Genomic DNA, 54192 nt, shown 5'->3' on the forward strand with positions numbered 1-54192 from the left:
TCCAGAACACGGTGGTCGGCATGCCCGGCACGACGACGCCCACTGCGCCGGTCGCCACCAAGGCGCCGCCCAGCCCGTCCAGCGCCCAGCGTTCGGCGCGGGTCAGGCGGCGACGCGGCTTGCGGCGAGGCTTGAGACTCATTTGCAAGAGTTAGCGCGTCACGGGGCGGGTTCAAACCCCGGAGCAACCCTGATCAAGCCGCCGGCGCCAGGTCTCCGAATGGCGGCGCCGGCTGGCGCTCCAGGCCGCGACGGATGCGCGGCCCGAACTTGGTCGCCGAGGTCAGGCGCGCGACCATGGCCCGGTCGCCGGCCCGCGCGAACAGGCGGCCCGCGGCGGTCCACAGCGCGGTGGTCGCCGGGTGAGGCAGGACGATCCCCGCCCCCGCGCCGGCCAGCAGCAGGCTCCAAGCCGAGACACGAAGGGCGGCGGTGGCCATGGTCAGGCTCCTCTATTCGGCCGCGATGTCGTCGACCGACACCCCGACCCGCTGCGCGACGCCGGCGGCATAGGCCGGATCGGCGCGGTGGAAGTGGACCAGCTGGCGCTTGATGATCTCCACCGGCACGCCCTGCATGGCCGCGGCGATGTTGTCGAACAGCTGACGCTGCTGGTCGGGGCTCATCAACCGGAACAGGTCGCCCGGCTGACTGTAGTCATCGTTCCCGTCGCGGTGATTGAACCGGTCCGCGTCGCCGTGGATCGGCAGCGGCGGCTCGGCCACGGACGGATCCTCGACCGGCCCGCCGAAGCTGTTCGGCTCATACCAGGCGTCGGTGCGCGGGGGGCTGTCGAACCGCATCGCGCCGTCGGCGTGGTAGTGGTTCACCGGGCAGCGCGGACGATTGACCGGCAGCGCCTCGTAGTGCGTGCCGATCCGATAGCGGTGGGCGTCGGCATAGGCGAAGATCCGCGCCTGCAGCATCTTGTCCGGCGAGAAGCCGATGCCCGGGACGATGTTCGATGGCGAGAACGAGCTCTGCTCGACCTCGGCGAAATAGTTGTCCGGGTTGCGGTTCAGCTCCAGCACGCCGACCTCGATCAGCGGGAACTCGCCGTGCGGCCAGACCTTGGTCAGGTCGAACGGATTCCAGCGGAACGTCTGCGCCTGCGCCTCCGTCATGATCTGCACGTAGAAGGTCCAGCGCGGGAAGTCGCCGCCCTCGATGGCTTCGAACAGGTCGCGCTGGGCGCTCTCGCGGTCATTGGCGATGACCGCGTTGCCCTCGGCGTTGGTCCAGTTCTTGATGCCCTGCTGGGTCTTGAAGTGGAACTTGACCCACACGCGCTCATTGGCGGCGTTCAGGAAGCTGTAGGTGTGGCTGCCAAAGCCGTGCACGTGGCGATAGCTCTGCGGCAGGCCCCGGTCCGAGAACAGGGTCGTCACCTGGTGCAGGCTCTCGGGGCTCAGGCTCCAGAAGTCCCACATCGCTGTCGGCGAGCGCAGGTTCGAGACCGGGTGGCGCTTCTGGGTGCGGATGAAGTCGGGGAATTTCAGCGGGTCGCGGACGAAGAACACCGGGGTGTTGTTGCCGACCAGGTCCCAGTTGCCCTCCTCGGTATAGACCTTCAGCGCAAAGCCGCGCACGTCGCGCTCCGCGTCGGCCGCGCCGCGCTCGCCGGCCACGGTCGAGAAGCGCAGCAGGATCTCGCTTTCCGCGCCCGGCTGCAGGGCCTTGGCCTTGGTGTAGGCGCTGATGTCGTGGGTGATCTTCAACGTGCCATAGGCGGCCGAACCCTTGGCGTGGACGACCCGCTCGGGCACGCGCTCGCGGTTCTGGTGGGCCAGCTTTTCCAGCAGCTGGTAGTCCTGCATCAGCAGCGGGCCGCGCGGTCCGGCGCTGATCGAATTCTGGTTGTCAGCGATCGGCGCACCAGCGCTGGTCGTCATCGTGGTCTTGGTCATCAGAGTCCCTCTCGGCCGAGTTCGTGGGGGAGACCTTCGCCGTCTCAGCGCAATAAAGCCAATTGATCGTTTCTGGCGACAGGATCGGAATTATCTATCGCGCGCGGCGGACGTGGCGGGTTAAGCCTCGCCGCATGAGCGACACCGCCATCCTGCCCGACGCCGCCGCGACCAACTGGGTCGACCGTCACGCGCCGCCCGCCTTGCGCCCCTGGCTGAAGCTGGGCCGGTTCGACCGGCCGGCGGGGATCTGGCTCTTGATGCTGCCCGGCTGGCAAGGCATCGCCCTGGCCGCCGCCGAGCAGGGCCGCTGGCCCAGCGTCTGGCTGCTGCTGGCGGTGTTCGTGGGCGCGGCCCTAATGCGGGCGGCCGGCTGCGCCTTCAACGACATCGTCGACCGCGACTTCGACGCCCAGGTCGCTCGCACCGCCATGCGCCCGATCCCGGCCGGGCTGATCACCGTCAAGCAGGCCTGGCTGTTCCTGGTCGGCTGCAGCCTGGTCAGCCTGTTGATCCTGCTAACCCTGGGCTGGGTGGCGATCGGGCTGGGCGTGTTGTCGCTGGGCCTGGTGGCCGGCTACCCGTTCATGAAGCGCATCACCTGGTGGCCGCAAGCGTGGCTCGGCCTGACCTTCAACTGGGGCGCCCTGCTGGGCTACGCCGCCGCCACCGGCCATCTGTCGTGGTCGGCCGCCCTGCTCTATGCGGCGGGCATCTTCTGGACCCTGGGCTACGACACGATCTACGCGATCCAGGACATCGAGGACGACGCCCTGGCCGGCATCAAGTCCTCGACCCGCCGCCTGGGCGCCCACGTCCAGCTGGGCGTGGCGGGCTTCTACGCCGCCGCCTTCGTGCTGGTCGTCGCCGCCGCCTGGGTCGGCAATCTGGGCCCGCTGTTCCTGCCGTTCGCCGGCCTCTTCGCCCTGCACCTGTCGCGCCAAGCCGCCGCCATCAACGTCAATGACGGCCCCGGCGCGCTGAAGCTGTTCAAGTCCAACGCCATCGCCGGGTTGCTGGTGGTCATCGGCCTGACGGCGGGGCTCTGGAAGCCCGGCGTCAGCTTCTAGAACGGCCCCTGACTGTAGACGCGGTCCATGACCGTGTTCAGCTGGCGGATGCGACCGTCATAGCTCTTGGCCAGGCAGCTCTGGTTGGCCCCGCAGCGCTTGCGCGCCTGCAGCCAGTCGCGCTGGTCGTCCATGATCGCGCCGCGGCCGCCCATCGGCACGAGATGGCGGGTGATGCCGTACAGCTGGTCCAGCCGCACGTCCTGGTCGTTGAGGTCGCGGTTGGCGCAGATCGCCTTCTCGTCAGCCGTGCGAGCCTTGCGGCAGTCGAAGCTGGCCGCCGCCGCGGGCGCTGCGCCGGCGGCGCAGACAGCGGTCAGGAGAAGAGCAGAGATCAGGCGGCGCATATCGGGCTCCGGAGTGTGACGTCGGGTCATGCTGTCTGCCTCAAGCTGAATGTGGGATGATCCGTTCCATGGCTGTCGCGCCGCGTGTCAAACCGCAGGATCTTTTCACGCCCGCCGAATGGACGCGAGTGTCCGCACGCTCGTCCTGGCGAGGCCTCATGATGGTCGCCCACGCCTGGGGGGTGATCCTCGCCGCCGGCGCGCTGTTCGTCGCCTTCCCCAATCCGCTGACCTACGTGATCGCCGTGATGCTGATCGGCGCGCGGCAGCTGGGCCTGGCCATCCTGATGCACGAGGCCGCCCATGGAGGCCTGCACCCGAACCTCAAGGTCAACGACTGGGTCGGCGAATGGCTGTGCGCGGCCCCGACCGGCGCCTCCCTGGCCAGCTACCGCCCCTATCACCTGACCCACCACAAATACGCCCAGCAGGCCGAGGACCCCGACCTGATCCTGTCGGCGCCCTTCCCGACCACCCTAGCGTCCCTGCGCCGCAAGATCGTCCGCGACCTGACCGGCCAGACCTTCTTCAAGCAGCGGTTCGGGCCCTTGCTGGGCCGTATGAAGGGCGATCAGCCCAAGGGCGCGATCTTCGCCGGCGAAGTGGCGCGGCAGATGCCGTTCCTGCTGTGGAACCTGGGCATTCTCGTCGTGCTGTCGGCGTTCGGTCTCTGGTGGGCCTGGCTGGCGCTGTGGATCGTGCCGATGGCGACCTGGTTCCCGCTGGTCACCCGCCTGCGCAACATCGCCGAGCACGCCTTGGTGGCCAAGAACGAGCCCGACCCGTTCCGCCACGCCCGCACGACGAAGGCCAACTGGCTGGAGCGCGCCCTGATCGCGCCCTACCACGTCAACTTCCACGCTGAGCACCACATGTTCATGCACACCCCGTGCTGGAACCTGCCCCTGGCCCACCGCCTGTTGGAGGAGAAGGGCCTGACCCAGGGCATGCTGACCGCGCCGGGATATCTGACCGTGCTGAAGGCGGCGTCGAGCAAACCGGTCGCCGCCTAATCTGGGCCGTGCTCTAAGCGCGGCATGATCGTCCAGACCCTGGAAGGCCGCCGCGCCTTCATTCGCGACAACACACGCCTGCAGGCCCCGCCGCACACGCCGGAGCTGTCGCTGCATCTGGCTGACGAGATCACCCCGATCTGGAAGCTGACCGAGGAAGCGCTGGAGGAGATCGGCCTGCCGCCGCCGTTCTGGGCGTTTGCGTGGGCCGGGGGCCAGGCCCTGGCGCGCTATATCCTCGACCATCCCGAGATCGTCGCCGGCAAGCGCGTGGTCGACTTCGCCACCGGCTCGGGCATCGTCGCGATCGCGGCGATGAAGGCCGGCGCGACGAGCGTGCTGGCCGCCGACATCGACGTGTTCTGCGAGGCGGCCGTGGGCCTCAACGCGCAGGCCAACGACGTCGCGGTCAGCTTCACCGACGTCAACCTGCTGGACGCTCCGCCACCGGAGACCGACGTGCTGCTGGCCGGCGACATCTGCTACGAAAAGCCCATGGCCGAGGCGGTGATGGACTGGCTGCGGCAGGGCCGGGCCAACGGCGCCAGCGTGCTGATCGGCGATCCGGGCCGGACCTACTTCCGCAAGGACGACCTGGTGAAGCTGGCCGAATACCAGGTCGAGACCACTCGCGAGCTCGAGGATTTCGCCGTCAAGCGCACCAGCGTCTGGACTCTGCCCTGACGGCCCAATAGAACATTTGAAGAACATTGTTTGAGGAGAGCGCCATGCGCGAAGACGGCAAGATCGACTACATCGAATGGCCCGGCGGCGATCTCCCGGCGACCAAGAGCTTCTATTCCGCCGCTTTCGGCTGGAGCTTCGTCGACTACGGTCCCGACTATGTCGCCTTCGAGGGTCAGGGGACCGATGGCGGTTTCGCCAAGCCGCAGGAAGGCTCTTCCGACCGCCCGCTGGTCATCCTCTACGCCACCGACCTGGAAGCCATGCTCGAAAAGGTGACAAAGGCCGGCGGCGTGATCACCGCGCCGATCTTCAGCTTCCCGGGCGGCCGCCGCTTCCACTTCACCGATCCGTCCGGCAACGAGCTGGGCGTGTGGAGCGATGCGGGCGTCGCGTAAGGCCTAAAAGCGCGGGTGGAACGCCCTGGGCGTCCACCCGAAGTCGCGCGTCGCCTCGGCCGAGTCGAACGCCAGATCCTGGCCCATCCGCGCGCCCATGGCCGTGGTGGCGCCGGGATAGAACGGCTTGGCCAGCTTCATAAGCAAAGCAAACAGCCAGACCGGCAGCGGCAGGACGCGCGGCGGCTTGTCGAGGCCGGCGAAGATCCGCTCGACCATCACGCGGTAGGTCACGGTCTCGCCGCCGACAAGGTCGTAGGCCCGGTTCTGCGCCGCCGGCGATGCGGCGGCCGCCAGCGCCCCGGACGCCAGGTCCGCCGCGTGGACCGGCTGGCGCAGACCCCGGCCGCCGCCCAGCAGCGGCATGACTCCGAAGCGCTTCACCAGCTTGGCGATGCGGCTGACATTGCCGTCGCGGCCCTCGTCATAGATCAGGGTCGGCCGCAGGATGGTCCAGGCCACGCCGTGCGCCTCGCACCAGGCCTCGACCGCGGCCTCCGCGTCGGCCAGCGCCTTGGCCACGGCCCGCTCGCCAGCGTCTGGAGAGGCCTCCTTGGTGAACCGGCTGGTCGAGGAAAAGGCCACCAGCCGCGTCATCCCCGCCGCCTTGAGGGCCAGCAGGGCGTCGGGCAACAGCCAGATCGGCGACAGCGAGAACACGGTGACGATCTGCGGCAGGATCAGCCGAGGATCCTTCAGGTCGCCGGCGATCCACTGCGCGCCACCGATGGCCCCACCTGTTGATTGCGTCCGGCTCAGGGCGACGGCGTCCAGGCCGACCTGGGCCAGGGCGGCCATGATCCACCGGCCGATCAGGCTGGTCGCGCCCAGCACCAGCACCGGCGCCTTCAGGGTATTCTCAAGCGTCATTCCGCTCCTATAGTCCGCCGCGACGGAGGTTCCCATGACTTACGAAGAGGTCCGCGCCTTCGCCCTTGGCCTGCCTGGCGTCGAAGACGGCACGGCCTATGGCCGCCCCTGCCTGAAGGCGCATGGCAAGTTCCTGACCCGCCTGTTCGAGGACGGCCAAAGCCTGGTCTGCCCCGCCGTACCGTTCGACGAGCGCGAGATGCTGGTCGAGGCCGAGCCAGAGGTGGTTCACTTCACCGACCACTTCAAGAACTATCCCTACGTCCTGCTCCGCCTGCCCCATGCCGATCCCGGCGTGGTCCGCAGCCTGGTCACCCGCCAATGGCGCGCGACCGCGCCAAAGAAGGTGCTCAAGGCCTGGGACGAAACCCATTGCGCGCCTATATCGGCCTGACCGCTTTTCCGGAGCCCTCCATGTCCAAGCTCGTTCCCGCCGTCCGCTCGGGCGACGTCCTCATCCCCGCCCTCGGCTTTGGAACCTGGCAGCTGGAGAACGGCACGGCCACACCGCTGGTCGAGAAGGCGCTGGAGGTCGGCTACCGCCACATCGACACCGCCCAGATCTATGGCAACGAGGCCGACGTCGGCGCGGCCATCAAGACCAGCGGCGTCAAGCGCGACGAGATCTTCCTGACCACCAAGGTCTGGATCGACCAGTTCCGCGACGGCGACCTGCAGCGCTCGGCCGAGATCAGCCTTGAGAAGCTGGGCGTCGACCATGTCGACCTCCTGCTGCTGCACTGGCCCAAGCCGGATGTGCCGCTGGCCGAGACCCTGAAGGCCCTGAACGAAGTCCAGTCGCGCGGCCTGACCCGCGCCATCGGCCTGTCGAACTTCCCATCGGCCCAGCTGGAAGAAGCCGCCAAGCTGTCGGACGCCCCGATCGCCACCGATCAGGTCGAGTACCACCCCTATCTGTCGCTCAAGACCCTGAAGGCCAAGGCCGACGCCCTGGGGACCTCGATCACCGCCTGGTCGCCGCTGGCCCAGGGCAAGGTCGCCCAGGACCCGGTTCTGGTCGACATCGGCGCCGCCCACGGCAAGACCCCGGGCCAGGTCACCCTCCGCTGGCTGATCCAGCAGGGCGTCATCGCCATCCCCCGCACCAGTAACCCGGCCCGCATCGCCGAGAACTTCGACGTGCTGGACTTCAGCCTGTCCGAAGACGAGATGACCCGCATCCACGGCCTGGCCCGTCCCGACGGCCGTCTGGGCGACTGGCTGGACAAGGCCTACGCCTGGGACGCGGAATAGGCAGCAGCCCCGTCCTTCCGGACTCAAGGCCCGGAAGGACGGAAGAGGCCGGGCCAAGCAAAACTCCCTCCGCTTCCAGACGAAAGCCGTTCCATCCACACCCAAAAGCGCCTAGGTAAGCCTCAACCTGAGCATAACTTACCAGGGGCAGGGACGATGGACGACGCGGGCATGAGCTTGCAGGCGACGATGGCGGGGATGGGCCGGACGGCTCGCGAAGGCGCGCGTGCGCTTCGCCTCGCCACGCCAGAGCAGCGCACCGCCGCCATCCAGGCCATGGCCGCCGCCATCCGCGCCGACGCCCCCGCCATCCTGGCCGCCAACGCCAAGGACCTGGCCAAGGCGACGTCCAACGGCGTCTCAGGCCCGATGCTGGATCGCCTGGCCCTCGATGAAGCGCGCCTCGCCGGCGTCGCCGACGGCGTCGAGGCGGTGGCCAACATCCCCGATCCGATCGGCGTGGCCACCTCGCGCTGGACCCGGCCCAACGGCCTGGACATCAGCCGCGTGCGCACCCCGATCGGCGTGATCGCCATGATCTATGAGAGCCGCCCGAACGTGACCGCCGACGCCGCAGCGCTATGCGTGCGCTCGGGCAATGCGGTGATCCTGCGCGGCGGGTCCGAGTGCATCCACTCCAACCTGGCCATCCACGCTTCAATTGAACGCGGCCTCAAGAGCGCCGGCCTGCCCGCCGCCGCCGTCCAGGCGGTGAAGACCGCCGACCGCGCGGCCGTGGGCTTCATCCTGGCCGGCCTGGACAAGTCCATCGACCTGATCATCCCGCGCGGCGGCAAGAGCCTGGTCGCCCGCGTCCAGGCCGAGGCCCGCGCCCCGGTGCTGGGCCACCTGGAAGGCCTGAACCACGTCTTCGTCCATGCCGGCGCCGACGTGAAGAAGGCGGTCGACATCGTCGTCAACGCCAAGCTGCGCCGGGTTTCGGTCTGCGGTTCGGCCGAGACCCTGCTGATCGACAAGGCCGCCGCCGACAAGTTGCTGCCGCCGATCGCCGACGCCCTGATCCGGGCTGGCTGCGAGCTGCGCGGCGACGCCGCCGCCCGCGCGGTCGAGCCATCGATGAAGGCCGCGACGCCCGACGACTGGACCACCGAATATCTGGCGGCGATCCTGGCCGTGGCCGTGGTCGACGGCGTCGAGGGGGCGGCCAAGCACATCGCCACCTACGGCTCGGGCCACACTGACGCGATCGTCACCGAGGACGCCGGCGCCGCCGAAGCCTTCGTGGCCGCGGTCGACAGCGCCATCGTGCTGGTCAACGCCTCGACCCAGTTCGCCGACGGCGGCGAGTTCGGCTTCGGGGCCGAGATCGGCATCGCCACCGACAAGCTTCACGCCCGCGGCCCGGTTGGGGCCGAGCAACTGACGACGTTCAAATATGTGGTTCGCGGGACCGGCCAGACTCGTCCCTGAGGCCGGCCGGCCTAACGCTCAGCGTCTCGGCTTCCATCTGGAGCCGGGCATGCGCGTGGGCCTGTTCGGCGGCAGCTTCAACCCGGCGCACGAGGGTCACGCCCACGTGGCCGAGACGGCCATGCGCCGTCTGGAGCTGGACCGCGTCATCTGGCTGGTGTCGCCGCAGAACCCGCTGAAGTCGTCGCACGAGACCCGGCCGGTGGCCGAGCGCATGGCCGGCGCCCGCCGCTGGGCGCGCGGCTCGGGCATGATCGTCTCCGACGCCGAGACGCGGCTGAACTCGCAGTACACGATCGACACGCTGCGCGTGCTGAGAGCGCGCTTTCCCGGCGTGAAATTCGTCTGGGTGATGGGCGCCGACAGCCTGGCCACCTTCCACCGCTGGCGGGGCTGGACCCAGATCATGCGCGAAGTGCCCGTGGCGGTGATCTCGCGCCCGTGGATTTCGCTGAAGGCCCGCACCTCGCCGGCCGCCCGCCGCTTCGCCTTCGCCCGCTGGCCCGCCAGCGCGGCGGCCAAGCTTCCGGACGCCAAATCGCCGGCCTGGGTCTATCTGACCGGCCCGCTGAACTTCGCGTCCTCCACAGCGATGCGAGCGCGGCAGAAGGGCTAGGCGCCCGGCGCGGCCTCGAGCGTGACCACCATCCTGAACGGCGCCCCGCCCAGGGCCACCGCCGCCGGCTGGCCCGGTTTGACGAGCAGGGCCGGCTTGGCCTCGATCCGCTCACCTGTCGACAGGACGATGTCCATCGTCGACGAAACGTCCACGGAATCGGATCCGGCGCGAGGACGGGCGATCAGGCTCATGCTGACGCCATGCCCCTCGGCGTCACGGATCACGATCACGGCCCGCTCACCGGCGCGCACCGTCAGGCGAGGCTGGCCCACCAGCCGCTCACCATCCGTCAGCTTCAACGAGACCGCATAGGCGGGTCCCTCGGCCGCGGCGGCGGGTGCGAAAACCAGTAGTCCTGTCGCGAACAGCGCCGCTCCGACCAAGCCCCGAACCATGGATCCCTCAAGGATTGAACGCCTCGCCCCATGCGCGACACAGGCGACTTGAGTCATGCTTCGCGCACGCTGTCGAGCCGCCCAAAGCCGCGCTTGCAGTGCGGCCAAACGACGTTTGACCATCAACCCCTCACTTTCCGCCCAATTCCGTGCTATGGGGGATATCCACAGCGACCCCATAAGGAGCAATCCGCTGCGTAGCGACCCCGCGCTTAATGCGCACGAAGACCCGGCCGGCGCCGAGTCCTCGACTGAATCCCCGGGCCTGAGTCTGCCCCTGGACATCCAGGCGCTGGAGCGCCTGATCCTGACCCGCCTCGACGACGACAAGGCGCAGGACATCGTCCACATCGACTTGACGGACAAGAGCTCGGTCGCCGACAGCCTGATCGTGGCGTCGGGCCGTTCGCACCGCCACGTCGGCGCTCTGGCCGACCACATCCTGCGCGCCCTGAAGGAAAACGGCTTCGGCAAGGCGCGGGTCGAAGGCCTGCCGCACTGCGACTGGGTGCTGATCGACGCCGGTGACGTCGTCGTCCACCTGTTCCGTCCCGAAGTGCGCAGCTTCTACAACATCGAGAAGATCTGGGCGGTCGACGCACCGCACCGCACCGCGGCGAACTGATCTTCCGCGCGCGGCGATGGCGTCAGACCCATCGCCGCGACGGCCGCCTCAGGCCAGCTCCAGCACATAGAGATGCGTGTCGTCCTCGCCCTCGAACGCCATGTCGGCGAGGGTGAACCCTGCGCGCGTCAGCATCGCTGCAGACGCGTGGTTGTCGGGATAGATCAGCGCCCGCAGCTGAGTCGCGCCCCGCTCCTGGGCCGCTGCGATCAGACCGCCCAGGATCTCACGACCCAGGCCCCGCCCTTGCCAGGCGCGGGAAAGGCCGTAGATCAGTTCCTCGCCGCCCTCGGGCGGTCGCGCCATTCCGGCCCAGCCGACCAGCGCGCCGCTCTCACGATCGAGCACCGCCGCCGTGCCATAGCCGTGGCGAGCCACGTTCTCGCCTGAACGCAAGATCCACTCGGCCGTCGCCGCACGGCCCAAGGGCTGGCCGTCGCCGACAAAACGCATCACCTCCGGGTCGCCGGCGATGGCGGCCAGAGCGTCGAGGTCTGCCGGCTGGAACGGCCGAACGAGCAGGCGGGGCGTCTGGAAGGCGGTCATGACGAAGGTTTAAGCTGCGACCTTCTATGGAACCAGCGATGCTGCTCGCCTGTGTGGGGGCTTGCATGAAAATTGGTATTCTGGCGGCGGTCGCGTTGGGACTGGCCGCTCTGGCCGGCGTGTCGACCGCCCTGGCCGCGCCCTTCGAGCATGCCGAGGACGGGTTCGAACCCTGCCCCGACGCCGACGGCGCGCTGGCGGGATCGCAGTGTGCTCGCTTTCTGTCGCCGCTGGACCCAAGCGACCTGAAGCTGGGCCACGCTGAACTGTTCGTGCGCCGCTTTCCCGCCCAGGGCGCCTCGCGCGGCCAGGTCTGGCTGATCGCTGGCGGTCCAGGCGAGTCCGGGGCCAGCTTCTATCCGCTGCTCGACACCTTCCGGGCGGCGTTCCCTGGCTACGACCTGATGATCCCAGACCATCGCGGCACGGGCTTCTCGACGCGCCTGTGCCCCGCGGAAGAAAGCCCCGACGGCCCCGGCGGAGCCGCCCTGCAAGGCGCGGAATGGGCCACATGCTTGCCCGCACTGGCGACGCCCCGCGCCAAGGCCTTCACCATCAGCAACGCCGCTCGCGATCTGTCGGCTCTTATGAACCGCTATGGCGAGAAGCAGCCGACCTTCCTCTACGGCGTCTCATACGGAACCCAGCTGGTGCTGCGGGTGCTGGCCATCGCGCCGCCCAAGCGCCTGGACGGGGTGATCCTCGACTCGCTGGTTCCGCCGGATGGCGATGCCGCCCTCGACCTGAGCCACCGCTCGGTGGTGGTCGATCAGGTCGGCCGGCAGGTTCTGGCGCGCTGCGACGCCGACGCGGCCTGCCGCGCCCGCCTGGGCGGCTCGGCGATGGAGGCCTATCGCACGGTGCTGGATGATCCGGCCAAGGCGGCGCTGGTTCCCGGCGGCAAGCCCAAGCTGTTCTTCGGCGCTCTGCTGGACGCGCCGCCGCTGCGCGCGCGCATCCCCGAGCTGATCGCCGCCCTGCGCGCCGGCGACGCCGAGCCGTTGAAGCAGGCCCGGACCGATCTGGAGACGCTCGGCGCGCCGTTCGGCGACTTCCCGCAAGCGCCGCTGTCGATCCCGCTGGTCAGCCTGATCAGCGCCTCTGAGAACAACGCTCGCCCCGCCATGACCAAGGCTGACGTCGAGGCCGAAGCGGAAGGGCTGCTGTTTGTCAGCAGCCTGCCCGGCCAGCTGGTCGGCGGGGCGGCCGACGCCTACCCGCGCGACGCCTTCTTCGGGAAGCGTCCAGGCAAGCTGCCGCCGACCCAGGTGCTGCAGGGGGATCTCGACCCGAAGACGCCGCTGGCGGGCGCTGAAGCCCAGGTGACGGCGCTGAAAGCCGCCGGCCCCATCGCCTTGCAGGCCGTCCAGGGCGGTCCGCACTTCCTGGCCTTCACCGCGCCGGGCTGCTTCGTCGCCGCGGCCCGGGCTTTCGTCGCGACGAAGCGGCCCGTTCGTGGCACATGCTCGCTGGAATGAAGATCACCATCCTCACCGTCGGGAAGCTGGGCCGCATGGTCGAGGCGCAGCTGGCCGTGGACTACGCCGCCCGCGCCACCGCTTCTGGCCGCGCCCTGGCCCTGGGTCCGGTGGACATCCTTGAGGTCGAGGCCAAGAAGCCGGGCAAGGCCGCCGAGGCCGAGGTGCTGCGCCCGCACCTGGAAGGCGCCTATGTCATCGCCTGCGACGAGCACGGCAAGGCCTGGAAGAGCCGCGCCTTCTCCGACCACCTGGCCCGGCTGCGCGACGACGGCAATCGGCGCGTGGTGTTCCTGATCGGCGGGGCCGACGGCCTGGATCCTTCGATCCTGTCGGCCGCCAACGAGACCATGGCCTTCGGGATCCAGACCTGGCCCCACGCCATGGCCCGGGCGATGCTGGCCGAGCAGATCTATCGCGCCGCCACCATCCTGTCGGGCTCGCCCTATCACCGCGATTGAGGCACTAAGGGCCTGATGCTTCGCCGCCCTTCGCGCCTTCTGCTGATCCTGTGCGCCCTCGCCGTGCCCACGGCTGTGGTCGCCTGGCAGCGCGCCGAGAAGGGCGCGCTTGAGCAGCGGGCCAAGGATCGCCAGCAGGCCGCCGACACGCGCCGCGAGATCCAGGACCTGCGGGCCGAGCTGGACCGCCTGGACCACGCCCGCATCGCCGCCGGGGCCGATGTCGACGCCAAGCGCGCAAGGCTGGAAACCCTGAACGCCCGCGAGCGCTCGATCCTGGCGGACCTGGGCCGCAACCGGCAGCGGCTGTCGCAGTTGCTGTCGGCCCTGCAGTTCTTCCGTCGCGATCCGCCGCCGGCCCTGCTGGTCTCGCCCGACAACGCCCGCGACGCGGTGCGGGCGGCGATCCTGATCCGCGCCATGACGCCCGACCTGCAGCACCGCGCCGAGGCCTATGCCCGCCAGGCGACCGCCGTCGGGACCCTGCGCCGCGAGGCCGCCGCCGCCTCGGCCGAGCTGTTCACCGCCGAGAGCGTGGTCGCCGACCGCAAGGGCGAGATCGAACGACTGATCATCGAGAAGACCCAGTTGGAGCGCGCCTTCGCTCAACAGGCCATGGCCGAGGAAAGCGAACTGCGCACCCTGGGCGCGCTGACGGACGGACTGGGCGGCAAGGTCGAGGCCACCGGCCCGCTACACCTGCGCGCCCCGGCGGCCGGCGCCATCGTCAGCCGCTTCGGCCAGGAGACTCCCGCCGGCGGCAAGTCGCCCGGCCTGACGATCCGCACCGGCAAGGGTCAGGCGGTCACCGCCCCGGCGAACGGAACCATCGAATATGCCGGCGCGCTGAACGGCTGGGGAGCCGTGGTCATCCTTCGGTCACAGGGCGCCTACCATCTGATCCTCGGCGGCCTGGACCAGGTCACCGCCGCGCCCGGACAATCTGTCGCGGCCGGCGCCCCGATCGGAAAGATGGCTAGCGATGTATCCTCCGATCCGGAGCTCTATATGGAGGTCCGTGAGAATGGCGAACCGGCCGATCCGGAACGCTGGCTCAAACAGGAGTCGCGGTAGTCGGCTCTTTTGATAAGGTGACTGTCTCACGATAGTCACCGTCGGGTTGGACGGGGCTAAATTGGTTGCGGCGCCGCGCGCCGCGTAGGGAGCCTTCAGGGCCTTAATGCGCAAGTATCTGCTCATCGGTGTTTCGGCTTTCGTTCTCGGCGCGGGGGCCATGGCTTATGTCAGCCCGATCGCCCAGGCGAACATCGCCCCCAAGACCAAGACCTACAAACTGCTGGAGCTGTTCGGCGACGTGCTCGGCACGGTCGAGGACCAGTACGTCACCGAGGTCGACGACAAGAAGCTGATCGAGGCCGCGCTGGACGGCATGCTGACCAGCCTGGACCCGCACTCCGGCTATCTGTCGCCCGACAGCTATGAAGACATGCAGGACACCACCCGCGGCGAGTACGGCGGCCTGGGCCTGGAAGTCACCAGCGAGGACGGCGTCGTCAAGGTCGTCTCGCCGATGGACGGCACGCCGGCCGATCGCGCGGGCGTCAAGGCCGGCGACTACATCACCGCCGTCAACAGCCAGAGCGTGTTGGGCCTGACCGTCAATGAGGCGGTCAAGCAGATGCGCGGCGCGCCCGGCGAGCCGGTCACCCTGACCATCGCCCGCGACAAGACCGACCCGTTCGACGTCAAGCTGGTGCGCGAGATCATCAAGCCCAAGGCCGCCATCGCCCGGATGGAAGGCTCCTATGGCTATGTCCGCCTGCCGGGCTTCAACGAAAAGGCCACCGACGCCGTCTCGGCCGCGATCACCGACCTGCGGGCCAAGAATCCGCAGATGAAGGGCCTGATCCTGGACCTGCGCAACAACCCCGGCGGTCTGCTGGACCAGGCGGTCGGCGTGTCCGACCTGTTCCTGGACGGCGGCGAGGTGGTCAGCCAGCGCGGTCGCGATCCGCGCAACATCCAGCGCTACAACGCCAAGCCCGGCGATCTGCTGAACGGCATGAAGATGGTCGTGCTGATCAACCAGGGCTCGGCCTCGGCCGCAGAGATCGTCGCCGGCGCCCTGCAGGATCGCCATCGCGCCGAACTCGTGGGCCTGACCAGCTTCGGCAAGGGCTCGGTGCAGACCGTCATCCCGCTGCGCGGCGGGGCCGACGGCGCTCTGAAGCTGACCACGGCCAAGTACTTCACGCCGTCGGGCCGCTCGATCCAGAAGACCGGCATCGCGCCGGACCTCGAGGTCGCCCAGACCCGCGACCAGGCCCAGGACATCGCCAACCGCGTCTGGTTCAGCGAGGCCAGCTTCAAGAACGCTCTGAACGCCGACGAGGGCAAGTCGCGGGTCGCCCCGCACGCCCCGGCCGAGGCGCCGCCGACTGGCTTCGACGACAAGAAGGACGACTTCCAGCTGCAGCGCGCCATCGCCGTGCTGAACGCCGGCTCGGTCGCCGCCACGCCGAAGCTGCCCAAGCCAGCCGCCAAGGTCGCCGACATCACCGCCAAGGCCGCCACCGCCGCGGGCAAGGCGGCGCCGTCACAGAACAAGTAAGACGGTCCCCTTCGGGATCAGATGGACGCCGCTCCGGGAAACCGGGGCGGCGTTCTTCGTTTCGGGGTCCGCGTCCCCACGCCGCAGGCGCGAAGGCGTTCCTAAGCGCCTTGTTAACCATATGTTCGAAGCTTCCCCGTTAGCGTCCCGGACCATGGCCGTCACGTTCTCGCGCAAGCCCGCCTATGCCGCCGCCGCGCCCGCTTCGGGCGGGACGGGCGGCGATCTGCGCGCCAAGCTGATGAGCGCCCTGACCAATCCCTATATCGGCGCCAGCGCCGCAGCCTGCCTGTTCCTGGCCTCGGCCGCCGCCCTCGTCCTGATCACCAGCGACCCCAAGGCCGGCGCGCCGACGATCCGGCTGGGCCTGGACAAGATCGGCGCGACCAAGAACGCGCCGGAAGGCTGGCGCGACGCCTTGGGCGCCGGCGCGCACGAGTCGGGCCTCGCGCCCGGCCAGATGAACCTGTCCAGCAATCCGTTCGCCCCGGTGACCAGCGAGGGCGGCGAGCCCCCCATGGCGATGGGCGAGCAGGTCCTGCCTCCCGTCCAGCAAGGCCCCGGCCTGGCTCAAGCGCCGATGGCCGGCCTCACCGCGCCGGGGCCGAGCGGCGGTCAGCTGCCGATCATCGCCGCCGACGGCCGCACCGTCGCCGACGCCTATGCCCGCCCGTTCACGCCGAATGGCCGCCCCAAGGTGTCGGTCGTCATCGGCGGCCTGGGCCTCAACGCCCAGACCACCCGTGCCGCGATCGAGACCCTGCCGGGCGAGATCACCCTGTCGTTCGCCCCCTATGCCGACGGCTTGCAGGGCTGGATCGACCTGGCCCGCGCCCACGGTCACGAAGTGCTGCTGGAAACGCCGATGGAGCCGGCCGACTATCCGGCCAACGACCCGGGTCCCTACACCCTGATCGCCGCCAACCGGCCCGAGGACACCGTCCGCAAGCTGGAATGGCTGATGTCGCGCGCCACCGGCTATTTCGGCCTGTCGAACTATCTGGGCGCCCGCTTCGTCGACAACGACCAGGCGATGAACACCTTCAATGCGACGCTGAAGGCCCGAGGCCTGGCGTTCGTGGACGACGGCCTGGCCGCCCGCCGCGCCGGCCCGATCCCGCGCGCCTCGGCCGACCGGGTGATCGACGACGAACTGGCCGCCGGCGCCATCGACGCCCAGCTACGGGCTCTGGAGACCGGCGCCAACGGCCGCGGGCAAGCCCTGGGCTCCGGCTTCGCCTATCCCGTGACCATCAACCAGGTGCGCGCCTGGGCCGCCGGCTTGCCTGCCAGAGGCCTGCAACTTGCCCCAGCGTCAGCTTTGGCGCACCGCTAGGCCACAGGCAGACTGGCGTACCGCCGTTTCTCCTGATCTAAAGCTTGGCATGACCGAGCGTGAGTACCCCAAGCATCGTCCCAATGTCGGCGTGGTTCTCTTCCACCCCGACGGCCGCGTGTGGCTAGGTCGACGCTATCGGCAGGCCCCGCCCTACAATTGGCAGTTCCCGCAGGGCGGCGTCGACGACGGCGAGGACCTGGAAGCCGCCGCGCGTCGCGAGCTGGCCGAAGAGACCGGCGTCACCTCGGTGGAGCTGCTGGCGCGCACCGAGGGGTGGATCACCTACGACTTCCCCCCCGAGATCCTGTCCGACCCGAAGTTCTCGCGCGGCTGGCTGGGCCAGAAGCAGGTGTGGTTCGCCTATCGCTTCGTCGGCGAAGAGTCCGAGATCGATCTGACGGCGGACGAACACATCGAGTTCGACGCCTGGAAGTGGGGCAGGCTCGACGAAACGCCCGAACTGATCGTACCTTTCAAGCGCGGCGTCTACGAGGCGGTGGTCGTCGCATTCCAGGGATTTGCGCGCGGCGCCTGAGCGGCGCGCTGGGGAGAACGGTATGGCGGGTACGGTTCTGTTGATCCACGGCTACGGTTGCGCCGGCGATGTCTGGGCGCCGATCGCTGCGCGCCTGCGCGCCGAGGGCTACCGCGTCGAGGCGCCCACCATTCGCTCGGCCGTGCGCACGGTCGAAGGCCCCCGTGCGGGTCTCGCAGGCCTGACCCTGGCCGACTATGTCGCCGAGATGAGCGCCCTGGCCCAGAGCCTGGCCAAGGAGACCGGCGAGAAGCCGATCGTCTTCGGCCACTCCATGGGCGGACTGATCGCCCAGAAGATCGCCGAGGCCGGCCATGCGGCCGCCCTCGTGCTGTTCGCCACCGCCTCGCCGGCCGACGCGCGCGGCAAGCCGAAACTCTCGCCGGTCTTCACCTTCCTGAACATGGCCCTGCAGTCCAAGCCCGAGACCCGGGCGGGTAAGATGTGGAAGCCGGGCTTCAAGTTCGGCGTGGTCAACGCCGTGCCGGCCGACCGCCACGACGGCCTCTACGCCAAGATGGTCCATGACAGCGGCCAGGTGCTGGCCGACCTGGCCTGGCCGGACAAGGACCCCAACAAGGCCGCGCATGTCGACGCCGCCAAGGTGACCGTGCCAGTCCTGGTGCTGGCCGGCGCCCAGGATCGCACGACGCCCGTCGAGGACGTGCGCCGCGTCGGCAAGAAGTACGCCGGCGCAGACTACCGCGAATACCCCAGCAACGCCCATTACTTGATAGATGAGCCCAACACGATGAGCATCCTCGACGACGTGATCGCCTGGCTGACCGGTAAACCCAAGGCCAAGGCCCCGGAACCGGCCAAGACCGAAGCGCCCAAGGCCGCGGCGCCTGCGCCGACGCCAGCTCCCGCCCCCGCGCCGACCCTGGCGCCTGAACCCGTGAAGACGGCCGAGCCGGCGCCTGTCGCCGCGGCTCCGGAACCCGCGCCTGCTCCGGCCCCGGCCCCGGCCCCGGCCCCGAAGGCCGCCGCCAAGCCGAAGACCCCAGCCAAGCCGAAGGCCGTCACTCCGGCTGCTCCAGCCGCCGCCAAGCCGGCGCCGAAAGCCAAGGCCCCGGCCGCCGAAAAGACCACTCCGGCCCCGAAGGCGGCCGCGCCCAAGAAGGCCGCAACGCCCGCCAAGGCCCCGGCCAAACCGAAAGCCGCCGAAACCGCCGCCGCTCCGAAGGCTGCGGCCCCGAAAGCTGCCGCCAAGCCTAAGGCCGCTCCGGCTCCGAAGGCGGCTCCCGCGGCCAAGGCTGCTCCGAAGGCCGCACCGGCCCCGAAAGCGGCGGCCGTGAAAGCCCCCGCAAAGCCTAAGGCGGCCGCCGCCCCCAAGACCGCTGCTCCGAAGGCTGCTGCGAAACCCGCCGCGCCCAAGGCCGCCCCGGCCAAAAAGCCTGCGACAACGGCGACCGCCAAAACCTCGCCCAAGTCGAAATAGACGGTGTAGGCTGTGCCCGTCGGCCATACGGTCGACGGGGTTTCAGTCGGGTTCAAGGGCGTTCATGCGCGCACCGGTCATCATGGTCCACGGCGCGTTCTGCGGCGGCTGGACCTTCGACGCTTTCCGCCAGCCTTTCGAGGCGGCCGGCCATCCCGTGATCACGCCCGACCTCGTCGGTCACGACGGCAAGACCGCAGTGGCCGGCGTCTCGATGAGCGACTACGCCCGCCAGGTCGCGCAGCTGGTCCGAACCTGCGAGACCCCGCCGATCCTGGTCGGCCACTCGCTGGGCGGCCTCGTTGCCCAGATGGCCGCCAGTCGCGCCAAGATTTCGAAGTTGATTTTGCTGGCCCCGTCCGCGCCGTGGGGCGTGTCGGGCGCGAGCCTCGAGGAGGCGGCCTCGGCCGTCAGTCTCTACACGCTCGGCCCGTACTGGATGCAGGCCATCGCGCCGGACTACGGCGTGGTGCGCCGCTACAGCGTCGACAAGCTGGAACGCCCCGAGCGCAAGGCGATCTTCGCCCGCATGACGGCCGAGAGCGGCCGGGCGCTGTGGGAGACGCTGAACTGGTGGCTGGACCCGTTCATGACCACCTCGGTGTCCTCGCCGGGCTGCCCGGTGCTGGCGATCGCCGGCGGCCAGGACGTCATCCATCCGCCTGCGACGGTCCGCCAGACGGCCGCGCGCCTGGGCGGGGCGGTCGAGGTCTTCCCTGAGATGAGCCACTGGCTGCCCGGCGAACCGGGCTGGGAGGCCGTGGCCGCCCGCTGCCTGGCGTTCATCGACGCCGAGAACCGCGCGGCGGCCTAGCCTGCGCGCCTACGGCGCGCTGAACACCTTCAACCCCAGAATGCCCGAGACGATCAGGGCCAGGCACACCAGGCGCGCGGCCGTGGCCGGCTCCTTGAACAGCACGATGCCGACAATCGCCGTGCCGACAGCGCCGATCCCGGTCCACACGGCATAGGCCGTGCCCAGCGGCAGGGTCCGCACCGCCCAGCCCAGCAGGCCCATGGACAGCGCCAGGCTGATCGCCGTCAGCACGGTGGGAACGAGCTTGGTGAAGCCCTCGGTATATTTCAGGCCGACGGCCCAACCGATCTCGAACAGTCCGGCGATGAAGAGAATGAACCAGGCCACGACGAGCCCCTTTTCTTGAAAAGGTGGGGTCGTCCCCGGGATAACAGCTGTTGCGAGCGGCGGAGAGGCCGCCAAAAGCAAAAGGCGCGGGGGTCGTCCCCCGCGCCTCGCTTGCATAGAACCCGTGCCCGCAAGGGGCAAGGAGAGCCTTAGCGGCTGGTCGTGCTGTACAGGACCTGGGCGCGCTCATAATTCTTGCCGACCGAGCTCTCGTCCAGCTTCTTCAGGCGCATGTAGACCAGGCCCGCGTGACCGCCGGCCCAAGCATCGTCCCACGAGACCGTCAGGCGACGGAAGTCGCTGCCGACCGTCTGGTCGTTGCGGATCAGGCGCAGCTGCGGGCTGTTCTCCCAGGTCGCCCAGTCGTGCAGGGCGTCGGCCAGGGCCTGGGCCTGAGCGTCGCCTTGCGCGTAGTCGATGGTGACCGTGCAGACGTTCTTGTTCGAGCCCGGGTTGTCGAGCGTGATGTTGTACGGCTTGCCCAGATCGAGGACCCACTGTTCCTTCTTCTTCTTCAGGCCGTTTTCCTTGACCAGCGCGGCGAAGTCGCCACCGGCGACCGACGGCTTGCAGATCTTGTCCAGCACGTCGAGCAGCTTCAGCGACACCGGGTCGGTCGTGCGCGGACCGCGGACCGGGGCGCTGTATTCAGCCGGCGCAGCGCCCGCAGCGGGAGCGGCGACCGGCGGCGCGGCCTGGTCGGCGGCGGGCGCGGCTTGGTCGACCGGAGCAGCTTGAGCAGCAGGAGCGGCGGCAGGCGCGGCGGTCTGCTCTTGGGCGACGGCGGTGGTCGAGACCGCGCCGATGGCGATCAGGCTGGCGAGCGCAAGGCGCATAGGCTGGATATCCCCAACTAGACAGAGGTCGGCATTAAAACCGACCGACGATCCCTCGCAACCCTTATGGCGACAGATTGGGGCGGAGATTGGGTCACAGCTGTAATTTTGTTGCTCCGCGGGCGCTGAGCATGACGGTTGAATGACAAAACCCTCCGCCTCATGACGAAGGTGCATGCCGCCAAAGGGGGCACACGAACGAAAACGCCCCCGATCCTGTCGGACCGAGGGCGCTTCGATAGCTTTACGAAGAGGCGGTTAGGCCGCTTCGACGGCGTGCTCGGCCAGGATGGTCAGACCGTCGGGACCGACATCGGCGAAACCGCCCTGGATGTCGAACACCTTGGTCGTCGCGCCGTCCTTCACGGTCACCTGGCCTTCGCGCAGGGTGGTCATGAACGGAGCGTGGCCGGCCAGGACGCCGAAGTCGCCTTCCGAACCCGGAGCCTGGACCAGGTCCACGTCGCCGGAGAACAGTTCACGCTCGGGCGCGACCAGGGAAAAGTGCAGCTTGGCCATCAGTTGAAGGTCTCCTCGACGCTGCCCAGGGCGGCTTCGATGTCTTCGTCGGTCTGGATCTCGGTCCCGCAGAACGGGCAGAAGTGGATCGTGGCCAGCAGCACGCCGGTCTCGCCCTCTTCTTCCCGCTCGCCGAGATTCAGCAGGATCAGACCGCTGTCGTGCTCGATGAGGCTGGCGGTCGGGTCCGGAGACACGGCTTCCGCCAGCTCTTCACAGCAGAATTGGCCCAGATCGGCGTCTTCGGTCATTAGGCTTCCGCCGCCATCTTCTCGGCCTTGGCCACGACTTCTTCGATCGCGCCGACCATGTAGAAGGCGCCTTCCGGCAGGTGGTCGTATTCACCGGCCACGATGCCCTTGAACGAACGGATCGTGTCCTTCAGCTGGACAAAGGCGCCCGGCGTGTTGGTGAACTGCTCGGCGACGTGGAACGGCTGGCTCAGGAAGCGCTGGATCTTGCGGGCGCGCGAGACGACCAGCTTGTCCTCTTCCGACAGCTCGTCCATGCCCAGGATGGCGATGATGTCCTTCAGCGACTTGTACTGCTGCAGGACTTCCTGGACCGAACGGGCCACGTTGTAGTGCTCTTCGCCGATGACCAGCGGGTCCATGATCCGCGAGGTCGAGTCCAGCGGATCGACGGCGGGGAAGATGGCCTGGGCGGCGATGTCGCGCGACAGAACGGTGGTGGCGTCCAAGTGAGCGAACGAGGCGGCGGGCGCCGGGTCGGTCAAGTCATCGGCGGGCACGTAGATGGCCTGGACCGAGGTGATCGAACCCTTGTTCGTCGAGGTGATGCGCTCCTGCAGGTTGCCCATCTCGGTGGCCAGGGTGGGCTGATAGCCCACGGCCGAGGGGATGCGGCCCAGCAGAGCCGACACTTCGGCGCCGGCTTGGGTGAAGCGGAAGATGTTGTCGACGAACAGCAGCACGTCCTTGCCTTCTTCGTCGCGGAAGTATTCCGCGATCGACAGGCCGGTCAGGGCGACGCGGGCGCGGGCGCCCGGGGGTTCGTTCATCTGGCCGTAGACCAGGGCGCAGCGCGAGCCTTCCGTCGAGCCGTTGTTGGCCTTCGGGTCGGTGTTCACGTTCGACTCGATCATCTCGTGATAGAGGTCGTTGCCTTCGCGGGTGCGTTCGCCCACGCCGGCCAGAACCGAGTAACCGCCGTAAGCCTTGGCGATGTTGTTGATCAGTTCCTGCATCGTCACGGTCTTGCCGACGCCGGCGCCGCCGAACAGGCCGATCTTGCCGCCCTTGGTGTAGGGGCAGATCAGGTCGATGACCTTGATGCCCGTGACCAGGACTTCAGCCGTGTTGGTCTGCTCGGCGAAGGTCGGGGCTTCACGGTGGATCGTGCGGAAGATGTCCGACTGGATCGGGCCTTGTTCGTCGATCGGCTCGCCGATGACGTTCATGATGCGGCCCAGGGTGCCGGGGCCGACCGGAACGCGGATCGAGGCGCCGGTGTCGCGCACGGCCTGGCCGCGAACGAGGCCTTCGGTGGCGTCCATGGCGATGGCGCGGACGGTGTTCTGACCCAGGTGCTGGGCGACTTCGAACACCAGGCGCTGGCCCGAGGCGACGTTGACGGTCTCGACGGCGTTCAGGATCGCCGGCAGCTCGCCGGTGAACTCGATGTCGACGACGGCGCCGATGATCTGCACCAGACGACCGGTCGCGCCTTCCAGCGAGACGGCGGTGTTGGCGGGCGTGGCGGCCTTCGGAGCAGCCGGCTTCTTGGCGGCCGGAGCCTTGGGAGCAGCGGCGGCGGCGGCGGGAGCCTTGGTCGCGGCGGCGGCCTTCGGAGCAGCAGCAGCCTTGGGGGCGGCGGGCTTCTTGGCGGCGGCGGCGGCCGGCTTTTCAGCGGGGGTCTTGGCCATGGCGTGCGGGTCTTTCGATCTCTGCGTGCTTGTGTCGTTAGGCTAGATCAGACGGCTTCTGCGCCGGAGATGATCTCGATCAGCTCTTTGGTGATCTGGGCCTGGCGGGAACGGTTATACTCGAGGGTGTAGCGCTTGATCATGTCGCCCGCGTTGCGCGTGGCGTTGTCCATGGCGGTCATCTGGCTGGCGTAGAAACCAGCCATGTTGTCGAGCAGGGCCGACAGGATCTGAACCGTCAGGTTACGCGGCAGCAGCGTCTCGAGGATGGCCTCTTCCGAGGGCTCGTACTCGTAGACCGCCGTCGGGCCGGTCGGGGCGGCGACGCCCTCGACCGTCGCCGGGATCAGCTGCAGCGCCGTCGGGGTCTGGACGACCACCGACTTGAAGCGGCTGTAGAACAGCGTGACCACGTCGGTCTCCCCGGCCTCATAGAGGCGCGTGACGACGTCGGCGATCGGCTGGGCGACCGACAGGGTGAACTGGCGATAGGCCGACAGATCGAAATTCTCGACCACCTTGGCGCCGTACGGGCGCTTCAGCTGGGCGCTGACCTTCTTGCCGACGCAGACGATCTTCACGTCCTTGCCTTCGGCGATCAGGCCGTCGATGTGCTGGCGCGCAGCGCGGACGATCGACGACGTGAAGCCGCCGGCCAGACCGCGATCGGCGGCCGCGACGATGATCAGGTGACGATCATCGCGGCCCGTGCCGGTCAGCAGGGCCGGAGCCCCGTCGCCGGACACGCCGGCCGCCAGGTTGGCGATCACCGAAGCCAGGCGCCGGGCGTAAGGACGAGCCGCTTCGGCCGCGTCCTGGCTCCGGCGCAGCTTGGCCGCCGCCACCATCTGCATCGCTTTCGTGATCTTCTGCGTCGCCTTGACGCTCGAGATCCGATTGCGCATTTCCTTCAAACTGGCCATTCGGCGCTACTCTCTCCGAGCGGTTCCGAGGGCTTAGGCGAAGGTCGACAGGAAGCTGTCGAGCGCGCCCTTCAGCGTCGCTTCCAGATCCTTGTCGAGCGCCTTCTTGGTGCGGATGCTGTCCAGCAGGTCCTTGTGCTGGCTGTGCAGGCGCGCCAGGAACTCGGTCTCGAAACGACGGACCGACGAGGTCGGGATCGAGTCCAGATAGCCGCGCGTGCCGGCGTAGATCACGCAGACCTGCTCTTCGACCGACTGCGGCGCGTACTGGGGCTGCTTCAGCAGCTCGGTCAGGCGCTCGCCGCGGGCCAGCATCTTCTGGGTCGAGGCGTCCAGGTCCGAACCGAACTTCGCGAAGGCGGCCATTTCACGATACTGGGCCAGCTCGCCCTTAATCGGACCGGCGACTTGCTTCATCGCCTTGATCTGGGCCGACGAACCGACGCGCGACACCGAGATGCCGACGTTCACGGCCGGGCGGATGCCCTGGTTGAACAGGTCGGTTTCCAGGAAGATCTGGCCGTCGGTGATCGAGATCACGTTGGTCGGGATGTAGGCCGAGACGTCGTTGGCCTGGGTTTCGATGATCGGCAGCGCCGTCAGCGAGCCCGAACCGTTGTCTTCGTTCAACTTCGCGGCGCGTTCCAGCAGGCGCGAGTGCAGATAGAAGACGTCGCCCGGATAGGCTTCGCGGCCCGGCGGGCGGCGCAGCAGCAGCGACATCTGGCGATAGGCGACGGCTTGCTTCGAAAGGTCATCATAGATGATCAGGCCGTGCAGGCCGTTGTCGCGGAACCACTCGCCCATGGCGCAGCCCGAGAACGGCGCGATGTACTGCAGCGGAGCCGGCTCCGAGGCCGAGGCCACGACGACGATCGTGTATTCCAGCGCGCCTTGCTCTTCGAGCGTCTTGACGATCTGGGCGACGGTCGAGCGCTTCTGGCCGATGGCGACGTAGACGCAGTAGAGCTTGGCGCTCTCGTCCTTGCCGGCGTTGGCGGCCTTCTGGTTCAGGATGGTGTCGATGGCGACGGCGGTCTTGCCGGTCTGACGGTCACCGATGATCAGCTCGCGCTGGCCACGGCCGACCGGGATCAGGGTGTCGATCGACTTCAGGCCGGTCTGCACGGGCTCGTGCACCGACTTGCGCGGAATGATGCCCGGCGCCTTGACGTCGACGCGGCGACGCTCGGTGTACTCGATCGGGCCCTTGCCGTCGATCGGCTCGCCCAGCGGGTTGACGACCCGGCCCAGCAGGCCACGGCCGACCGGCACGTCGACGATCTCGCCCAGGCGGCGGACTTCGTCGCCTTCCTTGATCTCGGCGTCAGCGCCGAAGATCACGGCGCCGACATTGTCGCGCTCGAGGTTCAGGGCCATGCCCTTCACGCCGGCCTTCGGGAATTCCAGCATTTCACCGGCTTGGACGTTGTCCAGGCCGTAGATGCGGGCGATGCCGTCACCGACGGACAGCACCTGGCCGACGTCCGAGACGGCGGCCTCTTCGCCGAAGTTGGCGATCTGCGACTTGAGGATGGCCGAAATCTCGGCGGCGCGGATGTCCATGATCTTCTGGGCTCTCTGCGATCTGTTTTTTAAGGCGCGCTTAAGCGCGCTTGAGGGCGAACTTCAGGGAATCGAGCTTCGAACGGAGCGAAGCATCGAAAAGGCGCGAACCGACGCGCACCTTCAGCCCGCCCAGCAGGGACGGGTCGACGCGCGTGGAAACTTCGGGGGTCTTGCCCAGGGCCTCGGCGAGGGCGGCTTGCACGCCCTTCAGCTGAGCGGGCGACAGGGCGCTGGCCGAGATCACCTCGGCGGTGACGACGCCGCGGTGCTTGGCCGACAGCTCGCTGAAGGCCGAGATGGCGCCCAGCAGGTCGGCGGTGCGGCCGTTCGAGGCCACCAGGCCCAGGAACTTCGTGGTCAGCATGTCGAACTTGGCCTTCACGGCCACGGCGACGAGACCCTTGCCCTTGTCCTCGGCCGAGAACGCCGGCGAGTCGATCAGGCGACGCAGGTCGGCGCTGTCGGCGATCATCGCCTTCAGGCTCTTCAGGTCGGTCTCGACCTTGGCCAGGTTGCCGTTCTCGATCGTCAATTCGAACAGGGATTGCGCGTAACGCTGACCCGCATCCGTCGCCTTGGTTTCGTCCGCCACTTTTATCCGCCCGGTGCATTGCAAGGGCCGCCGACAAGAAGTTCAACTCCTGTCGCGGCTTAAGAGCTTGAGCGCGCTTGTAAAAAGCACATGGACGGCCGGCGCTCTCGCACCGCCCCGTCCGAAGCCGCGCGCCTGATAACACGGGCCTTTCGCAGTCGCAACTAAGCCCGCGTGTTCAGACCCCGGCGCGGCGGAACACGGCGGAAGCCGAAGCGGCCAGACCGCCGTCGGCCCGGCGCAGCTCGCCCTGGGCGAAGACGAGGCTGCGCGTGGCCCGCTCAATCCAGGCCTTGGGCTCCAACGCGGCCTCATCAGAAGACGGACCATAGTCGACGGTCATCGACGCCAAGGCCGCCCCCTCGCCTGCGGCTTGCCGCAGAACGGATTCCAACTGTGAGGATAAGGTGACGGCCATACGCTTCAGCTAGTCCCTGATCTGGAAAAGAAAAGAGGCGGCGGACAAAATCCGCCGCCCCATGAAGTCGAATGCTCGAGGAAACAGCCAGACGGGACCGAGCAAGTTCAGTCCCTAAGCGTCCGGGTACTGGGTAGAACGGTAGGTATTTCTACTTAGCCGCCCATTCCTACTTGGCGGCCAGGGCGGAGGCGCCCTTGGCCACGGCGTTGCAGCGGGTCAGATCGTCGGCGTCCAGCGACTTGGTCTCGCCGCCGAAGGCCGAGACGCGGCCCACTTCCTTGGCCAGCGCCTTGCAGGCGACGGCGGTGAGGGCCCGCGAGGGGGCCTGGGTCGAGACGCACTCGACGCCTTCGCAGACGAAGACGGCGCCGCCGGCCACGACCTTGGTCTTTGCGGCGACCGGCGCGTCCAGGGCGACGGCGATGCGGCCGTCGGCCAGAGCCTGTCCAGCGAACATGGAAACGGATACGGCGGCGACAGCCGCCAGGGTGCGGAGCTTCATCGAGGAGCCCTCCAGCGTGTTGGGGAAGTTGCGGTCAGATCGTTGATCAGGGTGAGACGCGGTACTCGAAGATACGCAGACTGGCCGCTCGGAACCGGGGATGACGGCGCGGGTATCCCCACCAGCGCTTCGGATCCGAACTAAGCATCGCTTAGATATCAGTGATAAGGAATATCGCAAGCGGAATTTCGTGGCTGCCGTCAAAATGGCTATGTCGCAATGGCTTCGCGCCCAAGACCGCAAGATCGGTCGAGCGCGCGACAACGCCCAACGCCAGTCTGGGATCGCCACAGCGGATGAGGATCATGACGGCGCTCGACCACTACCATGCCAGGATGCGCAGGGTGCTGAATCACATCGATCGGCATCTGGACGACGATCTGGACCTGGATGCGGTCAGCAGCGTCGCGGCGTTCTCCAAGTTCCACTTCCACCGGCAGTTCAAGGCGACCTTCGGCGTCTCCCTGCATCGCTATGTCCAGCTGGCCCGCCTGCGGCAGGCCTCGAAACAGCTGGCCCATGCGCAAGGGCAGAGCGTCACCGAGATCGCCCTGGACGCCGGCTACGAGACGCCCGACGCCTTCGCCCGCGCCTTTCGCCAAAGGCTCGGGCAGTCGCCGTCCAGCTTCCGCAAGGCCCCCGACTGGGAGCCGTGGCTCAAGGCCTTCGGGCCGCTCAACACAGCCAGGAGCAAGATCATGCAGACGACCTTCACTTCCGACCAGGTGACCATCCATGCCGTGGCCCCGACCCGCGTGGCGATCCTCGAGCATCACGGCGATCCCCGGACCCTCGACGCCTCGATCCAACGGTTCATCGCCTGGCGCAAAGCCGCCGGGCTTTCGCCCCGGACCAACCCGACCTTCAATGTCTGGCATTCCGAGCGGCGCCCCGCCGATCCAGCCGACTACCGCGTGGACCTGTGCGTCGGCCTCGCGGACGATCAGCCGATCGATGCGCGAGGCGAGACGATCAAGCTCGGCGAAATCCCCGGCGGGCGGTGCGCGGTGCTGCGCGTGACCGGCGACACTCATAATCTGGAGCCCGCTGCGCTCTATCTATACCGCGACTGGCTGCCGGCCAGCGGCGAGGAGATGCGCGACTTCCCGATCTACTGCCAGCGCTTCTTCCTGGACCAGCCCGAGCTGGGCGCGGCCGCGGACCTGTTCCTGCCGCTGAGATAGGCGGCGTTCGGTCGCTCAGAGGTCTAGGATCTTGTCGATCCGGCTTTCGGCCTTGGCGTGGATGGCGCGGTCCTGGACCATGCCTTCCGCGCGGGCGTAGCGACCGTCCTTGCCGGCGCGACGACGGATGCCCTCGGCGCTGAGCACCGGAGCGGCCTTCTTCGGATCGGTGAACACGCCCAGGATCGCCGCGAGCACGGCGCCGATCGCCGCGGCGGCCACCGGGATGATCATGTCCAGGATCTCGTCGCCGAAGACCGCCTGCACGCGCATGACCAGCACTTCGCGGTTGGTCTGGTGCTCCATCACCCCGACAGCCCAGTAGGCGCCGCCCTCGACGGCGGCGGCCAGCAGGATCGCCAGGATCACGCCGAAGAGGCGCGGTCGGACGAAGAGTCCGAGCGCGGCGCCGAAGATCGCAAAGACGGCCATCAGGATCATGACCCCAGGTGTGCGCCGCCTCTGGTCAAGACAGGGTTAAGCGCTCGTTCCCCAAGGGCACGATTGGCCGCGGCGCGTCGTCGCGCTCTAATCATCGAAACGAACGAGAAAAATAGCAGGGAGGCCTAGGGCATGGACTTCAATCCGCCGCCGGAACTGACCGCCTATCTCGCCGAGCTGGACGCCTTCATCGAGAAGGAGATCGCGCCCCTGCAGGCGCGCGACGACAACCAGCGCTTCTTCGACCACCGCCGCGAATGGGCCCGCACCGACTGGGACGCCGGCGGCCTGCCCAAGCACGAGTGGGAAGAACTGCTGGGCAAGGCCCGAAAACTGGCTGACCAGGCCGGCCACTACCGCTTCGCCCTGCCGAAAGCGTATGGCGGCAAGGACGGCTCCAACCTGTGGATGGCGGTGATCCGCGAGCACCTGGCCGCCAAGGGCCTGGGCCTGTTCAACGACCTGCAGAACGAGCACTCAATCGTCGGCAACAATCCGTTCGTGCTGATGCTGCGCGACTTCGGCCGACCCGATCAGCAGACCCTGATCGGCGACATGCTGGACCGGGGCGCCTTCCGCCCGACCTTTGGCCTCACCGAACCCGACCACGGCTCGGACGCCACCTTCATGGAAACGCGCGGGGTGCGCGAGGAGCGAAACGGCGAGGCCGGCTGGCGGATCAATGGCGAGAAGATGTGGACCACGGGCATGCATGCGGCCACGCACTGCTGCCTGTTCGTGCGCACGGCCGGCGAGGACGGCGACGCGCGCGGCATCACCGCCTTCCTGGTCCCGGCCCACGCGCCGGGGGTCAAGGTCGAGGAGTATCTCTGGACCTTCAACATGCCGACCGATCACCCGCGGGTCAGCTTCACCCATGTCTGGGTTCCGGACTCGGCGATGTTCGGCCCCGAGGGCGGCGGCCTGTCGATCGCCCAGCACTTCGTGCACGAGAACCGCATCCGCCAGGCCGCCTCCAGCCTGGGCGCCGCGACCTACTGCATAGAAGAAAGCATCAAGTACGCCCGCGCCCGCAGACCGTTCGGCAAGGCCCTGGCCGAGAACCAGGCCATCCAGTTCCCGATCGTCGAGCTGTCCACCCAGGCCGAGATGCTGCGCCTGCTGATCCGCAAGACCGCCTGGGAGATGGACCAGATGTCCAAGGTCGAGGTGGAAAAGCGCCTCTCCGACAAGGTCTCGATGTGTAACTACTGGGCCAACCGCCTCGTCTGCGAAGCCGCCGACCGGGCGATGCAGATCCACGGCGGCCTCGGCTATTCGCGCCACAAGCCGTTCGAGCACATCTACCGCCACCACCGCCGCTACCGGATCACCGAGGGCTCGGAAGAGATCCAGATGCGCAAGGTGGCCGCTTGGCTGTTTGGCTATGTCGGCCCGCGCAAGAAGGCGTTTGCCGACATGGACAAGGTTTAACCTGTCGCACCCTGCCGTGTAGAGCTAGGCTCGCTATCTAACAGCGATACGCGGGCATGAATGTTCGCGCCTGGAGGACACATGAACCGCTTCGTCCGTAACGCTTCGCGCGCCGCCCTGATCGTCGCGATCCCGGCTGCGCTGGCCGGCTGCGGGGTCAACACCATTCCCACCCAGGACGAGGCGACCAAGACCGCCTGGGCCGAGGTGCAGAACCAGTACCAGCGCCGCGCCGACCTGGTGCCGAACCTGGTGGCGACTGTGAAGGGCTATGCGGCCCAGGAAAAGAGCGTTCTGGTCGAGGTGACCCAGGCTCGCGCCAGCGCCACGCAGGTGAAGGTCGACGCTTCGACCATCACCGACCCCGCCGCCTTCCAGCAATACGCCGCCGCCCAGGACAAGCTGTCCGGCGTGCTGGGCCGCCTCATGGTCATCCAGGAGCAGTATCCGGACCTGAAGTCGAATCAGAACTTCCTGGCTCTCCAGAGCCAGCTGGAAGGCACCGAGAACCGCATCACCATCGCGCGGCGCGACTACAACCAGACCGCCCAGGTCTACAACACCACCCTGCGCACCTTCCCCAGCGTGCTTTGGGCCAAGACGCTGTACAGCAGCCAGAAGCCGGCCCAGCTGTTCCAGGCCTCGGCCGCCGCCCAGAGCGCCCCGACCGTAGACTTCTCGGCCCCGCCGACCGCGACGCCGCCGAAGGTGCAATAATGAATCTCCTCCCCCGTAAAACGGGGGAGGGGGACCGCGAAGCGGTGGAGGGGGCGCTCGCCACCGCACAGCGCCCCCTCCGTCACGGCGCGTATCCGCGCCGCGCCACCTCCCCCGCTTTGCGGGTGAGGAGTTGGTTTCTCGCGGCGCTTGTCGTTTTCTCGACCTTCGCCCTCCCCGCCTTCGCCGCGCCCAAGTTCCCGCCGCTGTCGGGCCGCGTGGTCGACGAGGCGCAGATCCTGTCGCCGGACGCCCAGCGCGAACTGACGACAAAGCTGGAGAACCTTGAGACCACGACCGGCCGCCAGCTGGTCGTGGCCACGGTGCCCAGCCTGCAGGACTACCCCATCGAGGACTTCGGCTATCAGCTGGGTCGGACCTGGGGCATTGGCGAGAAGGGCAAGAACACGGGCGCGATCCTGCTGGTCGCGCCCAACGAGCGGAAGGTGCGGATCGAGGTCGGCTACGGGCTCGAACCCGTCCTGACCGACGCCCTGTCCAGCGCCATCATTCAGAGCGCCATCCTGCCCAAGTTCCGCGATGGCGACATGCAGGGCGGCATCCTCGCAGGGACCAACGCCATCGTCGAGCAGCTATCCCTGCCCGCCGACCAGGCCCAGGCGCGGATCGCTGCGGCCAGCCAGCCCGAGCGGCAGAAGGCCAAGGGTTCGCCGTTCATGGCGCTCCTGATGTTCGCCTTCGTGATCTTTCTGTTCTCGGGCCTGTTCCGCAGCCGACGCGCGCGTCGAGGCCTGGGCGAGGCCCTGCCCTGGATCATCCTCAGCGCCCTCAACAGCAGCAGCGGGCGCGGCGGCGGCTGGAGCGGCGGCGGAGGCGGAGGCTTCTCGGGCGGCGGCGGGTCGTTCGGCGGCGGCGGCAGTTCGGGGAGCTGGTAGATGGCCATCACGATGAACCCGCAAGACCTGGACCGCATCGCAAACGCGGTGGCCCAGGCTGAGAAGGCCACCGCCGGCGAGATCTTCTGCGTCCTGGCGCCCGAGGTGTCGGACTATCGCGAGACCCCGCTGGTGTGGGCGGCGGCCACGGCCCTGGTCCTGCCGGCCGCGGCCCTGTTCGCCGGCTTCCGGCCCGAAATGCTGACCCGGCTCTTCGGTGGCTGGAGCATCGGCCATCAGTCGGCGCTGGACGGGGCGATCCTGTCGGCGCTGTCGACCTATATCGTCCTGCAAGCCGTGGTGTTCGTGCTGGCGGCTCTGGTCGTCTCGCTCCCGCCGGTCCGCCGCGCCCTCACCCCCGGCTCGCTGAAGGCCGCCCGGGTCCGGCGCGCGGCCATGGAGCAGTTCCTGGGCCACGGCCTGCACGTCACCCGGGATCGCACCGGCGTGCTGATCTTCGCCGCCCTGGCCGAGCATCGCGTCGAGGTCATCGCCGACGAGGGCATCTATGCCGCCGCGCCCAATACGGTGTGGGACGAGGTGGTCGCCGACCTGGTCGGCGGCCTCAAGCAGGACCGCATCGCCGACGGCTTCGTGGCCGCCGTGACCCGGGCCGGCGCCATCCTGGCCGAGCACGTCCCGCCTCGCGGCGACGACCGCAACGAGCTTCCCGACGGCCTGACGATCCTTCCGAAGCGCTAGAATGGAAACCTAAGCCGTCTTGCGCGCTTTTCTCATGACCAGCAGGAGGAGAGCCGCGACATGTCCGACTTCGATACCTTCCTCGAGATCCGCCGCCACGCCGCCCAGGCCTATGTGAACGGCCAGGCCGGCCCCCTGGATCGGATGGCGGCCACCGCCTGTCCGGCCAGCTTCTTCCCGCCGCATGGCGGACGCGAGGAAGGCGCCTATCGGGTGGCAGATGTCTATGCCCGTGACTCCCGCTCCTTCGCCGAGGGCGGCGAAACCACGCTGGAGATTCTGCACAGCGACTCGGTCGGCGACCTCGCCTACTGGACCGGCCTGCAACACGCCAAGGTGCGCGTCCCCGGCCAGGACGAGCCGGTCGAGATGCATCTGCGGATCACCGAACTCTTCCGCCACGAGGACGGCGCCTGGAAACTGATCCACCGCCACGCCGACCCGCTGGCGGAAGCGGATGCCTAGTGCGTCCTTCGAGGCTCGGCTGCGCCTCGCACCTCAGGATGAGGAAGTTTGTACATCGGTCCTCATCCTGAGGCGCCCGCGCAGCGGGCCTCGAAGGACGCAGTGACTACTCCGCCGCCAAGGCCAGCGGGGTCGCCTGCGCCCCGCGCACCAGCCGTCCGGGCAGAGCCCCTGTCGGTTCGCCATCGCGCTGGGTGACGACGCCCGCCACGATCGTCGCGACATAGCCGTGGGCGCGCTGGACCAGCCGCCGTCCGCCGGCCGGCAGGTCATAGGCCACCTGCGGCGCCTCCAACCTTAGCCCCTCGTAGTCGATGACATTGAGGTCGGCGCGATAGCCGGGCGCGATCAGGCCGCGGTCCATCAGGCCGACGGCGGCGGCCGTGTCGCGGGTCTGGCGGGCGATCATCGTCGCCAGCGGGATGGTCGGGCCGCGCGTGCGGTCGCGGGTCCAGTGGGTCAGGTTGCTGGTCGGGAAGCTGCCGTCGCAGATCATGCCGACATGGGCCCCGCCGTCCGACAGGCCCGGTACGGTGTCGCGGTGGCTCAGCATCGTGAAGCTGGGGTCCAGCGAGCCATCGGCATAGTTCAAGAACGGGTGGTAGAGCATGCCGCGCCCGTCGTTCTCGAGCAGGGCGTCGAGCGCCACCATCGCCGGATCCCGGCCCTCGCGCGTGGCGATCGCCGCCACGGTCTGTTCGGCCGTCGGCTCGTAGTCGGGGACAACACGCATCGGGAAGAGATTGTCCCAGGCCCGCAGAGCGCTGCCGGCGAACGGCCCCTTGGCGTCCTCGTCATGGGCCAGCAGCCGGGCGCGGAACGCCGGATCGCGCAAGCCGGCGACCTTGTCGGCCAGCGGGCGGTCCTTGAGCTCGGCGAAGACGGGGTTCTGGCTAAACGGATTGAGGGTCAATTCCAGGCCGAACAGCACGCCCACCGGCCGGCCGCAGACCTGGGCCTTCATCGGCAAGCCAGCGTCGACGGCGGCCGACAACCCGGCCAGCATCGCCTTGTAGCCCTGCGGCGCCTTGGGGCTCTGGACCAGCGAGAACGACAGCGGCCGGCCCGAGCGCTCGACAATCCGCCGGACCATGGCCAGCTCGGCGGCGCCGTCGGGGAAGAAGTCCGAGACCAGCTGCAGCACGCCCTTGCCGGCGGCGGCCAGGCCGAGAGCGATGCCGGTCAGCTCGTCCTCACCCGCCGTTAGGGTCGGGGTCGGCTGGCCGTCGCTGGTCCGGTGGTTGAGGGTGCGCGAGGTCGAGAAGCCCAAGGCCCCGGCCTCCACCGCCCGCTGGGCGATAGCGGCCATGGCGGCGATGTCGGCCTCCGTCGCCGGTTCACGGTTCGCGCCACGCTGGCCCATCACATAGACCCGCAGCGCTGCGTGCGGCAGCTGGGCGCCGATGTCGACGTCGAAGGCCCGGCCGGCGAGAAAGTCGAGATAGTCGGGGAAGCTTTCCCAGGCCCAGGGCAAGCCCTCGGTCAGGACCGGAAAAGGAATGTCCTCGACGCCCTCCATCAGCCGGATCAGGCGATCATGGTCCTCCGGCCGACAGGGCGCGAAGCCGACCCCGCAATTGCCCATCACCACCGTGGTCACGCCGTGGCCCGAGCTGGGCGTCATCCGCTCGCCCCAGGTCGCCTGGCCGTCATAGTGGGTGTGGATGTCGACGAAGCCCGGGGTGACGATGCGGCCGGCAGCGTCGATCTCCTCGACGCCGGGCGCGAGGTCGGGCCCGACAGCGGCGATCAGGCCGTCCTTGACCCCAACATCCGCGACGACCCCTGCCCCGCCAGTCCCGTCGAAAACCGTCCCACCACGCAGCACGAGATCATAGGCGCGATCAGCCATCACGTATCCTCCCGTATCTTATCGTTGTTCATGAGCGTCCGCCCGCCTCGCCGACCCGTCAAGCCGGTTTACGTTCGCGTGACCTTTCGCGCCGGGAAATCCCGGTCTAGGGTGGGGGCAATTCAAACTAACGTTTAACGGGGAGTGCGCCTCTATGCGCGAAGCGGTCATCGTCTCTTACGCCCGCACGGGCCTGGCCAAGTCGGTCCGAGGTGGCTTCAACAACACCCATGGCGCAGCCATGGCCGGTCACGCCATCCAGCACGCCGTGTCGCGCGCCGGCCTGGAAGGGGCCGAGGTCGAGGACGTGGTCCTGGGCTGCGGCGGTCCCGAGGGCGCCACCGGCATGAACGTCGCCCGCAATGCGGCGATGTGGGCCGGCCTGCCGATCACCACCTCGGGCCAGACCGTCAACCGCTTCTGCTCGTCGGGCCTGCAGGCGATCGCCACGGCCGCCAACTATGTCCGTAACGACGGCGCGGACGTCGCGGTCGGCGGCGGCGTGGAGTCGATCTCGCTGGTCAACGCTAGCGGCCACATGAACCGCTACCACATCACCGAAGAGAAGCTGCTCAAGACCCATCCGGCCCTGTGGATGGCGATGATCGACACCGCCGACATCGTCGCCAAGCGCTACAATGTCAGCCGCGAGTACCAGGACGAGTACGCCCTGCGCAGCCAGCAACGCATCGCTGCGGCTCAAGCCGCTGGCCTGTTCGACGACGAGATCGTGCCGATGGCCACCAAGATGAAGGTGGTCAACAAGGAGACCAAGGAAGAGAGCCTGGTCGACTACGTGGTCACCAAGGACGAGTGCAATCGTCCCGAGACGACGCTGGAGGGCCTGGCCAAGCTGGAGCCGGTCAAGGGTCCGGGCAACTTCGTCACCGCCGGCAACGCCAGCCAACTGTCGGACGGCGCCGCCGCCGTCGTGGTCATGGAGCGCAAGGAAGCCGAGAAGCGCGGCCTTGAGCCCCTGGGCCTCTTCCGCGGCTTCGCCGTCGCCGGCTGCGAGCCCGACGAGATGGGCATCGGCCCGGTCTTCGCCGTGCCGCGCCTGCTGGAACGCCACGGCCTGAAGGTCGACGACATCGACATCTGGGAGCTGAACGAAGCCTTCGCCTCGCAGTGCCTCTACAGCCGCGACCGTCTGGGCATCGATCCCGAGAAGTACAACGTCAATGGCGGCTCGATCGCCATCGGCCACCCCTTCGGCATGACCGGCGCCCGCTGCGCCGGCCACATCCTGCTGGAAGGCAAGCGCCGCAAGGCCAAGCTCGGCGTCGTCACCATGTGCATCGGCGGCGGCATGGGCGCCGCTGGGCTCTTCGAAATCTTCTAAGATCGTTCCACTGAGCTGTTGAAATAAGGCCGGGAACCGCAGAGGCGGTTTCCGGCCTTTGTTGTTGGATCAAGACAGCGCGTTCGCACAACGCCGGTCTCTTGAACCCGGCGACGGACGGGCCATCTGAAGCTCCGTCGGCGCCGCGATCACCGCAACACCAACGCCAGACCCGAGATATGACCATGGCCGCCAAGGCCTTCTTCACCGTCGCCCTTTTGATCGCCGCCGCCGTCGGCCTGGCCCTGCCCACCCCGGGCGCGACCCATCAGAAGCCACAAGCCACCCAGTCGTCGTTCGAGACCCTCGCCCTGAACAAGGGCTGATGCGAAAACGGGCTCCCCGGTTTCCCGGAGAGCCCGCTTTTGGACTTCAGCTGATCAGGACGATCAGAACTCTTCCCAGTCTTCGCTGACCGCCACGGCGGCCGAGCCTCGGCCCGGACGTGCGATCGGTCGCGACTGCGCCACAGGACGCGGCGCCGGCGCGGCGGGACGCTGAGCCACGACCGGACGCGCGGCCGGGGCTGCGGTCTGGGCGGTGCGGAAGCGGCCGACCATCTCGCGCAACGCATTGGCTTCGCTCTTCAGCGAATGGGTCGCGGCGGTGGCTTCCTCGACCATGGCCGCGTTCTGCTGAACGACCTGGTCCATCTGGTTCACCGCCGTATTGACCTGGTGCAGGCCGGTGGCCTGCTCCGTGGCCGAAGCGGCGATCTCGTTGACCAGGGTGTCGATAGCGGCGACCTGCTCGACGATGCGATGCAGGGCCTGACCCGTCTGGCCGACCAGGTTCACACCGGCTTCCACCTGCTGGGTCGAGGTCGAGATCAGCGTCTTGATCTCCTTGGCCGCGTCGGCCGAGCGCTGGGCAAGAGCCCGCACTTCTTGGGCGACGACGGCAAAGCCGCGGCCGGCCTCTCCCGCACGCGCGGCTTCGACGCCGGCGTTCAGAGCCAGAAGGTTGGTCTGGAAGGCGATCTCGTCGATGACGCTGATGATCTGGTTCACCTGGGCCGACGAGGTCTCGATCTGGCTCATGGCCGAGACGGCCTGGCTGACGATCTGACCCGAGCGCTCGGCGTCGGTGCGCGCGGTGGCGACGACCTGCGAGGCTTCCTTGGCGCCCGACGCGGTCTTGCGCACCGTAGCGGTGATCTCATCCAGCGCAGCGGCGGTTTCTTCCAGGCTGGCGGCCTGTTGTTCGGTGCGACGCGAGAGGTTGTCCGAAGCCTCGGCGATCTCGTCGGCGCCGCTGTTGACGCCGCCGGTGGCCGAGTTGATGGCCTGGATCGCCTGCTGCATGCGGTCGGCGGCGGCGTTGAAGTTGCTCTTGAGGCTCTCGGCCTTCGGCGCGACCTGGATGGTGATGCGGTGGGTCAGATCGCCCGAGGCCATGTGATCCAGGGCTTCGTTCAGGGCGACGATGGCGATCTGATCGGTGCGGGCGACCTCGGCCTTTTCCGACTCGTTCAACGCGCGCTCGCTGTCGGCGGCCTGGCGCTGGTCGGCGGCGGCGGCCTCGACGCGGATCTTCTCGATGCCGGCGTCCTTGAAGTAGACGACGGCGGCGGCCATGTCGCCGATCTCGTCCTTGCGACCCTTGGCCGGGACATCGACGGTGCTGTCGCCAGCGGCCAGACGACGCATGGCGTTGGTCATGGCGGCGATCGGCGTGGCGATGGCGCCGGTCAGCAGCAGCCCGCCAGCGACGGCGATGGCGGCGGTGACCAGGATCCCGATGGCCAGAACCAGGGTCGACTGGGCCGAGGCCTTCTCTTGCGACGCGGCCTCGATGGCCAGTTGGCTTTCGGCGGTCTTGGTGATGGCTTCGATGGCGTTCTCGACCTGCTCGACGGCCTTGTCGGCGACGCCGTCGCGCTTGACGAGGTCGGCGGCCTGGGCGCGGGTCGCCGGGTCGGCGCCGAGCTTCTCGGCCGGCTCGATGACCGACTGGCGCAGATCAGCATAGGTGGCGTGAACGGCGGCGACGCGGGCCAGATCCGCTTCGTTGCCGGTCGACAGCGTCTTCAGCTCATCGAGCGCCTTCAGGAACTTGGGCTTGTGGGCCTCTTCCAGGCGCGAGACGTAGTAGCTATCGCCCGACAGCAGGAAGCCCCGCAGCGAGTTCTCCTGCCGCGTCAGGCGGAAGGCCGCGCTGTCGGCCAGGCGCAGCATTTCATAAGCGCGCTGGGTCCGGTCCACGGACTGGGCCAGGTTGGTCTTGTTGGCGTACAGCGACGCGCCCATCAGCATGATGGTCGCAAGCATGACGGCAAACACCGCCATCAGTTTCTGGGGGATCTTCAGGTCGCCAAAAGACACCGCGCGGGCTCCTCGTCTCGGATGAACGCCCGCTAAGTTTCAGATAACACGGATATTTTATGCCGCGTCGTCAATTTCAGGCGTCATCATACAAGTCGCTTGCAAGGGTTGCCGAGGCATTAACCCTAGCGCGGCGGAATGTCGCAGTTTCGACATCCCGGCGATTTTTGAACTCGTTTCGGGTTAGTGCGCCTCGTCCCAGTTGAGTGCGGCGCGCGCTTCGACCGTTAGCGGTACCGAAATCGCCACGGCCGGCTCGGCGGCCTTCTCCATGACCGCGGAGATAACCGCACAGGCGCGGTCGGCTTCGGCTTCCGGCGCCTCGAACACCAGTTCGTCGTGCACCTGCAGCAGCATGCGGGCTTCCAGACCTGCCGTTTCGAGCGCGGCGGGCATGCGGATCATCGCCCGGCGCATGACGTCGGCCGCCGCGCCCTGGATCGGGGCGTTGATCGCCGCCCGCTCGGCGAACTGGCGCTGGCCGACCGACTTGGACTGGATCTCCGGGATGTTGATCTTCCGCCCGAAGATGGTCGTGACATAGCCGTGCTCGCGCACGAAGGCCTTGGTCGCGTCCATATAGGCCTGGATGCCGGGGAAGCGCTCGAAATAGGTCTTGATATAGGCCCCGGCCTCGCCCTGGCCGATGCCCAGCTGGTTGGCGAGACCAAAGGCAGAGATGCCGTAGACGATGCCGAAGTTGATGGCCTTGGCCCGACGGCGGATCATCGGATCCATGCCCTCGATCGGCGTATCGAACATCTCCGAGGCCGTCATGGCGTGGATGTCCAGGCCTTCCTGGAAGGCCTTCTTCAGCTGCGGGATGTCGCCAATGTGGGCCAGCAGGCGCAGCTCGATCTGGCTGTAGTCGGCGCTGATCAACACCTTGCCCGGCGGGGCGATGAAGGCCTTGCGGATCTTGCGGCCTTCCTCGGTGCGGATCGGGATGTTCTGCAGGTTGGGGTCGGACGAGGACAGCCGCCCCGTCGTGGTCGCGGCCAGGGCGTAGGAGGTGTGGACCCGGCCCGTGCGCTCGGCGATCGCGGCGATCAGGTTCTCGGTATAGGTGCCCTTAAGCTTGGAGAGCTGGCGCCAGTCCAGCAGGACGCGCGGCAACTCGTGCTCGTTGGCCAGGGCTTCCAGCACGTCGCTGTCGGTCGACCACTGGCCGGTGGCGGTCTTCTTGCCGCCCTTCAGGTTCAGCTCGCCAAACAGCACGTCGCCGATCTGCTTGGGGCTGCCCAGGTTGAAGGGCCGCCCGACGATCTCCTGGGCCCGCTCCTCGAACTTGGCCATGCGTAGCGAGAACTCGTTGGACAGCAGGCGCAGAGCCTCGGGGTCGACCTTGACCCCCTCGTTCTCCATCGCCGCCAGCACCGTCGGTAGCGGACGCTCGAGGGTCTCGTAGACGGTCGACAGGCCCTCGCGGGCCAGGCGAGGCTTGAGGATTTCCCAAAGGCGCAGGGTGACGTCGGCGTCCTCGGCCGCGTAGGCCGTCGCCTCGGGCAGGGCCACATGCTTGAAGCTGATCTGGCCCTTGCCCGTGCCGCACACCTGCTTGAACGGGATCGGCTTGTGGCCCAGGTGCAGCTCGGACAGCTCGTCCATGCCGTGGGCGTGCAGGCCGGCCTCCAGCACGTAGGAGATCAGCATGGTGTCATCGATCGGCGCCACCTGGATGCCGTGACGCGCCAGCACCGCGATGTCGTACTTGGCGTTCTGGGCCACCTTCAGCACCGCCGGGTCTTCCAGCAGCGGCTTGAGGGTCGCGATCACGTCGGCCAGAGCGATCTGCTCGATGTCGGCCGGGGCCTCGAACGCGAGACCATCGGCCTTTTCGCAGTGGCTGATCGGAATGTAACAGGCCTCGCCCGCATTGATCGCCAGCGACACGCCGCACAGGCCGGCATTGGCCGAGGACAGGGCGTCGGTCTCGGTGTCGAACGCCACCACGCCTTTTGCCTGAGCCTTGGCGACCCAGGCCTTCAGCGTCTCGACGTCACGGACGCAGATATAGGCCGCGGTGTCGATCTTGACCGGCTCGGCCACCGGATTGGCCGCGGCGCGGGCGGCCGCGCCCATGTAGGAGACGGTGCTGACCGGCGCTTTCGGCTGGCTGGGGGCGCGGTCGGCCGCGCCGCCCACCAGGCCCAGGCCGCCGGGCATGGCCGAGCCGTCACCGACCCGCCGGGCCAGGGTCCGGAACTCCATCTGCTCCAGGAAGGCCGACAGCGCCGCCTTGTCCGGCTCGCGCACGGTCAGCTCGTCCAGCGGCTGGGGCAGCGGCGTATCGCAGTCCAGCTTCACCAACTGGCGCGACAGACGGATCTGGTCGGCGAAGTTGATCAGGGTCTCGCGGCGCTTGGGCTGCTTGATCTCGTCCGCGCGGGCCAGCAGCGTGTCGAGGTCCCCATACTCGGTGATCAACTGGGCGGCGGTCTTGATGCCGATGCCTGGGGCGCCGGGGACGTTGTCGACGCTGTCGCCACACAGGGCCTGCACGTCGACGACCTTGTCGGGATAGACGCCGAACTTCTCGAACACCTGCTCGCGGTCGATGCGCAGGCCCTTCATCGGGTCGAACATCGAGACGCCGTCGCCGACCAGCTGCATCAGGTCCTTGTCCGACGAGACGATCACGGCCTCGCCGCCCAGATCACGCACCTTGCAGGCATAGGCGGCGATCAGGTCGTCGGCCTCGTAGCCGGCCAGTTCGATGGCGGGCACGCCGAACGCCAGGGTCGCCTCGCGCACCAGCGGGAACTGCGGGATCAGGTCTTCCGGCGGCGGCGGACGGTGGGCCTTGTATTGATCGTACAGGCTGTTGCGGAACGTCTTCTCCGAGTGGTCCCAGATCACCGCCAGGTGCGTGGGCGCGTCGCCCTGCATGTCGCGCATCAGCTTCCACAGCATGTTGCAGAAGCCCTGGACGGCGCCCACCGGCAGGCCGTCGCTCTTGCGGGTCAGCGGCGGCAGGGCGTGATAGGCGCGGAACAGGTAGGCCGAGCCGTCGACCAGGAAGAGCCGCACGGCGGGACCGTCCTGGGTCAGTTCGGAAGCGTGGGGAAGCGAGGGAGCGGCGACGTCGGTCATGGCCGGCAACATAGGGGGCGGCGGCCGTTGCGGAAAGCCTTCGGAGACCCTCTGGCGAAGCAGAAGGCGATCGCATAAACTACCTAAGGTCGCGACACGATGCTTCATCGCGCGCCTCTTGGGGAATCTGTCGTGCTGTTCCGTCACGTTGCGCTGTTGCTGCTGGTCGGCTTGCCGGTCACGGGTCCCGCCGCCGCCCAAACCGGACACACGGGGCAGGTTGCGAAGACGGGCGCTGACTGGAAGCCCGAGTTCATCGAGCAGGTCCCTAAGGACAAACTGAAGGCCGCCTTCCCGAAGGGCGCGACGGCCACCGGCCGCGCCGTGCTCAGCTGCGCCGCGACCGAGGATGGTCGGCTGGCCGATTGCAGGGTGATGCACGAAGATCCCGCCGGCCAGGGCTTTGGCCAAGCGGCCCTGTCCGTGGTCGGTTACGAGCGCATCAAGAAGAAGGATGCCGCCGGCGCCTCGGTGGCGGGCCGGCCGGTGTTGACCCGCTTTGAATTCCTCGCCCCCGGCGACTCCAACCCCAACTGGATTCGCCAGCCCAGCGGCGCCGAGATGGCCAACGTCTTTCCCAAGGCCGCGATCGACAAGCGGGTGGGCGGCAGGGCCGTCATCACCTGCCAGGTGACGATCGAGGGGTTCCTTGAGGCCTGCAAGGTCCGCTCGGAGACGCCGGAGGGCCTGAACTTCGGCAAGGCCGGCCTGCAGTTGGCGCCGCAGTTTCGCCTGTCGCCCAAGATCCGTGGCGGCAAGGCCGTCCCGGGCGGCGAGGTCAGCATCCCGATCGTCTGGAGCGAGCCGCCGCCCGGCGCGATGATCTACGGCTCGACGCTGGTGATGGATCCGCCCTGGAGCCGCGTCCCGACCCAGGGCGAGATCGACGCCGTCTGGCCAGCCGCCGCTCTGGGTCAGCCCTCGGGCCAGGCCGCCTTGCGCTGCCGTTTGCTGGGGAGCGGTCAGCTGAGCAGTTGCGAGGTGATCTCCGAGAACCCTCGCGGCAAGGGCTTCGGCAAGGCGGCGATGACGCTGTCCAAACTGTTTCAGGCCAATATCGGCGAGACCCCGAACAAGACGCTGAAAGACGCGAAGATCGACGTGCCGTTCCGCTTCCGCGATCCGGCCGCACCGGAGGCCCGCAAGCTGACCAAGCCGCGCTGGACACGCACCCTAAGCCCCGAGGGCATGACCGCCCTCTATCCTGACGTGGCCCTGAAGGCCGGGGTCAAGGCTGGCCTCGGCGTGGCCGCCTGCACGATTACCGCCGCCGGTGAGCTTTCCGGCTGCGCGATCGCTCGCGAGACGCCCAAGGCTCTCGGCTTCGGCGCCGCCGCGGTGCAGGCCGCCTCACTGATGCGGATGAACCCCTGGACCAAGGAAGGCGACACGGTCGACGGCCTGGCCGTGACCATCCCCTTCGAGTTCACCTGGAGCGGCCCGATGCCAGGCGATCCGGACAAGGCCCCGCCCGCGGGCCAATAAGTTCTTCTCCCCGCCCCAGAAACCCTCGCCTTGCGTGCGGGGGTCTGGAGGCGTACGGGAACGACGCTCCGCGCGATCAGCGGACGCACACAGTTTCAGGAGAGCGCGATGGGTTACCGGGTCGCCGTGGTCGGCGCCACGGGCAATGTTGGCCGCGAGATGTTCAACATCCTCGAGGAAGTCAAATTCCCGGTCGACAAGATGCACGCCATCGCCAGCCGCAAATCCATCGGCGTCGAGGTCTCGTTCGGCAGCCAGATCCTGCATTGCGAGGACCTGGAGCAGTTCGACTTCTCGACCGTCGACATCGTGCTGATGAGCGCCGGCGGCGCCATCTCCAAGGCCTGGGGCGAGAAGATCGGCGCGGCCGGCCCGATCGTCATCGACAATTCCAGCCACTTCCGCATGGACCCGGACGTGCCGCTGGTGGTGCCGGAAGTGAACCCGCACGCCGTCGACAAGCTGCCCAAGAACATCATCGCCAACCCCAACTGCTCGACCGCGCAACTGGTGGTGGTGCTGGCGCCCCTGCACGCCGAAGCCAAGATCAAGCGCGTCGTCGTCTCGACCTACCAGTCGGTGTCGGGCGCCGGCAAAGAGGGCATGGACGAGCTGTGGGACCAGACCAAGGGCGTCTTCGTCCTGGGCGCCCCGCCGCCCAAGAAGTTCACCAAGCAGATCGCCTTCAACGTCATCCCGCACATCGATGTGTTCATGGAGGACGGCTACACGAAGGAAGAGTGGAAGATGATGGCGGAGACCAAGAAGATCCTGGATCCGTCGATCAAGCTGACCGCCACCGCCGTGCGCGTGCCGGTCATGGTCGGCCACGCCGAGTCGGTGAACATCGAGTTCGAGACCCCGCTGGACGAGGACGACGTCCGCGAGATCCTGCGCGACGCCGACGGCGTGCAGGTCGTCGATAAGCGCGAAGACGGCGGCTACATGACGCCGAAGGAAAGCGCCGGCGAGTTCCCGGTCTATGTCTCGCGCATCCGCACCGACGCCACGGTCGAGAACGGCATCGCCCTGTGGTGCGTCGCCGACAACCTGCGCAAGGGCGCGGCGCTGAACGCCGTGCAGATCGCGCAGCTGCTGCACGACAAAGGTCTGATCAAGCAGAAGACCCCGGCCTGACGCCAAGTCCGCAACAAGCGGGCGGACACTTCAGGGCTCCCGGGGCAGACGTCCCGGGAGCCCTTTTCATTTCTGAGATGAAGGACACGCCATGTCGGCGAGCGTGAACGAGACCCCGGACCAGACGCGGTCGGCCTATGTGGCGGGCGTGGTCTGCTACCTGCTGTGGGGTTTCCTGCCGCTGTACTTCCACCTGCTGGCCACGATGGGCGTCACCTCGTGGGAGATGATCGCCCACCGCACGATGTGGTCGGTTCTGTGGGCCGGTGGCCTGGTGGTGCTGGCCAAGCAGGCGACCCAGGTCGGCCAGGTGCTGCGCCAGCCGCGCACCCTGGGCATCCTGGCGCTTTCGACCCTGATGATCTTCGCCAACTGGACGATCTATGTCTTCGCGGTCAACGCCGGCAAGGTGATCGAGGCCAGCCTCGGCTACTACATCAACCCCCTGATGAACATGGCGGCCGGGGCCCTGCTGTTCCGCGAGCGGGTCTCGCTGGAGGGCAAGGTCGCCATCGGCCTGGCCGCCATCGGCGTCGGCATCCAGACACTGGCCCTGGGCCACCTGCCGCTGATCTCACTGGGCCTGGCCGTGTCGTTCTGCGCCTACGCCATCCTGCGCAAGCAGGTGAAGGCCGACGCCCAGACGGGCCTCTTCTTCGAGTGCGCCTACCTGGCCCTGCCCGGCCTGCTCTACGTGCTGCACCTGCAATCGACTGGTCAGGGTCACTTCGGCTCGGCCGCTGGGGTGAGCCTGCTGCTGGCCCTGGCCGGTCCGGCCACGGTCGTGCCGCTGGCCCTGTTCGCCTGGTCGGCGCGTCGCCTGCCTCTGTCCGCCGTCGGCTTCCTGCAGTTCATCGCCCCGACGATCCAGTTCCTGCTGGGCGTGGCCCTGGGCGAGAGCTTCACGCCGCTGCGGGCGCTGTCGTTCCTGTTCATCTGGCTGGGCGTAGCGGCCTTCGCCTACGGAGCCTGGAAGCGGACGCGGGTGGCGGCGGCCTGAGGGGCGCTTTGCGCCCTACAGGCTGGCGTAAGCCGCCTCGATCAGGCGCACCGCGCGGGGGTCGCCGATCAGGGCGTTGCCCTGCTTGTTCATCACGTAGGACCCCGATACGCCGCGCGTCGGATCGGCGAAGGCGCACGAGCCGCCCCAGCCGGAGTGGCCGAACGCTTCGGCGGTGGGGCCATAGTAGAAGTTCGGCTCATTGCGCATGAAGCCCGCGCCCCAGCTGATCACATAGGGCAGGACCAGATCCTGGCCGACGATGCGCTGGGCGCTGGCGGCCTTGATGCCGGCGGGCGTGATGATCGAGCGGCCGTCCAGGCTGCCGTCGCCGGCCAGGACGCTCATCAGCCGCGCCAGGGCCGGGGCGGTGGCGTGGCCGTTGGCCGAGGGGATCTCGACCCGCCGCCACTCGGCCGCGCCCTTGCCGCCGGGCGACGACCACGGCTTGAGAAAGGCGGCCTGCACCGCGTCGTTCAGCTCGCCGAACTTGGGCATGGCCGTCGGGCGCATCAGCTCGGCGACGCGGCCGTGCTCGCTGTCGGGCAGGCCGATCCAGATATCCAGGCCGAACGGCTCGCACAGATCCTCACGCAACGCCGTGCCGATCGTGCGGCCGTCGACGCGGCGGAAGATCTCGCCGGCCAGGTAGCCATAGGTCACCGGGTGATACCCGCTGGCCGAGCCGATCGGGAACAGCGGGGCCATGGCCGCCAGCTTGGCGCAGGTGGCGTCCCAGTCGAACCAGATCGCCGGGTCGGTCTCGTCGGGAAAGCCGGAGAGACCCGCCTGGTGCGACAGGGCCTGCTCGACGGTGACCTCGCCCTTGCCGGCCTGCGCGAACTCCGGCCAGACGTCGGCGACGGGCTGGTCATAGGCCAGGCGGCCCTCATCGACGAGGCGCGCGACCATCAGCGCCGCCACGGCCTTGGTGGTCGAGAACAGGGCCGTCAGGGTGTCGGGACCGAACGGGACCTCGCGCTTGCGATCGGCATGGCCGCCCATCAGGTCGACGACGATCTCGCCGTCGATGGCGAAGGCAAAGCGCGCGCCCAGTTCGCCGTTGTTCTCAAAATTGGCTTCGAACGTCTCACGCACGCGGAAGAACTGGTCGGGGCAGAGGCCGGTGATCTCGGTCATTTAAGCCAGACGCTCGATGCGGACGGTCGGCGAGGTCTGCTTGATGCGCGCGCCCATGGCGACGATCGGCAGCTCGGGCGCGTTCCAGATGTTGGCGGCGGTGATGGTCTCGGCGACGCCGCCGACCGCGCGGGCCAGGCCGTACGAGAAGGTCTGCCCCTCCAGGATCGAGGCGGCGTAGAGGGCGGTCAACAGGTCGCCCGTGCCGTTGGGCGAGCGCTCGGCCTTGGCGTGGGCGGCCAGCCAGGCTTCCTTCTTGTCGGCCAGCACGGCGCCGATCTCGGCCCCGCGGAAGACCGAGGACACCAGGGTGGTCTTGCCGAGCAGGCGGGCGGCCTTCATGGCCGAGACGGGATCGCGGGCGTCGGTCCCGGTCAGCTTCTGCAGCTCCCAGGCGTTGCAGGCCACGACGTCGGCGCGCGGGATCAGGTCGGCGATGATCTCGTCGGCGGTCTCGGTCGGAATGTAGAGACCCTTGCCGGCGTCGCCCATGGTCGGGTCGACCACGACCACCGGCCGGCGCGTGGCCGCGCCTTGCGGACGGGGCGCTTCACGTACGGCGTCGATGACGCGCGCAGCGGCCCGCGCCTGGGCCGGGGCGGCGAAATAGCCGGTGATGACGACGTCGACGAGACCGAACAGGCCGTTGGCCTCGAGGCCGTCCAGCATGCCCTCGAACACCTCGATCGGCACCGGCGCCCCGCCGGGAATGCCCCAGCCGGGATGGCGGCCGTACAGCACGGTCGGCACCACCATCGAGTCGATACGGAATTGCGCCAGGGCGGTGGCCTGCGCCGTCGCGCCGACCTGGCTGCCGGCGACATGGCTGGAAAGGATCAAGGCTAGCGGCATGGCAAAGCGATTAGCCGAGCAATGCGGACTTGAATAGGGCGCGTGTTCGCTTGGAGCGCGAAAAGTAAAGGCCCGCCGATGAGGGCGGGCCTTTCCATGGAATTCAAGAAATTCCGTCGCGGAAACTACACGCTTTAGTAGCGGTAGTGCTCCGGCTTGAAGGGACCGGCTTCCGGCACGTTGATGTAGTCGGCCTGCTCCTTGCTCAGCGTGGACAGCTTCGCGCCCAGCTTTTCCAGGTGCAGGAAGGCGACCTTCTCATCGAGGTGCTTGGGCAGGGTGTAGACTTGGTTCTCGTACTTGGCCGCGTTGGTCCACAGTTCGATCTGGGCCAGCGTCTGGTTGGTGAACGAGGCCGACATCACGAACGAGGGGTGGCCCGTCGCGTTGCCCAAGTTCACCAGGCGACCTTCCGACAGCAGGATGATCTTCTTGCCGTCCGGGAATTCCACGTGGTGGACCTGCGGCTTGATCTCGTCCCACTTGAAGTTCTTCAGGCCGGCGACCTGGATCTCCGAGTCGAAGTGACCGATGTTGCAGACGATGGCGTTGTTCTTCATCCGGCGCATGTCGTCGACGGTGATGACGTCCTTGTTGCCCGTCGCCGTGACGAAGATGTCGGCCTTGTCGGCGACGTCCTGCAGGGTCTGGACCTCGTAGCCTTCCATCGCCGCCTGCAGGGCGCAGATCGGGTCGACTTCCGTGACGATCACGCGGGCGCCGCCTTGGCGCAGCGACGCGGCCGAGCCCTTGCCCACGTCGCCGTAGCCGCAGACCACCGCGACCTTGCCCGACAGCATGACGTCGGTGCCGCGGCGGATGGCGTCGACCAGCGATTCACGGCAGCCGTACAGGTTGTCGAACTTCGACTTGGTGACGCTGTCGTTGACGTTGATCGCCGGGAACGGCAGGTCGCCCTTCTGGGCCATCTGGTACAGGCGGTGGACGCCCGTGGTGGTCTCTTCCGAGACGCCGCCAATGGCCGAACGGATGGCCGAATAGAAGCCCGGCTTTTCGGCCAGGTACTTCTTCATCACGGCGAACAGGGCTTCTTCTTCCTCGTTCTGCGGGTTGTCGAGGATCGAGGGATCCTTCTCGGCCTTCGGGCCCAGAACGCAGAGCAGGGTGGCGTCGCCGCCGTCGTCGAGGATCAGGTTCGGGTAGCCGCCGTCGTGCCACTCGAAGATCTTGTGGGCGTATTCCCAGTACTCGACCAGGTTCTCACCCTTGAAGGCGAAGACCGGGATGCCGGCGGCGGCGATGGCGGCCGCGGCGTGGTCCTGGGTCGAGAAGATGTTGCACGAGGCCCAACGGACTTCAGCGCCTAGGGCGGTGAGCGTCTCGATCAGCACGCCGGTCTGGATGGTCATGTGCAGGCTGCCGGCGATGCGGGCGCCCTTCAGGATCTGCTGCGGACCGTACTCGGCGCGCGTGGCCATCAGGCCCGGCATTTCGGTCTCGGCGATAGCCAGTTCCTTGCGGCCGAAATCGGCGAGCGAGATGTCCTTGACGATGTAGTCGGCCACGTGCGGCTCCTGCGTCGGTGAAGTCGTGGAAATGAGAGTCTTGGGGGCGGCTTATACAACCACCGGCCTCAGCTATCAATTAAGGCATAAAGATATCTTTATGTGCGAGCGCCGCCGCGCTTCGCACACCCAATCTTGACACCGCCTGGAGCGCCACGCGTAATGCGATAGCTCCGGGAGATGCTCAATGCTTGGAATACTCCTTATAGCCCTTCTGGCGTCGCCGGACGCCGCGCCCCTGGACGGTCCAGCGCTGCGCCAGGCGATGGAGACGGCGACCGCCAACAAGGACGCCAGCGCCCTGATCGGCAAGCGCTTTCGGGTCGTGGTTCCGTTCACCGACCAGCGCACGCGCAAGTACAAGGCCTTCAAGCAATCCGCACGCTGGGACTATGACGGCCGCAAGAAGGTGATGACCACCACGATTGGCCTGGGCGAGATCACCGACCGGAACTTCGACACGTTCAAGGCCAGCAAGCTGGACGCCCTGCCGCCGCTGCAGTCGCTGTATTTCGACGTCGATGCGCAGAACCAGAACATGGTGTTCACGCGCGCCACGTCGATCGACCATCCCGACTACTACACCGGCGTCTCCACCCGCGCCGTCAGCTTCGGCCTGGCCATTCCCTATCAGGAGGGCGGCCGATCGGCGATGCCCGAGGGCTTTCACCCCTTGGTGGTCAACCAGATGAAAGGCTCCAGCGACGAAGCGGCGCGCTGGGCCAGCACGATGAGCGTGGTGTTCGAGGGCGAGATCACCAGTCTCGGCCAACAGCCCGAGGTGTTCTGCGGAGCCTATCGCGGCCAGATGTCGTCGACCGACGTCACCGGCGACGCCCGTATGGTCGTGCAGGACAAGCAGTGCTTCGTGACCGCGCGCATCGATCGGGTCGAGGTGGTCCGTCGCAGCGCCGTACTCACCTACTGGCGCAATCCACCCAAGAACCCGTTCTGATCAGAAGCCCAGCTCCGGCTGCATGGCCCCCGGCTGCTGGGTCTCGGGCAGGTGGCAGGTGAAGGTCGAACCGGCGCCCGGCTCGCTCTCCAGCGCCACCCAGCCGCCGTGCAGCTCGACCAGCGCCTTGACCAGGGCCAGGCCCAGGCCCGGGCCGCCACGGTCGCGGCCGACGAAACGGTCGAAGATGTGGGCCTGGACGTGGAAGGGCACGCCACGACCGGTGTCGCGCACGTCCAGCCGCACCTCGCCCAGGGCGCGGCGGGCCGACAGGGTGACCTGACCGCCGGGCGGGGTCTGGCGCAGGGCGTTCTCGACCAGATGGTCCATGGTCTGGGTCAGGCGCTTGGCGTCGCCGCGGATCAGGCCGACGTCCTCCTCGCATTCGACCACCAGGGTGACGGCGCCCAGCTGGGCGTCCTTCAGGGCGCGCTCCTGGGCGTTGAGCAGCAGGTCGGTGACGCGGATGTCCTCGATCTCCAGCGCCATCTCGCCGGCGTCGATCTGGGCCATGTCCAGCACGTCGTCGATCGAGCGGGCCAGCTGGGTGGCGGCGGCGCGAACAGCGGCCACATGGTTGCGGCCGCGCTCGGAGATGCCGTCGGCGCGCTCCAGCAGCTCGGAATAGCCGATGATCGTCGTCAGCGGCGTGCGCAGCTCATAGGAGACGTTGCCGACGAAGTCGCGCTTCAGCCGCTCGGCCTCGGCCAAAGCGGCGGACCGGTCGGCCAGGGCGCTCTGCAGGTCGCGGGTGTCGGTGACGTCGGCGAAGGCGATCAGGGTCGCGCCGTCCGGCAGCGGCCGGCTCTGATAGACGACGATGCGGCCGTCCGAGGTGCGGACCTCACCCGACGTGGGCGCACGCATCTGCGGATCGGGATCGGCGACCCGGCCCTTCAGCTCGCGCCAGAAGGCCAGGTCGTGCAGACGCGGCACGCACAGGTCGACCACGCCCTCGAAGTCGCCGGCAGCCTCCAGCGCGAAGGCGCTGACGTTCCAGAAGGTCTCGAAGGCCTCGTTGTGCAGGCGCAGGCGGCCGTCCGAGCCGAACACGGCGACGGCGTCGTTCAGCTTGTCCAGCGTGGCCTGCTGCACCTGGATCAGGGCGTTGTACTGGGCCTTCAAGCGCAGCTCGCCGGTGATGTCGGAATAGATCAGCAGCATGCCGCCCAGCGGGTGGGGCTGGCGCACCACTTTGAGCGTGCGACCGTCGGGCAGGTGCCACAGGTCGTCGGCCTGCGGACCCAGGTCCTCGTAGCGCGCCAGTTCGGCGGCCTTCCAGCCCGAATAGTCGATGCTCTCGGGCAGGCGGCGGCGCTGACGCAGGCGGTCCAGCACCTCGCCATGGGTGGGGCGTTCGGCCAGCCAGGCCGGCTCCAGGCCCCACAGGGTGGCGAAGGCGGTGTTGTGATAGGACAGGCGACGGGTCTGGCTGAAGATCGCCACGGCCTCGGCGATGTGGTTCAGGGTCTCGTCATGGGCTTCGACGTGCTTCTTGAAGGCGTCGCGGACGTCCTCGATCTCGGTGACGTCCGCGCAGAACACGCCCACGCCGCCGCCTTCCAGCGGCTCGGCCGACAGGCGGAACGCGCGGCGGCGGCCCTCCAGATTGATCCAGCGCAGGGCTTCCTTGCGCTCGCCCTTGGCGGCGGCCTCGGCGACCATGGCGTCGGCGGACCGGTCGAAGCTCTTGCCCGCCAGCGCCGCAGCCGTCGGCGCCGTGGCCCCGACCGCGCGGATGAAGGCGGTGTTGCCCCAGACGGCCTGACCGTCGGCGCCCGCCACCCAGGCTGGTTCGAAAACGCTGTCCACGAGGGCGGCGAACCGTGCGGCGGACGGCAGGCCGACATCGCCGCCGCTGACCGCCGACAGGCGCAGCCAGGCCAGGGCGCCGGAAGCCCGCCCCTCGACCTCCACCGAACCGGCCTTGCCGCGGGCTTCGAAGGCGCAGCCCTCGCCGCGTTCGAACAGGGCGGTCAGCTTCTGGGCGTGATCGGGATCGGCGCGGCCGATGGCGGTGACCACCGCCTGCACCTGCGCCTCGACATCCAGCGCCTTGGCGCAGGCCGCCAGGCCTTCGCCGCCGGCCGCCAGCCAGGACTGGTCACCCTCGACGGCCACGATCGCGGTGTCGAAAGCCTCGACCCAGGCGGGCGCGTTCGCGCTGTCGCCGCCCGGCTGTTCGACCAGGCGGGCCTTCAAGGCGGCGATGCGGGCTTCGAAGCTGCGGCGCTGACTCAGGGACCAAAGGCTGACGCAAATGGCGAGGCAGACCGCGCCGGCCGTCGCCGCGAGGATCAGATCAAAGGGAGTCATCAGGCGCGTCGTTACCCAGCGGGTCAGCGAATCAGAGTTTCAGAATAGTCCGCCCATGGCCAGAGGGCGACCACCGCTCTATGTGGAGGCCATGACCTGGACCGAACGCCTCGCCCCGTCCCTGGCCCCCTCGCTGGACGACTTCGCCGCCCTGGCGCGCGCCGCCTTCGACGCCCTGCCCGACGACTTCCGCAAGCTGTCGGGCGACGTGGTCATCCGGGTCGACGATTTTCCAGCCGAAGACGTGCTGGACAGCCTGGGCATCGAGGATCCGTTCGAGCTGACCGGCCTCTATCAGGGCGTGGACCTGGGTCACCGCTCGGTGCTCGATTACGGGACCGAGCCGTCGCGGGTCTTTCTCTATCGCCGCCCGATCCTGGACGAGTGGGCAGAGCGCGGCGACGTCACCCTCGGCGACCTGATCGCCCACGTGCTGGTCCACGAGATCGGCCACCATTTCGGCCTGTCGGACGACGACATCCACCGCATCGAGGACGAGGCATGAGCCCCCAGGAAACGCCTCTCTTCGATCAAGACGCCTGGCGCGAACGCATGGACGAGCGCTGGTTCGACACCGGCGCAGCCATGGCCGAAGCCGGCGCCGTCGACCTGGTTTCGATCGAGGACGAGAAGGTCACCGCCCACGTCACCGGCAGCGTCGGCGACCTCTATGTGGTGGAACTGCGCGCCCCGGCCGGCGAGGGCTCGTGCACCTGCCCCGGCTTCGAGAAATTCGGCGCCTGTAAGCACCAGGCGGCCGTGGTCGTCGCCGCCAACACGGCCGACCTGGGCAAGGTCCGGGAGCGCATGGCGAAACTGCGCGACGGCCTGGCGCTCGACAGCCAGGACGCCCTGATCGAACGCCTGGCCGAACTGGCCCGCGTGCAGCCGGCGGTCCTGGCGGCGCTGGAGAATGGCCTAGATTGAGGTTTCGACATCCGCCGGTAGTTGGGGGGCCGTGTAGGTAATCATCGGCGGCGTCGTGGCGATCACTTCCAGGCAAAGGTTCTGCCCGCCGAACAGGAAGTGGCGCAGGCCGCCGACCGCCAGCCCGGAAACTCCTCTGTGCATCTCGGCCAGGTACGCGCTCTGCATTATCTCGTAGGCAAACGAAACCGGTGCGCCTTCCTCGTTGCGTTGCGTCCAATAGACAACGAGTTCGCGCTCATCGTGAGCTCGATGGCTGATGTGATCCTCGAAGATGACCCACGCGGGACCTCCATCACCAACATACTCGGCGATGAGCTTCCATCCTGTTCTAGCGCCATAGGCGATTTGCCAAATGTCCCCCGACGGTGCGGGGCCGCCCCGCCACCCAAGTCCATCGTCGAGAGACCGGAAACCCGCCGGATCGAGACTGATCTTCGTCATGGCCATCCGCTTCCTCACAAAAAATCGTCGATCGCCTTGCGCCTGGCCTTCGGCTTGGGCCGCTCCCACATCACGCCGGGGTAGCCCTTCAGCGGAACCAGCTTCCCGCCGGCATAGGCCCAGTCGGGCGCCTCATCGAGGGACGTGTGGTAGCGCGGCTCGCGGCCGGTGCGGCCGGAGAACAAGGCGCGGGGCAGGTTGATCATGGTGGGGCTGCGCTTGCGCTCCATGGCCAGCGGCGCGCCGCAGCGGCTGCAGAAGCTGCGCGTCGTCCCCTCATGCTCGTGGCGAGCGATCAGGTCCTCCCCCTCAAGCCAGCGGAAGCGGCTGCGATAGCTGGCGACATAGGTGACGTAGGCGCATCCCTGGGCGCGACGGCTGGCGGCCGAGTGGTCGTGGAACGCCCAGCGGGCCGGCACGCCGATGGCCAGCCGCACCGCTCCACAGGCGCATGATCCCTCGGCTTCCTCGGCGGGCGGTTTCAAGGTCTTGGCCATGGCGGGCTCCAGGCGATGGATACCAGCAGTACAGCAGCTGCTGTCAGCCTTGTGTCAGCACCCGCTCGACCCAGGCCGGAACGGTCT

At 68.1% G+C, this 54192-nt stretch carries 60 protein-coding genes and 1 pseudogene (2 of these 61 only partly in view); 32 read left to right on the top strand and 29 right to left on the bottom strand.

All coding sequences use genetic code 11. The annotated features are described in order from the left end of the window. The 3 genes in view from E1H18_RS24330 to E1H18_RS24340 are tightly spaced (at most 52 nt apart) and all read right to left on the bottom strand, a layout consistent with a single transcriptional unit that may run on beyond the window. Nucleotides 1–142, bottom strand: partial view of a DUF454 family protein gene (locus E1H18_RS24330; protein ID WP_172274175.1) — the 5' portion only. The gene continues 137 nt to the left of window position 1, outside the view; the window shows 142 of its 279 coding nt (coding positions 1–142); its start codon is at nucleotides 140–142; its stop codon lies beyond the left edge, outside the window. A gap of 52 nt (nucleotides 143–194) precedes the next feature. Next, nucleotides 195–440, bottom strand: a complete 246-nt coding sequence (locus E1H18_RS24335) for a hypothetical protein (protein WP_172274178.1) — start codon at nucleotides 438–440, stop codon at nucleotides 195–197. Nucleotides 441–452: 12 nt separating this feature from the next. After that, a complete protein-coding gene (locus tag E1H18_RS24340) occupies nucleotides 453–1907 on the bottom strand; it encodes a catalase (RefSeq protein ID WP_172274181.1) in 1455 nt (484 codons plus the stop codon). 134 nt (nucleotides 1908–2041) lie between these two features. Here E1H18_RS24340 and ubiA point away from each other — a divergent pair, with 134 nt between their 5' ends. Further along, the gene (gene ubiA, locus E1H18_RS24345; protein ID WP_172274184.1) at nucleotides 2042–2977 is read left to right on the top strand and encodes a 4-hydroxybenzoate octaprenyltransferase; all 936 of its coding nucleotides are present in this window, start codon (nucleotides 2042–2044) and stop codon (nucleotides 2975–2977) included. On the opposite strand, the gene E1H18_RS24350 is transcribed toward ubiA, so the two are convergent. Then, nucleotides 2974–3324, bottom strand: a complete 351-nt coding sequence (locus E1H18_RS24350) for a lysozyme inhibitor LprI family protein (protein WP_172274187.1) — start codon at nucleotides 3322–3324, stop codon at nucleotides 2974–2976. The genes ubiA and E1H18_RS24350 overlap by 4 nt on opposite strands. Nucleotides 3325–3392: 68 nt before the next feature. Between E1H18_RS24350 and E1H18_RS24355 the strand changes: the two genes are divergently transcribed. Genes E1H18_RS24355 through E1H18_RS24365 form a run of 3 tightly spaced genes read left to right on the top strand, consistent with a single transcriptional unit; the run spans nucleotide 3393 to nucleotide 5419 of the window. Continuing rightward, complete coding sequence (locus E1H18_RS24355; RefSeq protein ID WP_172274190.1) at nucleotides 3393–4337, top strand: fatty acid desaturase family protein; 945 nt, start codon at nucleotides 3393–3395, stop codon at nucleotides 4335–4337. Between the two features lie 24 nt (nucleotides 4338–4361). Then, nucleotides 4362–5021 (top strand): methyltransferase, encoded by a 660-nt coding sequence (locus E1H18_RS24360; RefSeq protein ID WP_172274193.1) that lies wholly within the window; start codon nucleotides 4362–4364, stop codon nucleotides 5019–5021. A 44-nt stretch (nucleotides 5022–5065) separates the two neighbouring features. Next, on the top strand, nucleotides 5066–5419 hold the full coding sequence (locus E1H18_RS24365; RefSeq protein WP_172274196.1) for a VOC family protein: 354 nt from the start codon (nucleotides 5066–5068) through the stop codon (nucleotides 5417–5419). Nucleotides 5420–5422: 3 nt separating this feature from the next. On the opposite strand, the gene E1H18_RS24370 is transcribed toward E1H18_RS24365, so the two are convergent. Further along, nucleotides 5423–6289 (bottom strand): SDR family oxidoreductase, encoded by an 867-nt coding sequence (locus E1H18_RS24370; RefSeq protein WP_172274199.1) that lies wholly within the window; start codon nucleotides 6287–6289, stop codon nucleotides 5423–5425. Between the two features lie 34 nt (nucleotides 6290–6323). Here E1H18_RS24370 and E1H18_RS24375 point away from each other — a divergent pair, with 34 nt between their 5' ends. The 4 genes from E1H18_RS24375 (at nucleotide 6324) to E1H18_RS24390 (ending at nucleotide 9590) form a co-directional block, all read left to right on the top strand. Beyond that, nucleotides 6324–6683: an MmcQ/YjbR family DNA-binding protein gene (locus tag E1H18_RS24375; protein WP_172274202.1), complete on the top strand. Its 360-nt coding sequence runs from the start codon at nucleotides 6324–6326 to the stop codon at nucleotides 6681–6683. A 20-nt stretch (nucleotides 6684–6703) separates the two neighbouring features. Continuing rightward, nucleotides 6704–7543 (top strand): aldo/keto reductase, encoded by an 840-nt coding sequence (locus E1H18_RS24380; protein WP_172274205.1) that lies wholly within the window; start codon nucleotides 6704–6706, stop codon nucleotides 7541–7543. A 156-nt stretch (nucleotides 7544–7699) separates the two neighbouring features. Beyond that, nucleotides 7700–8974: a glutamate-5-semialdehyde dehydrogenase gene (locus tag E1H18_RS24385; RefSeq protein ID WP_172274208.1), complete on the top strand. Its 1275-nt coding sequence runs from the start codon at nucleotides 7700–7702 to the stop codon at nucleotides 8972–8974. Further along, a complete protein-coding gene (locus E1H18_RS24390; RefSeq protein ID WP_172274211.1) occupies nucleotides 8940–9590 on the top strand; it encodes a nicotinate-nucleotide adenylyltransferase in 651 nt (216 codons plus the stop codon). Before E1H18_RS24385 ends, E1H18_RS24390 begins: the two co-directional genes overlap by 35 nt. Here E1H18_RS24390 and E1H18_RS24395 read toward each other — a convergent pair. After that, complete coding sequence (locus E1H18_RS24395; protein ID WP_172274215.1) at nucleotides 9587–9988, bottom strand: hypothetical protein; 402 nt, start codon at nucleotides 9986–9988, stop codon at nucleotides 9587–9589. The two genes, E1H18_RS24390 and E1H18_RS24395, sit on opposite strands and share 4 nt — an antisense overlap. A 193-nt stretch (nucleotides 9989–10181) precedes the next feature. On the opposite strand from E1H18_RS24395, the gene rsfS reads away from it, so the two are divergent. Beyond that, a complete protein-coding gene (gene rsfS / locus E1H18_RS24400; RefSeq protein WP_172274486.1) occupies nucleotides 10182–10613 on the top strand; it encodes a ribosome silencing factor in 432 nt (143 codons plus the stop codon). A 48-nt stretch (nucleotides 10614–10661) separates the two neighbouring features. On the opposite strand, the gene E1H18_RS24405 is transcribed toward rsfS, so the two are convergent. Next, on the bottom strand, nucleotides 10662–11159 hold the full coding sequence (locus E1H18_RS24405; RefSeq protein ID WP_172274218.1) for a GNAT family N-acetyltransferase: 498 nt from the start codon (nucleotides 11157–11159) through the stop codon (nucleotides 10662–10664). A 65-nt stretch (nucleotides 11160–11224) separates the two neighbouring features. Between E1H18_RS24405 and E1H18_RS24410 the strand changes: the two genes are divergently transcribed. The 8 genes from E1H18_RS24410 (at nucleotide 11225) to E1H18_RS24445 (ending at nucleotide 19799) form a co-directional block, all read left to right on the top strand. Next, a complete protein-coding gene (locus E1H18_RS24410; protein ID WP_172274221.1) occupies nucleotides 11225–12637 on the top strand; it encodes an alpha/beta hydrolase in 1413 nt (470 codons plus the stop codon). Continuing rightward, on the top strand, nucleotides 12634–13098 hold the full coding sequence (rlmH, locus tag E1H18_RS24415; RefSeq protein WP_194248179.1) for a 23S rRNA (pseudouridine(1915)-N(3))-methyltransferase RlmH: 465 nt from the start codon (nucleotides 12634–12636) through the stop codon (nucleotides 13096–13098). Before E1H18_RS24410 ends, rlmH begins: the two co-directional genes overlap by 4 nt. 15 nt (nucleotides 13099–13113) lie before the next feature. Next, nucleotides 13114–14172 carry a murein hydrolase activator EnvC gene (locus tag E1H18_RS24420; protein WP_172274227.1) on the top strand — a complete coding sequence of 353 codons (1059 nt, stop codon included), beginning with the start codon at nucleotides 13114–13116 and terminating at the stop codon, nucleotides 14170–14172. A gap of 106 nt (nucleotides 14173–14278) precedes the next feature. Beyond that, a complete protein-coding gene (locus E1H18_RS24425) occupies nucleotides 14279–15670 on the top strand; it encodes a S41 family peptidase (protein ID WP_172274230.1) in 1392 nt (463 codons plus the stop codon). Nucleotides 15671–15824: 154 nt separating this feature from the next. Continuing rightward, a complete protein-coding gene (locus tag E1H18_RS24430; protein ID WP_172274233.1) occupies nucleotides 15825–17006 on the top strand; it encodes a divergent polysaccharide deacetylase family protein in 1182 nt (393 codons plus the stop codon). A 49-nt stretch (nucleotides 17007–17055) separates the two neighbouring features. After that, nucleotides 17056–17544, top strand: a complete 489-nt coding sequence (locus tag E1H18_RS24435) for an RNA pyrophosphohydrolase (protein WP_172274236.1) — start codon at nucleotides 17056–17058, stop codon at nucleotides 17542–17544. A gap of 22 nt (nucleotides 17545–17566) precedes the next feature. Continuing rightward, nucleotides 17567–18985, top strand: a complete 1419-nt coding sequence (locus E1H18_RS24440) for an alpha/beta hydrolase (RefSeq protein ID WP_172274239.1) — start codon at nucleotides 17567–17569, stop codon at nucleotides 18983–18985. A 64-nt stretch (nucleotides 18986–19049) separates the two neighbouring features. Next, a complete protein-coding gene (locus tag E1H18_RS24445; protein ID WP_172274242.1) occupies nucleotides 19050–19799 on the top strand; it encodes an alpha/beta fold hydrolase in 750 nt (249 codons plus the stop codon). Nucleotides 19800–19808: 9 nt separating this feature from the next. Here E1H18_RS24445 and sugE read toward each other — a convergent pair whose 3' ends face one another. The 11 genes from sugE to E1H18_RS24500 all read right to left on the bottom strand — a co-directional run bounded on the left by sugE (nucleotide 19809) and on the right by E1H18_RS24500 (nucleotide 27683). Then, a complete protein-coding gene (gene sugE / locus E1H18_RS24450; protein ID WP_172274245.1) occupies nucleotides 19809–20129 on the bottom strand; it encodes a quaternary ammonium compound efflux SMR transporter SugE in 321 nt (106 codons plus the stop codon). Between the two features lie 149 nt (nucleotides 20130–20278). Continuing rightward, entirely contained in the window at nucleotides 20279–20965 is a 687-nt protein-coding gene (locus E1H18_RS24455; protein ID WP_172274248.1) for a hypothetical protein, read from the bottom strand. 258 nt (nucleotides 20966–21223) lie between these two features. Continuing rightward, entirely contained in the window at nucleotides 21224–21484 is a 261-nt protein-coding gene (locus E1H18_RS24460; protein WP_172274251.1) for an ATP synthase F1 subunit epsilon, read from the bottom strand. Beyond that, the gene (locus E1H18_RS24465) at nucleotides 21484–21735 is read right to left on the bottom strand and encodes a hypothetical protein (protein ID WP_172274254.1); all 252 of its coding nucleotides are present in this window, start codon (nucleotides 21733–21735) and stop codon (nucleotides 21484–21486) included. The genes E1H18_RS24460 and E1H18_RS24465 overlap by 1 nt, the downstream gene beginning before the upstream one ends. Beyond that, nucleotides 21735–23369 carry a F0F1 ATP synthase subunit beta gene (atpD, locus tag E1H18_RS24470; RefSeq protein ID WP_172274257.1) on the bottom strand — a complete coding sequence of 545 codons (1635 nt, stop codon included), beginning with the start codon at nucleotides 23367–23369 and terminating at the stop codon, nucleotides 21735–21737. Before atpD ends, E1H18_RS24465 begins: the two co-directional genes overlap by 1 nt. A 47-nt stretch (nucleotides 23370–23416) precedes the next feature. Then, a complete protein-coding gene (locus E1H18_RS24475) occupies nucleotides 23417–24292 on the bottom strand; it encodes a F0F1 ATP synthase subunit gamma (protein WP_172274260.1) in 876 nt (291 codons plus the stop codon). 33 nt (nucleotides 24293–24325) lie between these two features. Then, nucleotides 24326–25858, bottom strand: a complete 1533-nt coding sequence (gene atpA, locus E1H18_RS24480) for a F0F1 ATP synthase subunit alpha (protein WP_172274262.1) — start codon at nucleotides 25856–25858, stop codon at nucleotides 24326–24328. Between the two features lie 40 nt (nucleotides 25859–25898). Continuing rightward, nucleotides 25899–26453 carry a F0F1 ATP synthase subunit delta gene (locus tag E1H18_RS24485; protein ID WP_172274265.1) on the bottom strand — a complete coding sequence of 185 codons (555 nt, stop codon included), beginning with the start codon at nucleotides 26451–26453 and terminating at the stop codon, nucleotides 25899–25901. 178 nt (nucleotides 26454–26631) lie between these two features. Continuing rightward, nucleotides 26632–26805: a hypothetical protein gene (locus E1H18_RS24490; RefSeq protein ID WP_241736182.1), complete on the bottom strand. Its 174-nt coding sequence runs from the start codon at nucleotides 26803–26805 to the stop codon at nucleotides 26632–26634. Nucleotides 26806–27040: 235 nt separating this feature from the next. Then, nucleotides 27041–27376: a hypothetical protein gene (locus E1H18_RS24495; protein ID WP_172274271.1), complete on the bottom strand. Its 336-nt coding sequence runs from the start codon at nucleotides 27374–27376 to the stop codon at nucleotides 27041–27043. A 151-nt stretch (nucleotides 27377–27527) separates the two neighbouring features. After that, the gene (locus tag E1H18_RS24500) at nucleotides 27528–27683 is read right to left on the bottom strand and encodes a hypothetical protein (protein ID WP_172273689.1); all 156 of its coding nucleotides are present in this window, start codon (nucleotides 27681–27683) and stop codon (nucleotides 27528–27530) included. Here E1H18_RS24500 and E1H18_RS24505 point away from each other — a divergent pair. After that, nucleotides 27682–28560 carry a GyrI-like domain-containing protein gene (locus E1H18_RS24505; protein WP_241736183.1) on the top strand — a complete coding sequence of 293 codons (879 nt, stop codon included), beginning with the start codon at nucleotides 27682–27684 and terminating at the stop codon, nucleotides 28558–28560. The two genes, E1H18_RS24500 and E1H18_RS24505, sit on opposite strands and share 2 nt — an antisense overlap. A 15-nt stretch (nucleotides 28561–28575) precedes the next feature. Here the strand turns inward: E1H18_RS24505 and E1H18_RS24510 are convergent, their stop codons facing one another. Then, entirely contained in the window at nucleotides 28576–29001 is a 426-nt protein-coding gene (locus E1H18_RS24510; protein WP_241736184.1) for a hypothetical protein, read from the bottom strand. A gap of 132 nt (nucleotides 29002–29133) precedes the next feature. Here E1H18_RS24510 and E1H18_RS24515 point away from each other — a divergent pair, with 132 nt between their 5' ends. From E1H18_RS24515 to E1H18_RS24535, 6 genes and pseudogenes are all read left to right on the top strand, one after another. After that, nucleotides 29134–30435, top strand: a complete 1302-nt coding sequence (locus E1H18_RS24515) for an acyl-CoA dehydrogenase family protein (RefSeq protein ID WP_172274274.1) — start codon at nucleotides 29134–29136, stop codon at nucleotides 30433–30435. Nucleotides 30436–30495: 60 nt separating this feature from the next. Further along, on the top strand, nucleotides 30496–31152 hold the full coding sequence (locus tag E1H18_RS24520) for a LemA family protein (RefSeq protein ID WP_172274277.1): 657 nt from the start codon (nucleotides 30496–30498) through the stop codon (nucleotides 31150–31152). Further along, nucleotides 31152–31285: pseudogene (locus E1H18_RS27005) on the top strand (hypothetical protein); the annotation flags it as partial. The gene E1H18_RS24520 and the pseudogene E1H18_RS27005, both read left to right, overlap by 1 nt. After that, complete coding sequence (locus tag E1H18_RS24525) at nucleotides 31278–32048, top strand: YgcG family protein (protein WP_370526590.1); 771 nt, start codon at nucleotides 31278–31280, stop codon at nucleotides 32046–32048. The pseudogene E1H18_RS27005 and the gene E1H18_RS24525, both read left to right, overlap by 8 nt. Further along, on the top strand, nucleotides 32049–32750 hold the full coding sequence (locus E1H18_RS24530) for a TPM domain-containing protein (RefSeq protein WP_172274283.1): 702 nt from the start codon (nucleotides 32049–32051) through the stop codon (nucleotides 32748–32750). It begins immediately after the preceding gene. Between the two features lie 60 nt (nucleotides 32751–32810). After that, nucleotides 32811–33215, top strand: a complete 405-nt coding sequence (locus E1H18_RS24535; protein ID WP_172274286.1) for a nuclear transport factor 2 family protein — start codon at nucleotides 32811–32813, stop codon at nucleotides 33213–33215. Between the two features lie 106 nt (nucleotides 33216–33321). Here the strand turns inward: E1H18_RS24535 and E1H18_RS24545 are convergent, their stop codons facing one another. Beyond that, the gene (locus E1H18_RS24545) at nucleotides 33322–35067 is read right to left on the bottom strand and encodes an amidohydrolase family protein (protein ID WP_172274289.1); all 1746 of its coding nucleotides are present in this window, start codon (nucleotides 35065–35067) and stop codon (nucleotides 33322–33324) included. Nucleotides 35068–35221: 154 nt separating this feature from the next. Between E1H18_RS24545 and E1H18_RS24550 the strand changes: the two genes are divergently transcribed. Beyond that, a complete protein-coding gene (locus E1H18_RS24550) occupies nucleotides 35222–36409 on the top strand; it encodes an acetyl-CoA C-acyltransferase (RefSeq protein WP_172274292.1) in 1188 nt (395 codons plus the stop codon). 185 nt (nucleotides 36410–36594) lie between these two features. Continuing rightward, on the top strand, nucleotides 36595–36735 hold the full coding sequence (locus E1H18_RS24555; protein ID WP_172274295.1) for a hypothetical protein: 141 nt from the start codon (nucleotides 36595–36597) through the stop codon (nucleotides 36733–36735). A gap of 63 nt (nucleotides 36736–36798) precedes the next feature. Here the strand turns inward: E1H18_RS24555 and E1H18_RS24560 are convergent, their stop codons facing one another. Beyond that, nucleotides 36799–38733 carry a methyl-accepting chemotaxis protein gene (locus E1H18_RS24560; RefSeq protein ID WP_172274298.1) on the bottom strand — a complete coding sequence of 645 codons (1935 nt, stop codon included), beginning with the start codon at nucleotides 38731–38733 and terminating at the stop codon, nucleotides 36799–36801. A gap of 183 nt (nucleotides 38734–38916) precedes the next feature. Next, on the bottom strand, nucleotides 38917–41826 hold the full coding sequence (gene polA, locus E1H18_RS24565) for a DNA polymerase I (protein WP_172274301.1): 2910 nt from the start codon (nucleotides 41824–41826) through the stop codon (nucleotides 38917–38919). 132 nt (nucleotides 41827–41958) lie between these two features. Between polA and E1H18_RS24570 the strand changes: the two genes are divergently transcribed. The 3 genes from E1H18_RS24570 (at nucleotide 41959) to rarD (ending at nucleotide 45448) form a co-directional block, all read left to right on the top strand. Beyond that, nucleotides 41959–43311 (top strand): energy transducer TonB, encoded by a 1353-nt coding sequence (locus E1H18_RS24570; RefSeq protein ID WP_172274304.1) that lies wholly within the window; start codon nucleotides 41959–41961, stop codon nucleotides 43309–43311. A 108-nt stretch (nucleotides 43312–43419) separates the two neighbouring features. Continuing rightward, a complete protein-coding gene (locus E1H18_RS24575) occupies nucleotides 43420–44448 on the top strand; it encodes an aspartate-semialdehyde dehydrogenase (protein WP_172274307.1) in 1029 nt (342 codons plus the stop codon). A 91-nt stretch (nucleotides 44449–44539) separates the two neighbouring features. After that, nucleotides 44540–45448 (top strand): EamA family transporter RarD, encoded by a 909-nt coding sequence (gene rarD / locus E1H18_RS24580; protein ID WP_172274310.1) that lies wholly within the window; start codon nucleotides 44540–44542, stop codon nucleotides 45446–45448. A 15-nt stretch (nucleotides 45449–45463) separates the two neighbouring features. Here rarD and E1H18_RS24585 read toward each other — a convergent pair whose 3' ends face one another. From E1H18_RS24585 to ahcY, 3 genes are all read right to left on the bottom strand, one after another. Then, on the bottom strand, nucleotides 45464–46588 hold the full coding sequence (locus tag E1H18_RS24585; protein ID WP_172274313.1) for a serine hydrolase domain-containing protein: 1125 nt from the start codon (nucleotides 46586–46588) through the stop codon (nucleotides 45464–45466). Beyond that, nucleotides 46589–47440, bottom strand: coding sequence for a PfkB family carbohydrate kinase (locus E1H18_RS24590; RefSeq protein WP_172274316.1), 852 nt, complete (start codon nucleotides 47438–47440; stop codon nucleotides 46589–46591). A 134-nt stretch (nucleotides 47441–47574) separates the two neighbouring features. Beyond that, entirely contained in the window at nucleotides 47575–48966 is a 1392-nt protein-coding gene (gene ahcY, locus E1H18_RS24595) for an adenosylhomocysteinase (RefSeq protein ID WP_172274319.1), read from the bottom strand. A 187-nt stretch (nucleotides 48967–49153) separates the two neighbouring features. Here ahcY and E1H18_RS24600 point away from each other — a divergent pair, with 187 nt between their 5' ends. Further along, entirely contained in the window at nucleotides 49154–49921 is a 768-nt protein-coding gene (locus E1H18_RS24600; protein ID WP_172274322.1) for a hypothetical protein, read from the top strand. Here E1H18_RS24600 and E1H18_RS24605 read toward each other — a convergent pair whose 3' ends face one another. After that, on the bottom strand, nucleotides 49922–52237 hold the full coding sequence (locus E1H18_RS24605; protein ID WP_172274325.1) for an ATP-binding protein: 2316 nt from the start codon (nucleotides 52235–52237) through the stop codon (nucleotides 49922–49924). It lies immediately after the preceding gene. A gap of 91 nt (nucleotides 52238–52328) precedes the next feature. Between E1H18_RS24605 and E1H18_RS24610 the strand changes: the two genes are divergently transcribed. Beyond that, entirely contained in the window at nucleotides 52329–52742 is a 414-nt protein-coding gene (locus E1H18_RS24610) for a metallopeptidase family protein (RefSeq protein WP_172274492.1), read from the top strand. Further along, nucleotides 52739–53164, top strand: a complete 426-nt coding sequence (locus E1H18_RS24615; RefSeq protein ID WP_172274328.1) for an SWIM zinc finger domain-containing protein — start codon at nucleotides 52739–52741, stop codon at nucleotides 53162–53164. Before E1H18_RS24610 ends, E1H18_RS24615 begins: the two co-directional genes overlap by 4 nt. Here E1H18_RS24615 and E1H18_RS24620 read toward each other — a convergent pair. The 3 genes in view from E1H18_RS24620 to E1H18_RS24630 are tightly spaced (at most 43 nt apart) and all read right to left on the bottom strand, a layout consistent with a single transcriptional unit that may run on beyond the window. Then, nucleotides 53156–53608 (bottom strand): hypothetical protein, encoded by a 453-nt coding sequence (locus tag E1H18_RS24620; RefSeq protein WP_172274331.1) that lies wholly within the window; start codon nucleotides 53606–53608, stop codon nucleotides 53156–53158. The two genes, E1H18_RS24615 and E1H18_RS24620, sit on opposite strands and share 9 nt — an antisense overlap. A 14-nt stretch (nucleotides 53609–53622) precedes the next feature. Beyond that, on the bottom strand, nucleotides 53623–54105 hold the full coding sequence (locus E1H18_RS24625; protein ID WP_172274334.1) for a GFA family protein: 483 nt from the start codon (nucleotides 54103–54105) through the stop codon (nucleotides 53623–53625). Between the two features lie 43 nt (nucleotides 54106–54148). Beyond that, nucleotides 54149–54192, bottom strand: partial view of an NAD-dependent deacylase gene (locus tag E1H18_RS24630; RefSeq protein ID WP_172274336.1) — the 3' portion only. The gene runs 661 nt beyond the window's last position; the window shows 44 of its 705 coding nt (coding positions 662–705); the start codon falls outside the window, past its right edge; its stop codon occupies nucleotides 54149–54151.

Source organism: Caulobacter sp. RHG1 (genome assembly GCF_013181195.1).
Taxonomy (GTDB): Bacteria; Pseudomonadota; Alphaproteobacteria; order Caulobacterales; family Caulobacteraceae; genus Caulobacter.

Bases quoted from the DNA above. Each gene is read 5' to 3' on its own strand.
- E1H18_RS24335 (WP_172274178.1), bottom strand. From the start codon at position 440: ATGGCCACCGCCGCCCTTCGTGTCTCGGCTTGGAGCCTGCTGCTGGCC.
- E1H18_RS24340 (WP_172274181.1), bottom strand. From the start codon at position 1,907: ATGACCAAGACCACGATGACGACCAGCGCTGGTGCGCCGATCGCTGAC.
- ubiA (WP_172274184.1), top strand. From the start codon at position 2,042: ATGAGCGACACCGCCATCCTGCCCGACGCCGCCGCGACCAACTGGGTC.
- E1H18_RS24350 (WP_172274187.1), bottom strand. From the start codon at position 3,324: ATGCGCCGCCTGATCTCTGCTCTTCTCCTGACCGCTGTCTGCGCCGCC.
- E1H18_RS24355 (WP_172274190.1), top strand. From the start codon at position 3,393: ATGGCTGTCGCGCCGCGTGTCAAACCGCAGGATCTTTTCACGCCCGCC.
- E1H18_RS24360 (WP_172274193.1), top strand. From the start codon at position 4,362: ATGATCGTCCAGACCCTGGAAGGCCGCCGCGCCTTCATTCGCGACAAC.
- E1H18_RS24365 (WP_172274196.1), top strand. From the start codon at position 5,066: ATGCGCGAAGACGGCAAGATCGACTACATCGAATGGCCCGGCGGCGAT.
- E1H18_RS24370 (WP_172274199.1), bottom strand. From the start codon at position 6,289: ATGACGCTTGAGAATACCCTGAAGGCGCCGGTGCTGGTGCTGGGCGCG.
- E1H18_RS24375 (WP_172274202.1), top strand. From the start codon at position 6,324: ATGACTTACGAAGAGGTCCGCGCCTTCGCCCTTGGCCTGCCTGGCGTC.
- E1H18_RS24380 (WP_172274205.1), top strand. From the start codon at position 6,704: ATGTCCAAGCTCGTTCCCGCCGTCCGCTCGGGCGACGTCCTCATCCCC.
- E1H18_RS24385 (WP_172274208.1), top strand. From the start codon at position 7,700: ATGGACGACGCGGGCATGAGCTTGCAGGCGACGATGGCGGGGATGGGC.
- E1H18_RS24390 (WP_172274211.1), top strand. From the start codon at position 8,940: ATGTGGTTCGCGGGACCGGCCAGACTCGTCCCTGAGGCCGGCCGGCCT.
- E1H18_RS24395 (WP_172274215.1), bottom strand. From the start codon at position 9,988: ATGGTTCGGGGCTTGGTCGGAGCGGCGCTGTTCGCGACAGGACTACTG.
- E1H18_RS24405 (WP_172274218.1), bottom strand. From the start codon at position 11,159: ATGACCGCCTTCCAGACGCCCCGCCTGCTCGTTCGGCCGTTCCAGCCG.
- E1H18_RS24410 (WP_172274221.1), top strand. From the start codon at position 11,225: ATGAAAATTGGTATTCTGGCGGCGGTCGCGTTGGGACTGGCCGCTCTG.
- rlmH (WP_194248179.1), top strand. From the start codon at position 12,634: ATGAAGATCACCATCCTCACCGTCGGGAAGCTGGGCCGCATGGTCGAG.
- E1H18_RS24420 (WP_172274227.1), top strand. From the start codon at position 13,114: ATGCTTCGCCGCCCTTCGCGCCTTCTGCTGATCCTGTGCGCCCTCGCC.
- E1H18_RS24425 (WP_172274230.1), top strand. From the start codon at position 14,279: ATGCGCAAGTATCTGCTCATCGGTGTTTCGGCTTTCGTTCTCGGCGCG.
- E1H18_RS24430 (WP_172274233.1), top strand. From the start codon at position 15,825: ATGGCCGTCACGTTCTCGCGCAAGCCCGCCTATGCCGCCGCCGCGCCC.
- E1H18_RS24435 (WP_172274236.1), top strand. From the start codon at position 17,056: ATGACCGAGCGTGAGTACCCCAAGCATCGTCCCAATGTCGGCGTGGTT.
- E1H18_RS24440 (WP_172274239.1), top strand. From the start codon at position 17,567: ATGGCGGGTACGGTTCTGTTGATCCACGGCTACGGTTGCGCCGGCGAT.
- E1H18_RS24445 (WP_172274242.1), top strand. From the start codon at position 19,050: ATGCGCGCACCGGTCATCATGGTCCACGGCGCGTTCTGCGGCGGCTGG.
- E1H18_RS24455 (WP_172274248.1), bottom strand. From the start codon at position 20,965: ATGCGCCTTGCGCTCGCCAGCCTGATCGCCATCGGCGCGGTCTCGACC.
- E1H18_RS24460 (WP_172274251.1), bottom strand. From the start codon at position 21,484: ATGGCCAAGCTGCACTTTTCCCTGGTCGCGCCCGAGCGTGAACTGTTC.
- E1H18_RS24465 (WP_172274254.1), bottom strand. From the start codon at position 21,735: ATGACCGAAGACGCCGATCTGGGCCAATTCTGCTGTGAAGAGCTGGCG.
- atpD (WP_172274257.1), bottom strand. From the start codon at position 23,369: ATGGCCAAGACCCCCGCTGAAAAGCCGGCCGCCGCCGCCGCCAAGAAG.
- E1H18_RS24475 (WP_172274260.1), bottom strand. From the start codon at position 24,292: ATGGCCAGTTTGAAGGAAATGCGCAATCGGATCTCGAGCGTCAAGGCG.
- atpA (WP_172274262.1), bottom strand. From the start codon at position 25,858: ATGGACATCCGCGCCGCCGAGATTTCGGCCATCCTCAAGTCGCAGATC.
- E1H18_RS24495 (WP_172274271.1), bottom strand. From the start codon at position 27,376: ATGAAGCTCCGCACCCTGGCGGCTGTCGCCGCCGTATCCGTTTCCATG.
- E1H18_RS24505 (WP_241736183.1), top strand. From the start codon at position 27,682: ATGACGGCGCTCGACCACTACCATGCCAGGATGCGCAGGGTGCTGAAT.
- E1H18_RS24500 (WP_172273689.1), bottom strand. From the start codon at position 27,683: ATGATCCTCATCCGCTGTGGCGATCCCAGACTGGCGTTGGGCGTTGTC.
- E1H18_RS24510 (WP_241736184.1), bottom strand. From the start codon at position 29,001: ATGATCCTGATGGCCGTCTTTGCGATCTTCGGCGCCGCGCTCGGACTC.
- E1H18_RS24515 (WP_172274274.1), top strand. From the start codon at position 29,134: ATGGACTTCAATCCGCCGCCGGAACTGACCGCCTATCTCGCCGAGCTG.
- E1H18_RS24520 (WP_172274277.1), top strand. From the start codon at position 30,496: ATGTTCGCGCCTGGAGGACACATGAACCGCTTCGTCCGTAACGCTTCG.
- E1H18_RS24530 (WP_172274283.1), top strand. From the start codon at position 32,049: ATGGCCATCACGATGAACCCGCAAGACCTGGACCGCATCGCAAACGCG.
- E1H18_RS24535 (WP_172274286.1), top strand. From the start codon at position 32,811: ATGTCCGACTTCGATACCTTCCTCGAGATCCGCCGCCACGCCGCCCAG.
- E1H18_RS24545 (WP_172274289.1), bottom strand. From the start codon at position 35,067: ATGGCTGATCGCGCCTATGATCTCGTGCTGCGTGGTGGGACGGTTTTC.
- E1H18_RS24550 (WP_172274292.1), top strand. From the start codon at position 35,222: ATGCGCGAAGCGGTCATCGTCTCTTACGCCCGCACGGGCCTGGCCAAG.
- E1H18_RS24555 (WP_172274295.1), top strand. From the start codon at position 36,595: ATGGCCGCCAAGGCCTTCTTCACCGTCGCCCTTTTGATCGCCGCCGCC.
- polA (WP_172274301.1), bottom strand. From the start codon at position 41,826: ATGACCGACGTCGCCGCTCCCTCGCTTCCCCACGCTTCCGAACTGACC.
- E1H18_RS24575 (WP_172274307.1), top strand. From the start codon at position 43,420: ATGGGTTACCGGGTCGCCGTGGTCGGCGCCACGGGCAATGTTGGCCGC.
- rarD (WP_172274310.1), top strand. From the start codon at position 44,540: ATGTCGGCGAGCGTGAACGAGACCCCGGACCAGACGCGGTCGGCCTAT.
- E1H18_RS24585 (WP_172274313.1), bottom strand. From the start codon at position 46,588: ATGACCGAGATCACCGGCCTCTGCCCCGACCAGTTCTTCCGCGTGCGT.
- E1H18_RS24590 (WP_172274316.1), bottom strand. From the start codon at position 47,440: ATGCCGCTAGCCTTGATCCTTTCCAGCCATGTCGCCGGCAGCCAGGTC.
- E1H18_RS24600 (WP_172274322.1), top strand. From the start codon at position 49,154: ATGCTTGGAATACTCCTTATAGCCCTTCTGGCGTCGCCGGACGCCGCG.
- E1H18_RS24605 (WP_172274325.1), bottom strand. From the start codon at position 52,237: ATGACTCCCTTTGATCTGATCCTCGCGGCGACGGCCGGCGCGGTCTGC.
- E1H18_RS24610 (WP_172274492.1), top strand. From the start codon at position 52,329: ATGACCTGGACCGAACGCCTCGCCCCGTCCCTGGCCCCCTCGCTGGAC.
- E1H18_RS24615 (WP_172274328.1), top strand. From the start codon at position 52,739: ATGAGCCCCCAGGAAACGCCTCTCTTCGATCAAGACGCCTGGCGCGAA.
- E1H18_RS24620 (WP_172274331.1), bottom strand. From the start codon at position 53,608: ATGACGAAGATCAGTCTCGATCCGGCGGGTTTCCGGTCTCTCGACGAT.
- E1H18_RS24625 (WP_172274334.1), bottom strand. From the start codon at position 54,105: ATGGCCAAGACCTTGAAACCGCCCGCCGAGGAAGCCGAGGGATCATGC.